The 55,335-nt window shown below is 49.4% G+C and carries 48 protein-coding genes and 6 tRNA genes (2 of these 54 running past the window's edge); 18 read left to right on the top strand and 36 right to left on the bottom strand.

Annotation, left to right across the window (positions count from 1 at the left end; all coding sequences use genetic code 11):
- The 21 genes from B3Z23_RS12465 to sdhC all read right to left on the bottom strand — a co-directional run.
- A tRNA-OTHER gene (locus B3Z23_RS12465) sits at nucleotides 1-21 on the bottom strand (it extends 108 nt beyond the left edge of the window).
- Between the two features lie 46 nt (nucleotides 22-67).
- Nucleotides 68-143 (bottom strand) — tRNA-Lys (locus B3Z23_RS12460).
- Between the two features lie 165 nt (nucleotides 144-308).
- Complete coding sequence (cpoB, locus tag B3Z23_RS12455; protein ID WP_294910460.1) at nucleotides 309-1,103, bottom strand: cell division protein CpoB; 795 nt, start codon at nucleotides 1,101-1,103, stop codon at nucleotides 309-311.
- A 9-nt stretch (nucleotides 1,104-1,112) separates the two neighbouring features.
- Entirely contained in the window at nucleotides 1,113-1,631 is a 519-nt protein-coding gene (gene pal / locus B3Z23_RS12450) for a peptidoglycan-associated lipoprotein Pal (protein WP_038019204.1), read from the bottom strand.
- 43 nt (nucleotides 1,632-1,674) lie between these two features.
- Nucleotides 1,675-2,970: a Tol-Pal system beta propeller repeat protein TolB gene (gene tolB, locus B3Z23_RS12445; RefSeq protein WP_294910457.1), complete on the bottom strand. Its 1,296-nt coding sequence runs from the start codon at nucleotides 2,968-2,970 to the stop codon at nucleotides 1,675-1,677.
- A 113-nt stretch (nucleotides 2,971-3,083) separates the two neighbouring features.
- Nucleotides 3,084-4,418 carry a cell envelope integrity protein TolA gene (tolA, locus tag B3Z23_RS12440; RefSeq protein WP_294910454.1) on the bottom strand — a complete coding sequence of 445 codons (1,335 nt, stop codon included), beginning with the start codon at nucleotides 4,416-4,418 and terminating at the stop codon, nucleotides 3,084-3,086.
- Between the two features lie 26 nt (nucleotides 4,419-4,444).
- Nucleotides 4,445-4,873, bottom strand: a complete 429-nt coding sequence (gene tolR / locus B3Z23_RS12435) for a colicin uptake protein TolR (protein WP_294910451.1) — start codon at nucleotides 4,871-4,873, stop codon at nucleotides 4,445-4,447.
- Between the two features lie 14 nt (nucleotides 4,874-4,887).
- Nucleotides 4,888-5,574: a Tol-Pal system protein TolQ gene (gene tolQ, locus B3Z23_RS12430; RefSeq protein WP_038019198.1), complete on the bottom strand. Its 687-nt coding sequence runs from the start codon at nucleotides 5,572-5,574 to the stop codon at nucleotides 4,888-4,890.
- The gene (ybgC, locus tag B3Z23_RS12425; RefSeq protein WP_294910449.1) at nucleotides 5,571-5,975 is read right to left on the bottom strand and encodes a tol-pal system-associated acyl-CoA thioesterase; all 405 of its coding nucleotides are present in this window, start codon (nucleotides 5,973-5,975) and stop codon (nucleotides 5,571-5,573) included. The genes tolQ and ybgC overlap by 4 nt, the downstream gene beginning before the upstream one ends.
- A 282-nt stretch (nucleotides 5,976-6,257) precedes the next feature.
- Nucleotides 6,258-6,554: a cyd operon protein YbgE gene (ybgE, locus tag B3Z23_RS12420; protein ID WP_294910446.1), complete on the bottom strand. Its 297-nt coding sequence runs from the start codon at nucleotides 6,552-6,554 to the stop codon at nucleotides 6,258-6,260.
- On the bottom strand, nucleotides 6,554-6,664 hold the full coding sequence (gene cydX, locus B3Z23_RS12415; RefSeq protein WP_294910478.1) for a cytochrome bd-I oxidase subunit CydX: 111 nt from the start codon (nucleotides 6,662-6,664) through the stop codon (nucleotides 6,554-6,556). The genes ybgE and cydX overlap by 1 nt, the downstream gene beginning before the upstream one ends.
- A gap of 14 nt (nucleotides 6,665-6,678) precedes the next feature.
- Nucleotides 6,679-7,818, bottom strand: a complete 1,140-nt coding sequence (gene cydB / locus B3Z23_RS12410; RefSeq protein ID WP_294910444.1) for a cytochrome d ubiquinol oxidase subunit II — start codon at nucleotides 7,816-7,818, stop codon at nucleotides 6,679-6,681.
- Between the two features lie 15 nt (nucleotides 7,819-7,833).
- Nucleotides 7,834-9,402 carry a cytochrome ubiquinol oxidase subunit I gene (gene cydA / locus B3Z23_RS12405; protein ID WP_294910442.1) on the bottom strand — a complete coding sequence of 523 codons (1,569 nt, stop codon included), beginning with the start codon at nucleotides 9,400-9,402 and terminating at the stop codon, nucleotides 7,834-7,836.
- A gap of 710 nt (nucleotides 9,403-10,112) precedes the next feature.
- On the bottom strand, nucleotides 10,113-10,988 hold the full coding sequence (gene sucD / locus B3Z23_RS12400) for a succinate--CoA ligase subunit alpha (protein WP_294910439.1): 876 nt from the start codon (nucleotides 10,986-10,988) through the stop codon (nucleotides 10,113-10,115).
- Nucleotides 10,988-12,154, bottom strand: coding sequence for an ADP-forming succinate--CoA ligase subunit beta (sucC, locus tag B3Z23_RS12395; protein ID WP_294910436.1), 1,167 nt, complete (start codon nucleotides 12,152-12,154; stop codon nucleotides 10,988-10,990). Before sucC ends, sucD begins: the two co-directional genes overlap by 1 nt.
- 67 nt (nucleotides 12,155-12,221) lie before the next feature.
- A complete protein-coding gene (odhB, locus tag B3Z23_RS12390) occupies nucleotides 12,222-13,442 on the bottom strand; it encodes a 2-oxoglutarate dehydrogenase complex dihydrolipoyllysine-residue succinyltransferase (protein WP_294910433.1) in 1,221 nt (406 codons plus the stop codon).
- 15 nt (nucleotides 13,443-13,457) lie between these two features.
- Complete coding sequence (gene sucA / locus B3Z23_RS12385; RefSeq protein ID WP_294910431.1) at nucleotides 13,458-16,265, bottom strand: 2-oxoglutarate dehydrogenase E1 component; 2,808 nt, start codon at nucleotides 16,263-16,265, stop codon at nucleotides 13,458-13,460.
- Between the two features lie 399 nt (nucleotides 16,266-16,664).
- Nucleotides 16,665-17,378, bottom strand: a complete 714-nt coding sequence (locus tag B3Z23_RS12380) for a succinate dehydrogenase iron-sulfur subunit (protein ID WP_294910428.1) — start codon at nucleotides 17,376-17,378, stop codon at nucleotides 16,665-16,667.
- 17 nt (nucleotides 17,379-17,395) lie between these two features.
- Complete coding sequence (gene sdhA, locus B3Z23_RS12375) at nucleotides 17,396-19,162, bottom strand: succinate dehydrogenase flavoprotein subunit (protein ID WP_038019167.1); 1,767 nt, start codon at nucleotides 19,160-19,162, stop codon at nucleotides 17,396-17,398.
- Nucleotides 19,163-19,510 (bottom strand): succinate dehydrogenase membrane anchor subunit, encoded by a 348-nt coding sequence (gene sdhD / locus B3Z23_RS12370; protein ID WP_294910426.1) that lies wholly within the window; start codon nucleotides 19,508-19,510, stop codon nucleotides 19,163-19,165.
- Nucleotides 19,504-19,893, bottom strand: a complete 390-nt coding sequence (sdhC, locus tag B3Z23_RS12365; protein WP_294910424.1) for a succinate dehydrogenase cytochrome b556 subunit — start codon at nucleotides 19,891-19,893, stop codon at nucleotides 19,504-19,506. Before sdhC ends, sdhD begins: the two co-directional genes overlap by 7 nt.
- Nucleotides 19,894-20,487: 594 nt before the next feature.
- Between sdhC and B3Z23_RS12360 the strand changes: the two genes are divergently transcribed.
- Nucleotides 20,488-21,771 (top strand): citrate synthase, encoded by a 1,284-nt coding sequence (locus B3Z23_RS12360; RefSeq protein ID WP_294910421.1) that lies wholly within the window; start codon nucleotides 20,488-20,490, stop codon nucleotides 21,769-21,771.
- 34 nt (nucleotides 21,772-21,805) lie between these two features.
- On the opposite strand, the gene aroE is transcribed toward B3Z23_RS12360, so the two are convergent.
- The 9 genes from aroE to seqA form a co-directional block, all read right to left on the bottom strand.
- Complete coding sequence (gene aroE / locus B3Z23_RS12355; RefSeq protein WP_294910419.1) at nucleotides 21,806-22,660, bottom strand: shikimate dehydrogenase; 855 nt, start codon at nucleotides 22,658-22,660, stop codon at nucleotides 21,806-21,808.
- A gap of 157 nt (nucleotides 22,661-22,817) precedes the next feature.
- Nucleotides 22,818-23,552, bottom strand: a complete 735-nt coding sequence (pxpA, locus tag B3Z23_RS12350; RefSeq protein ID WP_294910416.1) for a 5-oxoprolinase subunit PxpA — start codon at nucleotides 23,550-23,552, stop codon at nucleotides 22,818-22,820.
- Nucleotides 23,549-24,478, bottom strand: coding sequence for a 5-oxoprolinase subunit PxpC (gene pxpC, locus B3Z23_RS12345; protein WP_294910414.1), 930 nt, complete (start codon nucleotides 24,476-24,478; stop codon nucleotides 23,549-23,551). Before pxpC ends, pxpA begins: the two co-directional genes overlap by 4 nt.
- On the bottom strand, nucleotides 24,472-25,128 hold the full coding sequence (gene pxpB / locus B3Z23_RS12340) for a 5-oxoprolinase subunit PxpB (protein ID WP_294910411.1): 657 nt from the start codon (nucleotides 25,126-25,128) through the stop codon (nucleotides 24,472-24,474). Before pxpB ends, pxpC begins: the two co-directional genes overlap by 7 nt.
- A gap of 293 nt (nucleotides 25,129-25,421) precedes the next feature.
- Complete coding sequence (locus B3Z23_RS12335) at nucleotides 25,422-26,165, bottom strand: type 2 GTP cyclohydrolase I (RefSeq protein ID WP_294910409.1); 744 nt, start codon at nucleotides 26,163-26,165, stop codon at nucleotides 25,422-25,424.
- Complete coding sequence (gene phrB / locus B3Z23_RS12330; protein ID WP_294910407.1) at nucleotides 26,158-27,612, bottom strand: deoxyribodipyrimidine photo-lyase; 1,455 nt, start codon at nucleotides 27,610-27,612, stop codon at nucleotides 26,158-26,160. The genes B3Z23_RS12335 and phrB overlap by 8 nt, the downstream gene beginning before the upstream one ends.
- Nucleotides 27,609-28,391 carry a YbgA family protein gene (locus B3Z23_RS12325; protein WP_294910404.1) on the bottom strand — a complete coding sequence of 261 codons (783 nt, stop codon included), beginning with the start codon at nucleotides 28,389-28,391 and terminating at the stop codon, nucleotides 27,609-27,611. Before B3Z23_RS12325 ends, phrB begins: the two co-directional genes overlap by 4 nt.
- 206 nt (nucleotides 28,392-28,597) lie before the next feature.
- A complete protein-coding gene (gene pgm / locus B3Z23_RS12320; RefSeq protein ID WP_294910403.1) occupies nucleotides 28,598-30,238 on the bottom strand; it encodes a phosphoglucomutase (alpha-D-glucose-1,6-bisphosphate-dependent) in 1,641 nt (546 codons plus the stop codon).
- Nucleotides 30,239-30,267: 29 nt separating this feature from the next.
- Complete coding sequence (seqA, locus tag B3Z23_RS12315) at nucleotides 30,268-30,819, bottom strand: replication initiation negative regulator SeqA (protein WP_294910400.1); 552 nt, start codon at nucleotides 30,817-30,819, stop codon at nucleotides 30,268-30,270.
- A gap of 240 nt (nucleotides 30,820-31,059) precedes the next feature.
- Here seqA and ybfF point away from each other — a divergent pair, with 240 nt between their 5' ends.
- From ybfF to fur, 4 genes are all read left to right on the top strand, one after another.
- Nucleotides 31,060-31,842, top strand: a complete 783-nt coding sequence (ybfF, locus tag B3Z23_RS12310) for an esterase (protein ID WP_294910399.1) — start codon at nucleotides 31,060-31,062, stop codon at nucleotides 31,840-31,842.
- Nucleotides 31,843-31,988: 146 nt separating this feature from the next.
- Complete coding sequence (ybfE, locus tag B3Z23_RS12305; protein WP_294910396.1) at nucleotides 31,989-32,264, top strand: LexA regulated protein; 276 nt, start codon at nucleotides 31,989-31,991, stop codon at nucleotides 32,262-32,264.
- A gap of 133 nt (nucleotides 32,265-32,397) precedes the next feature.
- The gene (fldA, locus tag B3Z23_RS12300; RefSeq protein ID WP_294910394.1) at nucleotides 32,398-32,928 is read left to right on the top strand and encodes a flavodoxin FldA; all 531 of its coding nucleotides are present in this window, start codon (nucleotides 32,398-32,400) and stop codon (nucleotides 32,926-32,928) included.
- A 342-nt stretch (nucleotides 32,929-33,270) separates the two neighbouring features.
- Nucleotides 33,271-33,717 (top strand): ferric iron uptake transcriptional regulator, encoded by a 447-nt coding sequence (gene fur / locus B3Z23_RS12295; protein ID WP_038019128.1) that lies wholly within the window; start codon nucleotides 33,271-33,273, stop codon nucleotides 33,715-33,717.
- A gap of 199 nt (nucleotides 33,718-33,916) precedes the next feature.
- On the opposite strand, the gene B3Z23_RS12290 is transcribed toward fur, so the two are convergent.
- The 5 genes from B3Z23_RS12290 to nagE all read right to left on the bottom strand — a co-directional run bounded on the left by B3Z23_RS12290 (nucleotide 33,917) and on the right by nagE (nucleotide 42,454).
- A complete protein-coding gene (locus B3Z23_RS12290) occupies nucleotides 33,917-36,625 on the bottom strand; it encodes a beta-N-acetylhexosaminidase (protein WP_294910390.1) in 2,709 nt (902 codons plus the stop codon).
- Between the two features lie 30 nt (nucleotides 36,626-36,655).
- Nucleotides 36,656-36,856, bottom strand: a complete 201-nt coding sequence (gene chiQ, locus B3Z23_RS12285; protein WP_294910386.1) for a ChiQ/YbfN family lipoprotein — start codon at nucleotides 36,854-36,856, stop codon at nucleotides 36,656-36,658.
- A 21-nt stretch (nucleotides 36,857-36,877) separates the two neighbouring features.
- Nucleotides 36,878-38,272 carry an OprD family outer membrane porin gene (locus B3Z23_RS12280; RefSeq protein ID WP_294910384.1) on the bottom strand — a complete coding sequence of 465 codons (1,395 nt, stop codon included), beginning with the start codon at nucleotides 38,270-38,272 and terminating at the stop codon, nucleotides 36,878-36,880.
- Between the two features lie 325 nt (nucleotides 38,273-38,597).
- Nucleotides 38,598-40,265, bottom strand: coding sequence for a glutamine--tRNA ligase (glnS, locus tag B3Z23_RS12275; RefSeq protein WP_294910382.1), 1,668 nt, complete (start codon nucleotides 40,263-40,265; stop codon nucleotides 38,598-38,600).
- Nucleotides 40,266-40,417: 152 nt separating this feature from the next.
- Complete coding sequence (gene nagE / locus B3Z23_RS12270; RefSeq protein WP_294910475.1) at nucleotides 40,418-42,454, bottom strand: N-acetylglucosamine-specific PTS transporter subunit IIBC; 2,037 nt, start codon at nucleotides 42,452-42,454, stop codon at nucleotides 40,418-40,420.
- Nucleotides 42,455-42,790: 336 nt separating this feature from the next.
- Between nagE and nagB the strand changes: the two genes are divergently transcribed.
- From nagB to B3Z23_RS12225, 9 genes are all read left to right on the top strand, one after another.
- Nucleotides 42,791-43,591 carry a glucosamine-6-phosphate deaminase gene (nagB, locus tag B3Z23_RS12265; RefSeq protein ID WP_038019122.1) on the top strand — a complete coding sequence of 267 codons (801 nt, stop codon included), beginning with the start codon at nucleotides 42,791-42,793 and terminating at the stop codon, nucleotides 43,589-43,591.
- 71 nt (nucleotides 43,592-43,662) lie between these two features.
- Complete coding sequence (nagA, locus tag B3Z23_RS12260; RefSeq protein ID WP_294910378.1) at nucleotides 43,663-44,811, top strand: N-acetylglucosamine-6-phosphate deacetylase; 1,149 nt, start codon at nucleotides 43,663-43,665, stop codon at nucleotides 44,809-44,811.
- A 7-nt stretch (nucleotides 44,812-44,818) separates the two neighbouring features.
- Nucleotides 44,819-46,039, top strand: a complete 1,221-nt coding sequence (nagC, locus tag B3Z23_RS12255; RefSeq protein WP_294910375.1) for a DNA-binding transcriptional regulator NagC — start codon at nucleotides 44,819-44,821, stop codon at nucleotides 46,037-46,039.
- A gap of 38 nt (nucleotides 46,040-46,077) precedes the next feature.
- Complete coding sequence (locus B3Z23_RS12250) at nucleotides 46,078-46,830, top strand: HAD-IIA family hydrolase (RefSeq protein ID WP_038019115.1); 753 nt, start codon at nucleotides 46,078-46,080, stop codon at nucleotides 46,828-46,830.
- 359 nt (nucleotides 46,831-47,189) lie between these two features.
- Nucleotides 47,190-48,854 carry an asparagine synthase B gene (asnB, locus tag B3Z23_RS12245; protein ID WP_294910371.1) on the top strand — a complete coding sequence of 555 codons (1,665 nt, stop codon included), beginning with the start codon at nucleotides 47,190-47,192 and terminating at the stop codon, nucleotides 48,852-48,854.
- Between the two features lie 333 nt (nucleotides 48,855-49,187).
- A tRNA-OTHER gene (locus tag B3Z23_RS12240) sits at nucleotides 49,188-49,269 on the top strand.
- A gap of 6 nt (nucleotides 49,270-49,275) precedes the next feature.
- A tRNA-Leu gene (locus B3Z23_RS12235) sits at nucleotides 49,276-49,360 on the top strand.
- A 28-nt stretch (nucleotides 49,361-49,388) separates the two neighbouring features.
- Nucleotides 49,389-49,463, top strand: a tRNA-Gln gene (locus tag B3Z23_RS12230).
- Between the two features lie 134 nt (nucleotides 49,464-49,597).
- Nucleotides 49,598-49,672, top strand: a tRNA-Gln gene (locus B3Z23_RS12225).
- Between the two features lie 214 nt (nucleotides 49,673-49,886).
- Here the strand turns inward: B3Z23_RS12225 and ubiF are convergent.
- The gene (gene ubiF / locus B3Z23_RS12220) at nucleotides 49,887-51,059 is read right to left on the bottom strand and encodes a 3-demethoxyubiquinol 3-hydroxylase (RefSeq protein ID WP_294910369.1); all 1,173 of its coding nucleotides are present in this window, start codon (nucleotides 51,057-51,059) and stop codon (nucleotides 49,887-49,889) included.
- 171 nt (nucleotides 51,060-51,230) lie between these two features.
- Here ubiF and miaB point away from each other — a divergent pair, with 171 nt between their 5' ends.
- From miaB to corC, 4 genes are all read left to right on the top strand, one after another.
- Complete coding sequence (miaB, locus tag B3Z23_RS12215) at nucleotides 51,231-52,655, top strand: tRNA (N6-isopentenyl adenosine(37)-C2)-methylthiotransferase MiaB (RefSeq protein ID WP_038019516.1); 1,425 nt, start codon at nucleotides 51,231-51,233, stop codon at nucleotides 52,653-52,655.
- Between the two features lie 195 nt (nucleotides 52,656-52,850).
- On the top strand, nucleotides 52,851-53,903 hold the full coding sequence (locus tag B3Z23_RS12210; protein ID WP_294910367.1) for a PhoH family protein: 1,053 nt from the start codon (nucleotides 52,851-52,853) through the stop codon (nucleotides 53,901-53,903).
- Nucleotides 53,900-54,379 carry an rRNA maturation RNase YbeY gene (gene ybeY / locus B3Z23_RS12205; protein ID WP_294910364.1) on the top strand — a complete coding sequence of 160 codons (480 nt, stop codon included), beginning with the start codon at nucleotides 53,900-53,902 and terminating at the stop codon, nucleotides 54,377-54,379. Before B3Z23_RS12210 ends, ybeY begins: the two co-directional genes overlap by 4 nt.
- An 86-nt stretch (nucleotides 54,380-54,465) precedes the next feature.
- Nucleotides 54,466-55,335: the 5' portion of a CNNM family magnesium/cobalt transport protein CorC gene (corC, locus tag B3Z23_RS12200; protein WP_294910362.1), read on the top strand. The gene runs 12 nt beyond the window's last position; only the first 870 of its 882 coding nucleotides appear in the window; the start codon lies at nucleotides 54,466-54,468; its stop codon lies beyond the right edge, outside the window.

The following is a 55,335-nucleotide window of genomic DNA, read 5'->3' as shown; positions in this document are numbered from 1 at the left end:
TACCAACTGAGCTAACGACCCGTCACAAAAATACTTAAAAGAGTGGAAACATCACCATCTAAAAAGATGGTGGGTCGTGCAGGATTCGAACCTGCGACCAATTGATTAAAAGTCAACTGCTCTACCAACTGAGCTAACGACCCTCTTTTATTATTACCGGATGCTAATTGCTTATCACCCGGCAACGGCGGCATATATTACTGATTTAACTGGGTAGCGCAACCCTTATTTAAAAAAAACTGGTTGGTTGCTTACCTTTCACCCGATAAGACCTGAAATGGAACAATTCCCGGGCATAATGAGGTTCATTATCCCGCTGCCAGTCTTTTTTGTGCTGCTTTAGCCGGTGCTGTTCCCGGATAAAGTTTGATCACTTGCTGGAACACAGCTTTCGCTTTCGCGGTATCTTTTTTATCCTGCATCACTACACCCACCTTGTATAAAGCTTCCGGTGCCTTAGGTGATTTAGGGTAATTTTTAACCACGGTAGCAAAATAATATGCGGAATCATCTAACCGGCCTTTATTGTAATAAAGCTGGCCCAGCCAGTAATTTGCATTCGGCTGGTATGTGGAATCCGGATATTTTTTTACCCATGCCTGAAGAGCGGAGATCGCATCATCAAACTTTTTCTGTTTGAGGATCAAATCAACAGCCGCATTATAGTCGCTGTTTGCATCGCCAGACTGAGTTGCCTGAGCACTCCCTGCGGCAGGCGCTGCCGTCTGATCAGCGCCATTATCACCGCCGGCTGCCTTTACAGCTGCTGCAGAGCTCTGAGCAGAAGCATTATTACTGCTTAACGAATCAATCTGCTGATAGAGTTGTTTCTGCTGTTCTGCAAGCTGGTTTAGCTGATAGGAATTTTGCTGAATTTCGCCGCGAAGAGAATCAATGTCATTTTGGGTGTCACTGAGTTGCTGTTGCAACTGTTGCAGTAACTGAGCCTGAGCATTTGAAATACGTTCAAGGGTGGTGACCCGGTCATTTACCGAGCCAGAGCCAACGCTACTGATTGACGCCTGAGCATGAGCGGCCGGAATGGCCGCTACAGCAATCAGTAACGACAGACTCAGGGTATGAAGTCTGAAGTTACTAATCATATAAATCTCTTAGTAAACCAGTACGGCACGACGGTTTTTAGCCCATGCGGCTTCGTCATGACCCAGTACTGCGGGTTTCTCTTTACCGTAAGAAACGATAGACATTTGGTCTTCAGCTACGCCTTTGCCCTGCAGATACATTTTTACTGCATTTGCACGACGCTCACCCAGCGCGATGTTGTACTCAGGAGTACCACGCTCATCCGCATGACCTTCGATAGTCACTTTGTATGACGGGTTGCTACGCAGGAAGTTAGCATGCTGATCCAGCATCTGAGCGAACTCAGGCAGGATGTCATACTTGTCCAGACCAAAGTAAACAATATTGTTCTGCTGCAGCTGCTGCATTTGCAGACGAGCTTGCGCATCAGAAGACATATTGCCGCCGTTAGCGCCATTACCGTAAGCGCTGTCAGCACCCCCGGTAGTTGCACCGCTATCATTATCATTTTTATGAGAGCTACATGCAGCAACAGCCATTACAGGCAGAGCCAGCATTAACCCTTTCAGCAGTTTATTCAGTTGCATTTCAAAATCCTATTATAGTTTGCCATACATATTTACACATGCATCACAGATACGGAGACCAGGCAGGTGATGATACCTGTCCATCAGTCGCCGGAAGACGCGCTTTGAAACGCCCATCGATTGAAACCAACTGCAATACGGAACCATAACCCTGGGTAGAACTATAGATAACCATTGTGCCGTTAGGTGCAAGACTTGGCGTCTCGTCCAGATACGTGTCCGTTAATGTTTGAACGGCTCCCGTTTCCAGATCCAGTTTGGTGACATGCTGAGCACCGTTAGCAGTGCTAATCATCACCAGAAATTTACCATCCGGGGAGAGATCCGCATCCTGGTTCTGATTACCTTGCCAGGAGATACGTTGTGGTGCTCCACCGTTAATATTAATTTTATAAATCTGCGGACGACCCGCCTGATCCGAAGTATACGCCAGTGTCTGGCTATCCGGGAACCAGGTAGGTTCAGTACTGTTATAACGGGCATTAGTGACCTGATGAATCTGTCCTGAAGCCAGGTCCATGACATACAGGTTCAGGCTGCCAGTTTTAGATAATGCAAATGCCAGTTTAGTCCCGTCCGGAGAAAATGCCGGCGCACCGTTATGCCGTGGAAAATCGGCAATCATACGAACTGAGCTGTTAGAAAGCGTCTGAACGACCAGTGCAGAGCGCCCACTTTCAAAAGTGACATAGGCCAGTTTGCTGCCATCCGGTGACCATGCAGGAGACATTAAAGGCTCAGAAGAACGATGTACCACGAACTGGTTGTAGCCGTCATAATCCGCTACCCTCAGCTCCCATGGGTACTGACCGCCGTTGGTTTGCACTATATAAGCAATTCGGGTACGGAATGCCCCTTTAATACCTGTCAGTTTCTGGAAAACTTCATCACTCGCAGTATGGGCCGCATAACGTAACCATTGTTTGGTCACTTTATAGGAGTTCTGAGCTAACACAGTGCCCGGTGCCCCTGCAGTATCCACCAGCTGGTAAGAAACCTGATAGCTACCATCAGGGTTCCCCTGAACCTGGCCTACGACAACTGCATCAATACCCAGAGCAGACCATGCTGCAGGCTGCACAGCCTGAGCAGTCGTAGGTTGTTGTGGCAGACGAGAGCGATCCAGCGGATTAAATTTACCACTGTTTCTCAGGTCAGCAGCAATAATACCGCCGATGTCTTCAGGTGCCGCACCACTTCCTACCCACTGAAACGGAACCACACCAATTGGGCGTGCGGTGTTAACCCCCTGAGTGATTTCAATACGGACTTCGGCCTGCGAAACCACCGTCCACAGCAGCAGGAACACACTCAAGGTTATACGAAATGCATGCTTCATTTTCTCTCCCTTATCTGAACATTGTGTTCATGATAATTCGTATAAATTCCGATAATTATCTGACAAAAGTACGACTACCTCTGACAGCATAGTCGATACTTTCCCCGGCTTCACTATTGGGGTTTAAACACCAGTGTTGAATCTTTCACCTGCTCCCAGACTTCCTGGCTTGGTTTAGGGAACTGCGCCGTTTTCGCCGCAGTAATTGCGGCCTGGCATAATGCACTATCTCCACCTGCCGCAACTGCTGAAATCAAGGTTCCATTTGGCATCAGTTTTATATGTACATCACAGGTTTTGCCTGCGTAGCTATCAGGGTCGTAGAACCTGCTCTGAATAGCTGCCTGCACCTGGCTCATATAGCTGGAGATAGCTGCTCCTGAAGCCCCTGATTTTTTCTGGGTTCCCTGGCCGGCAGCTGAAGCCCCACCATGTTTACTGCTCTTAGGCGCATTCTTACCCGAAGCCAGCCCTCCCAGTAAGTCATCGACTTCACTGGATTGCTTAGCTGCTGCTGCGGCTTTAGCTTCAGCGGCAGCTTTAGCTTTAGCCTCTGCCGCTGCTTTGGCTTCTGCGGCGGCCTTCTCTTTTGCTTCTGCAGCAGCTTTAGCTTTGGCCTCAGCTGCGGCTTTCTGTTTAGCTTCAGCAGCGGCTTCAGCTTTGGCTTGCTGTTCGGCTTTTTCTTTTGCCTCTGCAGCAGCTTGTGCTTTAGCTTGCTGTTCTGCTTTCGCTTTAGCCTCGGCGGCAGCTTTTGCTTTTGCTGCAGCAGCATCTGCTTTGGCCTGCTCCTGAGCTTTTGCTTTGGCTTCAGCTGCAGCAGCTTTGGCTTGTTCCGCCGCTTTAGCTTTTGCTGCCGCGGCGGCGGCTTTTGCCTGTTGTTCCGCTTCAGCTTTTGCCTGGGCTGCTGCAGCTTTAGCCTGTTGGTCAGCCTGAGCTTTCGCTTCGGCTGCTGCAGCTTTAGCCTGCTGGTCAGCCTGAGCTTTCGCTTCGGCCGCTGCAGCTTTAGCCCGCTGGTCAGCCTGAGCTTTCGCTTCGGCCGCTGCAGCTTTAGCTTCCGCGGCTTTCTGCTGTTGTTCAGCCTCAGCTTTGGCTGCTGCAGCCTGTTCAGCCGCCTCTTTTGCTTCTTTTTCAGCCTGCTGCTTAGCTTCTTTCGCTTGTTCAGCGGCCTGTTTATCAGCTTGTTCCTGCGCCTGTTTTGCCGCAGCTTGTTGCTGTTGTTTTACGTCCGGTTGTTGAGATTGCTGAGCATTCTCACGATTGTACTGGTCAACGATGGCCCCTGGATCGACCATGACCGCATCGATGTCGCTTCCTCCCCCGCCACCGCTGGGTTGGATATTTTCGTCAAACGAACTAAAAATCAGTATCGCTATCACCAGAACATGCAGGGCAACGGATATGATTATTGCGCGTTTTAACTTATCGTTTTGTTCGGTTGCCTTCGACACTCTCGGTTCCCAAAAACGTATGATAATTAAATCGGTTGTGTCATCAGGCCTACTGACTTAACTCCTGCCTGATGCAGTAAATTCAAAGCCTTAATAATTTCATTGTAAGGCACTTCTTTAGCTCCACCGATCAAAAAGACACTTTTCGGGTTAGTTTCAAGAAGACGCTGTGCCTCACTGATAATCTGCTCTGGCGGGAGTTGTTCCAGACGTTGATGATCTTCAACGATGGTATATTGCCCGACACCAGAGACCTCCAGGATCACAGGCGGATTATCGTCCGTAGATACTGTCTTAGAGTCAGTAGCATCAGGCAGATCAACATTGACGCTCTGGGTAATGATCGGCGCTGTTGCCATAAATATCAGCAACAACACCAGCAATACATCCAGCAGCGGTACAATATTTATCTCTGACTTCAGGTCACGACGAGCGCGACCACGCGTTCTGGCCATGAGTCAACCTCTGCTTACTTAGTGCTTTCGCTGGTAAATGCCTGGCGATGCAGGATTGCGGTAAACTCTTCGGTAAAGTTGTCATAGCCCTGCTCCAGCTTATTCACTCTCTGGTTCAGACGGTTATAGGCCATTACCGCAGGGATCGCTGCAAACAAACCAATAGCCGTAGCGATCAGAGCTTCCGCAATACCCGGTGCGACCATTTGCAAGGTTGCTTGCTTAACAGCCCCTAACGCAATGAAGGCGTGCATAATTCCCCACACTGTGCCAAACAGACCAATATACGGGCTGATGGAGCCGACAGTCCCGAGGAACGGAATATGATTTTCCAGGCTCTCCAGTTCGCGATTCATAGAGATTCGCATCGCGCGGCTGGCACCTTCAACCACAGCCTCAGGAGCATGGCCGTTGGCACGATGCAGACGGGCAAATTCCTTAAAGCCGGCATAAAATATTTGTTCTGAACCATTCAGTTCTTCCCGGCGTCCCTGGCTTTCCTGGTATAAACGGGAGAGATCGACACCCGACCAGAATTTGTCTTCAAACGCTTCGGCTTCACGACCTGCGGCATTAAGGATGCGAGTTCGTTGAATAATGATGGCCCACGAAACAATCGAAAAACCAATCAAAATCAACATAATGAATTTGACCAGAAGGCTTGCCTTCAGGAACAAATCAAGGATGTTCATGTCAGTCACTGCTTGAACTCCGCGACAATGGACTTAGGAAGCGCAATAGGCTTCATACGGTGTGTGTTGATACAGGCAATAAGAACTTCTGCTTCATTAATCAGCTTGCCCTCTGAATTTAGCATTCGCTGCCGGAAGGTCATAGTCGCACGTCCCAACTCGCTGACTTCACTCTCAATTTGCAGTAAGTCATCAAGCCGGGCCGCAGCAATATAATCCACCGTCAAACGCCGTACCACAAATGCCACCTGTTGTTCTAACAGCGTTTGCTGTGTAAAACCGCACTGGCGCAACATTTCGGTCCGGGCTCGTTCATAGAAAGCAATATAACTGGCGTGGTAAACCACCCCGCCCGAATCGGTGTCTTCGTAATAGACTCTGACCGGCCAATGAAACAGTAAGTTACTCACCCTACATCCTGGTATTAAGTTAAACCAGCATACTATACGCAAGTGAAATGGGGTTTGGAATGGGACAATCCTGACCTGTGAAAATAATTATTTCTGCTGACACACTACCGCGATGAGGACGGTACAAATCTGACAAAACCTTAAGTTTTTTTACCTTGTAGTGCAATTATCAGAGTGAAACTGCGGAGAGTCATGCCGGAACAAACAAAAACCCCGCTCTGAGCGATGCGGGGTGAAATATCTTATTACTCTTATGACCGGACGGGAAACGTCTGATGCCTGTCAAAACACAAAGTAACGTAACAGTGCAGCCAGCAGGATCATCCAGGCAATCAGCGGATTAAAGACCACTTTCCAGAGCGTTGAGCGAATCACGAACCCGGAACCATGAATCACCCCGCTGCATACCGCCCAAATCAACGCTAATCCCCACAGGGTGTTGTGTATTCCGGGAGACAATGCAATACGTGCCGGGTTCCACAGAATACAGCCAGCGATTAGCAACGCCGCACAGAGTGAAAGGCCCCGTAGCAGGGCCTTATCTGTCAGGTTATATAACCTGCCTGCCATTTGCTGCATCAGGATTGCTCGTCCTCATGCCCTTTGCTGACATTTTCGAGTGCCAGCGCAGTCATGATGCCGAAAGAACAAGCCAGCAGCGTGCCAAGTATCCAGGCAAAATACCACATCATTGACCTCTCTTTTAATACAGTGAATGACTATTACGTTCGATGTCATCTTTAGTGATACGACCATACATTTTGTAGTAGCACCATGCGGTGTAAGCCAGTATCAGCGGTACAAAGATAATGGCCGCAAATGTCATGGTGGTCAGCGTACGCAGACTTGACGTTGCATCCCACATGGTCAGACTCATTCCCGGATTAGTGTCCGAAGGCATAATGAACGGGAACATAGCCACACCGGCGGTCATGATAACGCAGGCAATTGTCAGTGATGAGAAAATGAATGCCCATGCACCTTTATTCATCCGTGAGCACAATACCGTCAGTAATGGTAAAACGACTCCCAGCACCGGGAAGACCCACAGCACAGGCGACGCTTTGAAATTAGCCATCCATGCTCCGGTTTCTCTGACAACATCTTTTCCAACAGGGTTGGATGCCGCATGATGGTCAATCACACTTTTCACGACATAGCCTTCAATTCCATAGGCTACCCAGATCCCGGCGAGTACGAAACAGACCAGCATAATCAGTGTGGTAATCTGAGTCATACTGCGGCTGCGCAGGTACAACTCACCGGTGGTACGCATCTGCAAATAGGCAGCACCCTGGGTCAGGATCATCATCAGACTGACAATGCCTGCCAGCAGTGCAAACGGATTGAGCAACATAAAGAAATTGCCGGTATAAAACAGCCGCAGGTATTCATCCATATGGAAGGGTACGCCCTGCAACAGGTTACCGAATGCCACACCAATCACCAGTGGAGGCACAAAGCTTCCAATGAAGATCCCCCAGTCCCACATCCCTCTCCAACGGCTGTCAGCCAGTTTTGAGCGGTAGTCAAAACCAATCGGCCGGAAGAACAGTGATGCCAGAACCAGAATCATTGCGATGTAAAATCCGGAAAAGGCAGCGGCATAAACTGTCGGCCATGCGGCAAACAGCGCTCCGCCTGCTGTAATCAGCCATACCTGGTTACCATCCCAGTGTGGGGCAATACTGTTGATCATTATCCGACGATCAATATCTGTTCGTCCGATAATGCGGCTGAGCATTCCCACCCCCATATCAAAACCATCGGTGACGGCAAACCCGATCAATAACACCCCGACCAACAGCCACCAGACAAAGCGCAAAACTTCATAATCAAACATGTGAGCTCTCCTGAGTTATCGTGCCGGCTGCGTAGTTGCTGACAACTTCTCGTGATGATAACGGCCAGTTTTCAGACTACTCGGACCCAGTCGTGCAAATTTGAACATCAGGTACATTTCCGCCACCAGGAACAGGGTATACAAGCCGCAAATCAATCCCATTGAAAACAACAGGTCTCCTGCCGTTAACGACGAATTTGCTACCGCGGTAGGTAATACCTCGCCGATAGCCCATGGTTGGCGTCCATATTCAGCCACAAACCAGCCAGACTCGACGGCAATCCAGGGTAACGGAATGCCGTATAATGCTGCTTTAAGCAACCAGCGGCTTTTACCAATACGGTTACGTAGGACACTCCAGAAAGAGATCGCAATGACTGCCAGTAATAACACACCACACAACACCATAATACGGAAGGCAAAATAGAGTGGAGCAACCTGTGGAATTGAGTCTTTGGTCGCTTTGGCAATATCAGCTTCGGTGGCATCCGTGACATTTGGGGTATAGCGTTTCAGCAATAATCCATAACCCAGATCTTTTTTAGTCTGATTAAACTCAGCACGCACCGTTGGATCCTGGCTGCCGTTTCTCAGTTCATTCAGTAAGGCATAGGCCTTCATGCCGTTACGGATTCTGACTTCATGCTGCGCCAGCAGATCTTTTAACCCTGTCACTGGAGTATCCACCGAACGTGTAGCAATCAACCCAAGCAGGTAAGGTATCCGGATGGAGTAGTTATTCTTCTCTGTCTGCTGGTCAGGAATACCAAACAGAGTAAAGGAAGCCGGAGCAGGTTGAGTCTCCCATTCAGCTTCGATGGCCGCCAGCTTGGTTTTCTGCACATCACCAATTTCATAACCTGATTCATCACCCAGGATAATCACTGATAATACCGCCGCCATTCCGAAGCTTGCCGCAATCGCAAATGAACGTTTCGCGAAAGCAATATCCCGCCCTTTCAGCAGGTAGTAAGCACTGATCCCAAGAATAAACATCGCTCCGGTGGTATAGCCCGCAGCGACGGTATGCACAAATTTGACCTGTGCCACCGGATTCAACACTAGCTCAGAGAAACTCACCATCTCCATACGCATGGTTTCAAAGTTAAATTCTGAGGCAACCGGATTCTGCATCCATCCGTTAGCGACCAGAATCCACAGGGCGGACATATTCGAACCCAATGCCACCAGCCAGGTCACAGACAAATGTTGTACTTTTCCCAGCCGGTCCCAACCGAAAAAGAATAAACCCACAAACGTAGATTCGAGGAAGAACGCCATCAAACCTTCGATGGCCAGCGGCGCACCAAAGATATCTCCGACATAATGGGAATAATATGACCAGTTTGTCCCGAACTGAAATTCCATCGTCAATCCGGTAGCAACACCGAGGGCGAAGTTTATCCCAAACAGTTTGCCCCAGAATTTCGTCATATCTTTATAAATTTGTTTGCCGCTCAATACATATACTGTTTCCATGATAGCCAGTAAAAACGCCATACCTAACGTTAGTGGCACAAACAGAAAGTGGTACATTGCAGTCAAGGCAAACTGTAGGCGAGACAGTTCGACGATATCAAACATCCTGACTCCTTGCTCATTTTAATAAATAATTCTCATCAGATAACAAATGGTTGCTTCCGGTCGTCAGAGAATAAGCCGTTACTTTTAGCGGTTAATGGTTCGTCCGGTACTCCGGCAGTTAATTAACCGGTTATTCAGCGTCAACCTTGGATATCGGCAGGCTGGCAGGTGATACCTGGCATCCTTCTGGTCTCCTCAGCAGTTCTTCAGGCGTAAATAATTGATTTTTATCAAACAGTAATTAATGGAATAAACTAAAAGAAAAAACCAAATTGACCTAAGACAATTTAATCCGAAATGCTTATTTATAGCCAGCGGATAAAATAGATATAAATCACGGTTTATTGATCTAAATCGTTATTTGTCGATAAAAAGTTTGTTAGATCAAAACTTACTCTGCATAACAATCAAAAATCCAGAGAGCAGTATAAGAGAACCATTCAGTTCCGTTGAAAAACAAAGGAGGTAGCTTAAATTTCGCAATTCATTAACCACAGAACAAATCTTAGTGCATTACGATTAATTTTGATATATTTCCTTTACAGTTTAATTTCATTTAAACAACAAATAAACATCGCGATTTACTGAGTGAATTTTTCCTTTATGATTACAATTAGTTAATTTTCATCACTCAGTAAAATACGTCTGCCCTGCCAGTCAAAAAAAACCACCGGTCACTCAGACCGGTGGTTTTTCAATACCACGACTCATTAGCGGGCAGGTAATACCGATTTCACCGCATCACCAATGTCTGCCAGGCTATGAACGGTTTTCACGCCAGCCGCTTCCAGCGCAGCAAACTTCTCATCTGCAGTCCCTTTACCCCCGGCGATAATGGCACCCGCATGGCCCATACGCTTACCTTTAGGCGCAGTCACACCAGCGATATAGCTGACAACCGGCTTGGTCACATGCTCTTTGATAAAGGCTGCAGCTTCTTCTTCAGCACTTCCGCCAATTTCACCAATCATGACGATGGCTTCGGTCTGAGGATCCTGTTCAAACATTTTCAGGATGTCGATAAAGTTTGATCCCGGAATCGGGTCACCACCGATCCCAACACAGGTAGACTGACCATAGCCAATGTCGGTTGTTTGCTTAACCGCTTCATAGGTCAGTGTTCCGGAGCGGGACACAATACCCACACGGCCTGGCAAATGGATATGACCCGGCATAATACCGATTTTACACTCACCAGGAGTAATAACCCCCGGGCAGTTTGGACCGATCATTCTCACGCCCGCTTCATCCAGCTTCACTTTAACGGTCAGCATATCCAGGGTTGGAATACCTTCAGTGATGGTGATGATCAGTTTAATACCGGCATCAATAGCTTCAAGGATACTGTCTTTACAGAAAGGTGCCGGAACATAAATAACCGACGCGGTAGCTCCGGTCTGCTCTACGGCTTCACGCACGGTATTGAATACCGGCAGTCCCAGGTGTGTGGTTCCGCCTTTACCCGGCGTAACCCCCCCTACCATCTGAGTACCATAAGCAATTGCCTGTTCAGAGTGGAATGTCCCCTGTCCGCCAGTGAATCCCTGACAAATAACTTTAGTATTTTTATCGATCAGAATTGACATTATTTGCCCTCCGCGGCTGCAACCACGCGTTGAGCCGCGTCTGTCAGACTGGTTGCTGCAATAATATTTAAACCACTTTCTGCCAGCTTTTTCGCGCCAAGCTCTGCGTTGTTTCCTTCCAGACGTACCACCACCGGCACGCTAACGCCCACTTCGGCAACAGCACCGATAATACCGTCAGCAATCAGATCGCAACGCACAATGCCACCGAAGATGTTAACAAACACGGCTTTCACGGCACTGTCGGACAGGATAATTTTAAAGGCTTCGGTCACACGCTCTTTCGTTGCTCCACCACCAACATCCAGGAAGTTAGCTGGCTGACCGCCATGGTGTTTAACGATATCCATAGTACCCATTGCCAGTCCGGCACCATTGACCATACAGCCAATGTTGCCTTCCAGAGCCACATAGTTCAGTTCCCACTGCGCAGCCTGAGCTTCACGGGCATCTTCCTGACTTGGATCGTGCATTTCACGCAGTTCTGGCTGACGGAACATCGCGTTACTGTCGATGCTTAATTTGCCGTCCAGACAGATCAGATCACCGGTTTTGGTGATCACCAGCGGGTTGATTTCAACCAGTGCCAGATCACGCTCCAGGAACAGAGTAGCCAGCCCCATATAGATCTTAGCGAACTGGCTGACTTGTTTACCCTGCAAACCCAGTTTAAAGGCCAGTTCACGACCCTGATAAGGCATCGGGCCAGTCAGTGGATCAAGCGCCATTTTATGGATCAGATGCGGAGTCTCTTCAGCCACCTTTTCGATTTCAACACCGCCTTCGGTAGAAGCCATAAACACAATGCGACGACTACTGCGATCGACTACCGCTCCCAGGTACAGCTCTTTATCAATATCCGTCGCAGCTTCCACCAGAATCTGGTTAACCGGTTGACCCGCGGCATCGGTCTGGTAAGTCACCAGATTTTTACCTAACCAGCTCTCCGCAAATGCGCGAATATCTTCTTTGCTGTTGACGACTTTAACGCCACCCGCTTTACCACGTCCGCCGGCATGGACCTGACATTTTACCACCCACGGGCCGGCACCGATTTTCGACGCAGCTTCTTCGGCTTCACGTGGCGTTGTGCAGGCATACCCAACAGGAGCAGGTAAACCGTACCGGGCAAACAGTTGTTTTGCCTGATATTCATGTAGATTCATGATGTTCTGTCCATTCAGTTCTGAAAAGAAAAAAAACAGGCGCGTCTCAGACGCGCCAGGCTAAAAATCAGACATCCAGCAACAGGCGCGCCGGATCTTCCAGCAGCTCTTTAATCGCTACCAGATAACCCACAGACTCGCGTCCGTCGATTAAACGGTGATCGTAAGAAAGAGCCAGATACATCATCGGCAGGATAACGACCTGGCCGTTGACCGCCATAGGACGATCTTTAATGGCGTGCATCCCAAGGATGGCACTCTGTGGCGGGTTAATAATTGGCGTAGACATTAACGAACCGAATACCCCACCGTTGGTAATCGTAAAGTTACCCCCGGTCAGCTCTTCAACAGTCAGTTTGCCGTCACGACCTTTAATCGCCAGCTCTTTAATTTTCTTCTCAATTTCCGCCATGCTCAGTGCGTCTACGTCACGTAATACCGGGGTTACCAGACCACGAGGGGTGGAGACTGCAATACTGACATCGAAATAGTTGTGGTAAACGACATCATCGCCATCGATGGAAGCATTGACTTCCGGATAACGTTTCAGAGCCTCGACCACCGCTTTGATGTAGAAAGACATAAAGCCAAGACGCACACCGTGACGCTTCTCAAAAGCTTCACCATACTGTTTTCTGAGATTCATAATCGGCTGCATGTTAATTTCATTGAAGGTCGTTAACATGGCGGTGCTGTTTTTGGCTTCCAGCAGGCGTTCTGCCACACGTTTACGCAAACGTGTCATTGGAACGCGTTTTTCACTGCGATTTGCCAGAGCGGGTTGTGCAGCAGGGGCGTCGCTGGCTGCTGCCGGTTTTTCCTGCTTCCGCTGACCTGCGAGGTGTTTCTCAATATCTTCACGGGTCAGACGACCACCGACACCGCTACCTTTAATTTGTGAAGCATCCAGAGAATGCTCTGCAATCAGACGGCGGATAGCCGGGCTCAGGCTGTCGTTGGACTCATCTTCCAGTGAAGCAGTCTGACGCTGAGCCGGAGTCGATTCTGCGGCCTCGGTTTTCACCGCAGATTCTTTACCATTACTGTTACCTTCTTTCAGCCTACCCAATAGCTGACGTGAAGTAACTGTCGCGCCTTCGTCTTCCAGTACCGCTTCCAAAACACCGTCTGCCACAGCCGGTACTTCCAGAATAACTTTGTCGGTTTCAATTTCTACCAGCACTTCATCGCGCTGGACGCTATCGCCCGGTTTTTTATGCCAGGTAGCCACGGTGGCATCGGCAACAGATTCCGGTAAATCGGGAACGAGAATATCTAAGCTACTCATTATCTTTCCTTATAATCAATCGACGTTCAGCGCATCATTTACCAGCTCTTGCTGCTGCTGCTGGTGAACAGACATATACCCCACAGCAGGCGAGGCTGATGCAGGACGACCTGCATAGCGCAATGACGCTCCCTGCGGAACAACTTCACGGAAATTATGCTGACTGGAATACCACGCCCCCTGATTCAGCGGCTCTTCCTGACACCACACAAAATCGGTGACATGTGAATAAGATTGCAGGATTTCCTGCACAACCTGATGCGGGAACGGATACAGTTGCTCGATACGAATAATGGCGACATCCTGCTGACCATTCTTACGACGCTGCTCAAGTAAATCGTAATAAACCTTACCGGCGCACATCACCACCCGACGGACATTTTCCGGATCCAACTCATCAATTTCGCCAATCGCCGGCATGAAACAACCCTCTGCCAGTTCATCCAGCCCGGACACCGCCAGCGGATGACGCAGCAAAGATTTTGGTGACATCACTATCAGTGGACGTCGCATACCGCGCAACGCCTGACGACGTAGCATGTGATAAACCTGAGCCGGTGTAGATGGCACACAAACCTGCATATTCTGTTCAGCACAGAGCTGCAGATAGCGCTCAAGGCGGGCTGATGAGTGTTCCGGCCCCTGCCCCTCATAGCCATGCGGCAGTAACATCACCAGACCACACATCCGACCCCACTTCTGCTCACCGGAACTGATGAACTGATCAATCACCACCTGAGCGCCGTTAGCAAAGTCACCAAACTGAGCTTCCCAGATAGTCAGAGTGCGGGGTTCCGCAGTAGCGTAACCATACTCAAAGGCCAGTACCGCTTCTTCAGACAATACGGAGTCCCAGACTTTAAATTTGCCCTGGCCATTGTGGACATGTTGCAGCGGAGTATAGGTAGAACCGTTAATCTGGTTATGGATCACCGCGTGACGGTGGAAAAAGGTCCCGCGCCCGGTGTCTTCACCTGACAAACGAATCGGCACCCCTTCATCGACCAGTGTGGCATAGGCCAGGTTTTCAGCCCCTCCCCAGTCGAAGGGTTTACTGCCTTCGGCCATTTCCTGACGATCACGGTAGATTTTCAGTACCCTTGACTGAGCTTCAATACCTTCAGGGATCTGACTGATCCGCCGAGCCAGCTCCTGTAACCGTTTTTTATCCACGGTTGCCGGATAGGTTTCATCCCACTCATGGTTAAGATACGGTGACCAGGTATAAGTATTGAGACTCATTGGCCGCCACTCTTCGACTACACACTCTCCGGCGTCGAGGGCATCACGGTACAGGTTGACCATTTCCGTCGCATCTTCACCGTTGATCACCCCTTCTTCCTGCAGGCGATCGGCATAAATTTTACGAGGGGTCGGATGTTTTTTGATTTTCTTATACATGATCGGCTGAGTCGCACTTGGCTCATCAGCTTCGTTATGTCCATGACGGCGGTAGCACACCAGATCAATAAACACGTCACGTTTAAAGGTATTACGATAATCCAGAGCCAGACGGGTGACGAAAGCCACCGCTTCCGGATCGTCCGCATTCACGTGAAAAATCGGCGCCAGCACCATTTTCCCGATATCAGTGCAATAAGGAGTTGAGCGGGCATCATGCGGGTTAGAGGTGGTGAATCCCACCTGATTATTAATCACAATCCGCACAGTTCCGCCCACTTCATAGCCGCGGGCCTGAGACATATTCAGGGTTTCCTGAACGACGCCCTGGCCAGTGACTGCAGCATCACCGTGAATAGTGACAGGCAGAACCTGATCAATAGAGGGTTGAGCCAGACGGTCCAGACGCGCCCTTACAGAACCCATGACTACCGGACTGACAATTTCCAGATGCGACGGGTTGAAAGCCAGAGCCAGATGCACCAGTCCGCCTTCTGTTTCGACGTCTGACGAGAAGCCCATATGGTATTTGACATCACCGGTGCCCAGATGCTCTTTGTGCTTTCCGGCAAACTCGTCAAACAAATCCTGAGTTTTCTTACCCAGAACGTTAATCAGTACGTTCAGACGACCACGGTGAGCCATCCCCAGAACCATTTCTTTGGTACCGTGTTTTCCTGCGTGACGAATCATTTCACGCAACAAAGGAATTAACGCATCACCACCTTCCAGTGAGAAACGTTTAGCACCCGGAAATTTTGCCCCAAGATATTTTTCCATACCTTCGGCCGCCGTCAGCTCTTTCAGAAAGCCTTTTTTCTCGGCCTGAGTAAAGCTGGCATGCCCCACCACCGATTCAATCCTTTGCTGGATCCAACGTTTTTCTTCGGTGTTGTTAATATGCATATACTCAGCACCGATCGAACCACAATAGGTTTGTTTCAGTGCTTCATATAAATCGGCAAGTTTCATGGTGTCTTTGCCAATGGCAAAGGAACCCACGTTAAAGGTTTCGCCGAAATCTTCTGCGGTCAGCTCGTGAAATGCCGGGTCCAGATCGGGGACCGGTTCCTGTTTCCACAGTCCCAGTGGGTCAAGATTAGCCTGCTGATGTCCACGAAACCGGAAAGCATTGATTAACTGTAATACTTTTACCTGCCGTGAATTAGCTGCCGGGTCGGTGACAGAGGAAGTATAGCGGGTGGAATCTTTCGCCAGCCTGCGGAAATAATCACGGGTCGTCGAATGAAACTGTTCCGGACGAAGGTCATTTGCAGGGAATTGATCAAACAGTTCCCGCCAGACAGGTTCCACAGAATCGGGGCTGGTGAGGTAATCCTCATACAACTGTTCTATGTATGACTGGTTCGCGCCCGCCAGCCAGGAAGAATCCAGCCAGGGTTTCATTGCACTGTTCTGCATGGTGATCCCTTATGCATTATCATGCTTTTCGTAGTTGTTGTTGCCGTTTTCACGGATGTTCCGGGACAATGCGCCGGCCGATGAATGCCATTCCGCAGTAAATTCTGCATGTGAGTCCATCCATTCATCTCAGACACCCAGTCAGGAGCTAACCTTTCTCCTGAACGACCGCCTGAGATAGGCGTCACCTTATTTTATACCATTAAACAAGGTGTTATGGACATGCGAGATTACTTTCAACAGTCACACTGCCTCTCAGGTTCAACGAAGCGAACACAGAAATTCTTCCTTTGTCCGCAAGGGAACCTTTGTAAACCCTTTACCAGCCTGCCAGGGAGATAAAAGATTTAAAGAGGTTTCCATAAAGTACCGGGAAGCACAGGCTTCCCGGTAGCAACTTCAGGCACCACGTTGCAACAGCATAGACTTAATATGGCCAATTGCGCGGGTAGGGTTCAGTCCTTTCGGACAAACGTTCACACAATTCATAATGCTATGACAGCGGAAAACACTGAATGCATCATCCAGTTCATCCAGACGCGCATCGGTTTCAGTATCGCGGCTGTCGATCAGGAAGCGATAAGCCGCCAGCAAACCTGCAGGTCCGACAAATTTGTCCGGGTTCCACCAGAATGACGGACAGGACGTTGAGCAACAGGCGCACAGGATACATTCATACAATCCGTCCAGGTGAGCACGCTCATCAGGAGATTGCAGATTTTCACGGGCCGGTGGATTACGGTCGTTATTTTGCAGGAACGGTTTAATTTTCTCGTACTGAGCGTAAAACTGCCCCATATCCACCACCAGGTCACGAATGACCGGTAGCCCCGGTAAAGGACGGATAACAATTTTCCCTTTCCCACGCAACGTTGAAACCGGCGTAATACATGCCAGACCATTTTTACCGTTCATATTCAGGCCATCGGAACCACAGACCCCTTCACGGCAGGAGCGACGAAAAGCCAGCGTCGGGTCCTGTTCTTTCAGGCGGATCAGCGCGTCCAGCAACATCATATCCCTGCCTTCTTCTGCCTCCAGCGTGTAATCCTGCATCCTTGGGGCATCATCAACTTCAGGGTTATACCGGTACAGCGAAAATTCTAGTTTCATTCGTTTCTCTCCACCGATTAATAAGTACGGATTTTCGGCGGAAACGCCGGACGTAACTTAGGCTGCATGTTGACTTCGCGTCTGGTCATGCTCTCGGTTTGTGGCAAATACAGGCTATGGCACAACCAGTTTTCATCATCCCTGTCCGGGAAGTCGAAGCGACTGTGGGCACCACGGCTTTCAGTACGATAGTTCGCTGCCACTGCGGTGGCGTACGCAGTTTCCATCAGATTATCCAGCTCCAGACACTCAACACGTTGGGTGTTGAAATCCGGGGAACGATCATCAAGACGCGCTGATTTGAGACGTTCGCGAATCTGTTTCAGCTCTTCCAGGCCTTTTGCCATCGCATCACCTTCACGGAATACCGAGAAGTTATGCTGCATACAGGTTTGCAGGGCTTTGCGGATTTCCGCAGGATCTTCACCGGAGGTGTTATTATCCCAACGCTGATAGCGCGCCAGAGCCGCATTGATCTCTTCTTCGCTGGCATCAGCCAGAGGGCCCTGTTCTTCAATACATTCAAGTAAATGCAGTCCGGCTGCACGACCAAACACCACCAGGTCCAGCAGGGAGTTACCGCCCAGACGGTTTGCACCATGTACAGAAACACAGGCAATTTCACCCACCGCAAATAGCCCCGGAATCACCACATCATTGCCATTCTCGTCGATATTCAGTGCCTGGCCTGTCACCCGGGTCGGAATACCGCCCATCATATAGTGACAGGTTGGGATCACCGGAATCGGTTCCTTGACCGGATCGACATGAGCAAAGGTACGGGACAACTCCAGAATCCCGGGTAAACGAGACTCCAGAACTTCCTTGCCTAAATGGTCAAGTTTCAGTTTCAGGTGAGGTCCCCACGGACCATCACAACCACGGCCTTCACGAATCTCAATCATCATGGAACGGGCAACCACATCACGGCCAGCCAGGTCTTTGGCATTCGGTGCATAACGCTCCATAAAACGCTCACCGTGCTTATTCAGCAAATACCCACCTTCCCCGCGGCAACCTTCTGTCACCAAAACACCGGCACCTGCAATACCTGTCGGATGGAACTGCCACATCTCCATATCCTGAACCGGGACTCCGGCACGCAGCGCCATTCCGACCCCGTCTCCGGTGTTAATATGCGCATTAGTGGTTGACTGATAAATACGTCCGGCACCGCCAGTCGCCAGGATGGTCGCTTTCGCCTTGAAATAGACCACTTCTCCGGTTTCGATACAGAGTGCTGTACAACCGACGATGGCACCTTCGTGGTTTTTTACCAGGTCCAGTGCATACCATTCGGAGAAAATGGTGGTTTTATTCTTCAGGTTCTGCTGATACAGAGTGTGTAATAAGGCGTGACCGGTACGGTCAGCGGCCGCTGCAGTCCGGGCTGCCTGCTCACCGCCAAAATTTTTTGATTGTCCGCCGAACGGGCGTTGATAGACACGGCCATCATCCAGACGGGAAAACGGCAGCCCCATATGCTCCAGTTCCAGAATAGCTTCCGGTCCGGTTTTACACATATATTCGATAGCATCCTGGTCACCGATGTAATCAGACCCTTTTACAGTGTCGTACATGTGCCATTCCCAGTTATCTTCATGGGTGTTCCCCAGCGCGACGGTGATACCGCCCTGCGCAGATACTGTATGCGAACGGGTAGGAAAAACTTTTGATAACAGGGCACAGCTTTGCCCTGACTGAGAAATCTGTAGTGCTGCACGCATACCTGCGCCGCCGGCACCAATCACTACGGCATCAAACTCTCTGACTGGCAAACTCATTTACACACCCCACACGATAATCGTTCCGTAAATCGCATACGTTAATAACGCCAGGACGACCAGGCCCTGCACTACCAGCCGTAATGCTACATTTTTGACATAATCGGTCAGCACCTGCCACATACCGATCCAGCCATGAATCAGAATCGAAAATAACGTCAGAAGAGTGAATACACGGGTAAAGGTTGCAGAGAAGAAACTGTGCCAGACATCAAAGGTGATGTGGCTGGTAAAGATAAAGAAACCCAGTATATAGACCACATAGAGGGCAATGACGATAGCAGCACCCCGCAGCAGTAACCAGTCGTGAATACCGTTACGGCCCAGTGCAGACGCGTTAGTTACCATAAAAGAACTCCCGCCAGAACAGAAAGAACAACAGTGATTCCAAAAGTCACCTGAGCAGAACGAGTACCCGCAGCCAGGGTTTCTTCCAGAAAACCAAAATCCATCAACAGATGGCGAATACCGCCGGCAATGTGATACGCCAGTGCCGTCAGAATGCCCCAGACAATGAACCTGACCACAAAACCACTCATAATGGCTGCAGCCTGTTGAAAACCTTCAGGGGAGGAGAGAGATAATCCAAGTAACCAGAGCAGGATACCGACAGCGACAAAAGTAATCACGCCGGATACGCGGTGGAGGATGGACGCTATTGCAGTCAAGGGAAGCTTGATCGTTGAGAGATCAAGATTGACAGGTCTTTGTTTTTTCAAGGTTTTGCCCACACAGCTCTTTATTATTTTAGCTTCCTCCGGTCCTGCAGGAACGTAAAAATCAGCCTGTAGCCTGACTTTTCCGACCCCCTGACAGTAACATCCAGTGTTAAATGACGCGTAAAAACGCTGGGTGACTCCTGATTGCAGGTAATTCCGGAGACCTTCATAAAGTATAGGTTGATCACATTCTGATTACAATTACCCTACAAACTGTTTGGGTAAATTTCGGCAGAAGGGTGATCACCATCACGATACTAACAACCTGGCCGATACCTCCCAGCCAATTTACATTAAACAAACATTTTTTTCACATATTTGTTCGGGAAATCGTTATCATAGTCCTACGTTGATCAGGATAGACTTTCCGATAACCGTACGTTATATAACTGTTCGGAAGCACATCGCTTAGGCAATTATTATAGAGACATCTCAATGCCAAAATTCAGCGGGCAATCACAATCATAGACCTTCCTGCGGTCACAGGTTTTTTAAAAAATGTAATCGACCTGAGCAGTAATGTAATGTGAGGTATGTTTTTTAGGCCAGTATTGCGCATATTTTGGCGTTCTTGATGGTTGCAATGAGACGCTAAAGGAGACCAAAATGACAGACAAGAAAGTGACGTTAACCCTGGAGGGAACAACGTCTGTAGAGCTCGATGTCCTCAAAGGTACACTGGGCCAGGATGTGGTAGATGTTCGTGCTCTTGGGAACAGCGGATTATATACTTTTGACCCGGGTTTTACTTCCACCGCGTCCTGTGAATCAAAGATCACTTTCATCGATGGTGATGAGGGGATTCTGTTACATCGTGGTTACCCTATTTCACAATTAGCGACAAATTCCACCTACCTGGAAGTCTGTTATATCCTGCTGTACGGTGAGGCTCCGACTCCTGAACAGTATGAGCAATTCAAAATTACTGTCACCCGCCATACCATGATTCATGAGCAGATCACCCGGCTGTTCCACGGATTTCGCCGTGATTCACACCCGATGGCGGTGATGTGCGGGGTAACCGGTGCTCTGGCCGCATTTTATCATGACTCGCTGGATGTCAATAACCAGCGTCACCGTGATATTGCTGCTTACCGTTTGCTGTCAAAAATGCCAACCGTTGCTGCGATGTGCTACAAATATTCGCTTGGACAGCCGTTTATCTATCCACGTAATGACCTCTCTTACGCCGGTAACTTCCTGCATATGATGTTTGCCACCCCGTGCGAAGACTATGTGGTGAATCCGGTGCTGGAAAGAGCGATGGACAGAATCCTGATTCTGCACGCCGATCATGAGCAAAATGCCTCGACTTCTACCGTCCGCACCGCGGGTTCCTCCGGAGCAAACCCGTTTGCCTGTATCGCCGCAGGGATAGCTTCATTATGGGGACCGGCGCATGGCGGTGCCAACGAAGCGACTCTGCGAATGCTGGAAGAGATTGAAACCGTCGACCATATTCCGGAATTTATTCGTCGCGCCAAAGATAAAAACGATTCATTCCGTCTGATGGGCTTTGGTCACCGGGTCTATAAAAATTATGATCCGCGAGCTACCGTGATGCGTGAAACCTGTCACGAAGTGCTGAAAGAACTGAATATGAAGGATGACCTGCTGGAAGTGGCAATGGCTCTTGAACATATCGCGCTCAACGACCCGTACTTTATTGAACGTAAACTGTACCCGAACGTCGATTTCTATTCAGGTTTGATCCTCAAGGCCATGGGTATCCCAACGTCCATGTTTACGGTGATTTTCGCCATGGCCCGGACCGTAGGCTGGATAGCCCACTGGATTGAAATGCATGAAGAAGGTATGAAAATCGCCCGTCCACGTCAGTTGTATACTGGTTACACCGAACGTGAATTCCAGTCCAGACTGAAAAAATAAGCCGGTGAAGGTGCCCTGAGGCACCTTCTTTCTGTCAGCCGGTAAACAGTGTTTGCAGAACTTTGCGCATCGGTGCTTTATCGGCTGTGGTATCAAACCAGTAAGCCAGATTCAATGCTCCCTGATTCACCAGCATATTTAACCCGTTAAGCGTCCGACAGCCTTTGTCGGAAGCCGCTCGCAACAGAGCTGTCTGCGGTGGATTAGGAATAACATCGGCAACAAATAATTCCTCAGACAGGCTATCGGTATCGATATCCGGCATGGCTTCAGCATCATCAAGCCCGACTGACGTGGCGTTCACCAGAATATCGAAATTTTTATCCACCTTCAGTCCGGGAGACCATTCAACGTAGGTCGCAGTCGCATCGGTATTGGCATTGATAAGTTCAGCCAAATCCTCACCCTTAGCTTTATCACGATTAATGATGGTGATTTCGCTGACGCCCGCCAGGGCTGATTCAACCGCTATAGCCCGCGCTGCCCCTCCGGCCCCCAGCAGAGCAAGTTTTTTACCTTCCGGGTCAATTTGCTGTTTCAGTGCTTCCACAAATCCTTTACCGTCGGTGTTTTCTCCCGTCAGCTTACCCTTACGGATAATGACACAGTTAACCGCGCCGATAACTTTGGCCGATGTTCCCACCTCATCAATGTAACTCAAAATGGCTTGTTTATTTGGAATAGAACAATTGAACCCGCGCCATCCCATCGCTTTCGCTCCGGCAACAGCCATTTCCAGCTGGTGTTTACCGACATCGCAGTTAATATAGCGGGCATTGATACCCTGATGTCGATAAGCCTCCTCCATCATTGCCACAGTCGGATTTTCATTGCAGGGAGAGGAAAAAGAACCGGTAAGTTCGCTGAGAAAATTTTGTTGTTCAGCCATTATTTGCTCCTGAATTTTATCGGGCCATTTAAGGGTTGGACAAAATAATAAGACCTTCTGTCTGAATAATTAGCTTATTGATCATAGCATTAATTGAGGATACCCGCCAAACTCCGGCTTCCCTGCCGGCAATGTCTGACAACCAGCGAAGACATTATTATGCAGAAATACTAATGTTTTCGCGTTGAAAGGCATGTTTCAGTTCGCGGGCAAATTCCAGAGCATGCTCACCATCACCATGCAGGCAAACTGTTTCAGCTTTCACTTTGACCCGTTCTCCACTCACCGCGACAACTTCTCCACGGCTGACCATCATCAGTGTCTGGGCGATAGCCTGCTCAGCATTGCTCAGCAAATCTCCGGGCTGCCCACGAGGTACCAGCTGGCCGTTGGCAGTATAGCCTCTGTCAGCAAAGACTTCCTCACGGGTAGTCAGGCCATAGTGGCGACCCGCCTTAATCAGTTCACTGTTAGCCAGCCCAACCAGTACCAGTTGTGGGTCGAATGCCGCCACAGCACGAGCAATGGCATCTGCCAGTTGAGGCTCACGGGCGGCCTGGTTATACAGCATACCATGAGGTTTCACATGGAATAATCGGGTTCCCTCACTGACAGCCATTGCCTGTAATGCGCCAATCTGGAACAGTTGCTGTGCATAAATGTCAGCCGGTGGAAGTGTCATGGCTGTCCTGCCGAAATTTTCCCTGTCAGGAAATGAGGGATGAGCACCGATTTTTACCTGATACTCTTTCGCCCAGCGCACTGACTGCAACATCGTCTGAGCATCTCCGGCATGAAAACCGCAGGCTATATTGGCTGAGCTCACCAGTTGCAATAACTGCTGATCGAATTTACCGCCTTCGCCAAGGTCGGCATTTAAATCTATTTTCATGAACCGATAAGTCCCCATTTCATCATATCCAGGGCATGCTGCTGGTGCTGTTTCGCCTGCCTGGCTTCGTCTAACGTACAGTAAATAAAGTGAACCGGTTCACCCGGACGAATTTGCGCCAGATGATATAAGTCGGCAGAGATAACCACCCCGATACGTGGATATCCGCCGGTGGTCTGTGCATCTGACATCAGAACCACAGGCTGCCCGCCATTGGTCACCTGAATGGTGCCAGGAATGACCGCATGCGATAGTAACTCTCTTGGTTTACTGCGTTGCAGGGTGCGCCCCTGTAACCGGTACCCCATCCGGTTGCTCTGCGGTGACAGTACCCAGCCGGTTCTCCAGAACGCCTGTTGCGCTTCCCGGCTGAATTCCCGGTATTCCGGTCCTGGTAGCACACGGATGCGGTTCCCCCACAGTAATTGCCTGACACCGACACTCTTCGAAAAATTACGCGTAGGTAAATTAAGCGGTAGCATATCTCCGTCGCGAAGATATCTGCCCTGCCAGCCCCCAAAACCACCTTTCACATCTGTACTGCATGACCCCATCACCGGCGGAATATCGAATCCGCCATTGACGGCCAGATAACTACGAACCCCGCGGATAGCGCGGGTTAATGTCAGAACCTGCCCTTGCCTGGCGGGAATTCTCCAGCCGGTCCAGACTGCTTTGCCATCCAGTTCCGCATGACAACCAGCCCCGGTGAGAGCAAACCAACTGTCACGTTCAAAGCGAAACTGGCACTGCCCCAGCGTAATTTCTAACACCGCACTATCAGCGGCATTGCCCGCCAGCAGATTTGCAGTCTCCATCGCCGGTCTGTCCATCACACCGGTAAGACTGATTCCTGACTGACCGTAGCCCGGGCGTCCGGCATCCTGTACTGATGTCGCCATCCCGGCACGAATGACAGTTAACATTGCCCCTCCTTTTGCGGAACAAAACGTACATGGTCTCCCGGAGCAAGCAGAACCGGAGGCGTACGTTGCGGCATAAACAGTGACACAGTGGTTCTGCCTATCAGTTGCCATCCTCCCGGCGCCACCAGCGGATAAATTCCCGTCTGGCTGCCACCGATTCCGACACTTCCTGCAGCGACAGCAACACGGGGTTCATCCCGACGCGGGCAGTGAATTTTAGGATCAAGTCCGGCAAGATAAGGAAAACCCGGTTGAAAACCGATGCAATACACGGTGTAAAGGGCTGAACTGTGTAGTTCAACCACCTGAGAGGCTGAAAGCTGGCAGCGACGGGCGACCTCCTGCAGGTCCGGCCCGGCTTCTTTGCCGTAAATGACCGGAATATCCACAGTGCGCGAAGGCGGGACCTCCACCTCACTCTCCTCCCACCAGCTATTTAATTGCAGTAACAGCGCACTGACATCATCAGGAATATCATGGAAGATGACCGTCAGGTTATTCATGCCAGGCACGACTTCACGTACCTTTTCGAGCGAAGAAAGACGACGAGCTAAGCCCCATATCCGTTGCTGGGCTTCGAGCGTCACCGGAGGGGACAATTCCATAACCGCGGCCTGCTCACCCAGCATATAAAATCTGATTTGCTGCACTACCCTGCCTCCACTAAGATCCTTACGACCTGACTCTGAGACGGCAGCCGGCCTGCGCCAGAATGACCGCACTGAACAGATCTGTTGCTTACGTTATCCGCAACCCGGCGAGAAGTGTCAATAATTTTAATTAGTGGTCTGATTCACAGCAAATTTTAACCTCCGGAAACAGGCCATCCTTGCCGTTAAAATGCGGGAAAATGTGTTAAAAATGTGGACCGGTGTGGCAAAAGGCGAAGCCGGGGGTCAGCTTCGCCTGTAAGAGTGGCTCTCTCCCCTGGCAGGGCGAAGAATCAGGCAGGATTATCAATATCCACAAAAATCACTTCCAGTCCCTGTGTCTTTGCTAACCATTCACCAAGCGCTTTCACACCGCCACGCTCGGTCGCATGGTGTCCAGCAGCAAAAAAATGCAATCCACGCTCACGTGCAGTATGAATTGTTTTTTCGGAAACTTCTCCGCTGATGAATGCATCCACACCGTAGTCCGCAGCATCATCTATAAAACCCTGGCCTCCGCCGGTACACCAGGCGACTGACCGGATAATCTGTGGTGCATTATCCCCGCAGTGTAACGGGGTACGTCCGAGTTTCTCCTGAATCAGTAAAGCAAGTTCCTCTCCGGTAAGCGGAGTTTCCAGCCGGCCATAAGTCACCAGAGGTATAATTTCCCCTTCCGGAACAATACCCAGAAGTTTCGCCAGTTGAGCATTATTTCCTAATACTGGATGGGCATCCAGTGGCAAATGCCAGCCGTACAGGTTGATGTCATTCAACAGTAATGTTCGTAATCGCTGGCGCTTCATTCCCTTAATTAAAGGAGATTCATTTTTCCAGAAATACCCATGATGGACAATCAGTGCATCAGCCTGTAAACGGACAGCTTCATCCAGTAAAGCCTGGCAGGCAGTCACTCCGGTCACCACTCGTTTGATCTCACTGCGACCTTCAACCTGCATACCATTTGGGGCATAATCACTGAAACTCTGGCTGTTCAGTTGCTGATTAATCAATTGTTCAAGCAGGGTATTATTCATGTTTTTTTTCCTGTACTGATGTTCCACCACGTCGTGCGGCCTCAAATGCCTGCAGAGTAGTCTGCCGTACCTGTCGGTGATCGACAATGGGTAACGGATAATCCAGAGTCACCTGCTGTTTTTTTGCCCAGCGCTGCGGATCATGAATTTCTTTTCCCGGAATCATGGACAACTCAGGGACCCAGCGGCGAATAAAATCTCCCTGCGGGTCAAACCGTTCTCCCTGGAGCTGCGGATTAAAAATCCGAAAGTAAGGAGCAGCGTCTGTCCCTGTTGAAGCAGCCCACTGCCAGCCTCCGTTGTTTGCCGCGAGATCACCGTCCAGTAATTGAGTCATAAAATAGCGTTCACCTTCGCGCCAGTCTGCCAGCAGATCTTTGACCAGAAAACTGGCAACAATCATTCTCAGACGATTATGCATCCAACCGGTCTCCCGCAGTTGTCGCATTCCGGCATCAACAATCGGAAAGCCGGTATTACCCTGCTGCCAGGCCAGCAATCGTTTTTCATCCTGTCGCCATTGGATATGACGCGTCCAGTCAGTAAATGGCTGATGTTGGCACAACCGTGGATAAGCCACCAGCAAATGACGGTAAAACTCACGCCAGAAAAGTTCATTCAACCAGACCGATTCTGGTCCCTCGCTAAGCGCATGCGGGTGGTCGTGAAGAATACGGTACAGACACTGGCGGGCGGATATTTGCCCGGTCGCCAGATAAGGAGACAAGCAACTGGTCGCATCGGATGCCGGAAAATCACGCTCCCTGGCATAATTCAGGATATTGTGCTGGCTGAAAGCACGTAACCGTTGCAATGCTGCACGATGGCCTGGCGGGAATAGCTGACGGTCATAATCACCACTGTGCGGGCTGAGTGACGGGATGGTATCTGCGGTCATATCCTTAGGTAAGGTCCTGGCTGCTGGTGCCGGATAACATTCCGGCAACTCTGCTAACAAAGCCTTACTCAGTGCTTTACTGAACGGGGTGTAAACATTATACATTGTCCCCTTACCGGTCAGAACACTGCCAGGCGGCAGAAGCGTTCCGTCATGAAATCCCTGACAGATAATATGACTCTCAGTTAACACCTCCTCAGCCAGCTGGTCCCTTCGCTGTTCGTTGAGTTCATACTGATAATTATAAAACAGCTGTGTCGCCTGATAGCTGACGCAGATTTCGTTTAGACACCTGACACTATCGGTAAAATCGTCTGCCGTGGCATATAACAAGGGTATCCCGAGGGAAAGCAGTTCCTCACTGAGTAATTGCAGTGCATCTGCTACAAAAGAGAGTTGTCTTCCGGAAACATTATGTTGCTGCCACTGGCCCGGTGTGGCAATAAATAACGCAATAACCCGTGCCTGCGGATCCTGGCAGGCGGCATAAAGTGCCGGGTGGTCATGAAGTCGTAAATCATTTCTCAGCCAGACAAAATGGGTTTTCATGGTATCTCCTGCGGTGTTTCCCTTGGCGGAGAGTCAGGCAACCAGGGGAATAAAAATCGTTGTGAAGCCAGCCAGGGATGAGGATATTCAGCCTGTAAGTCACGCAGTTCATCAATTGCTACCGATAATGACACGACTCCGCGCCGGTATTGATCAATCGTGTCTGCCAGATGCCGACGTCTTTCTCCCGCAATAAAGGGTCTGAAGTAGCCCTGCATATGCATCAGGGCATTGGTATTATCGCGACGATTTGCCGGCAACATCAGTATCTGCATAAGTTTACGACGATACTGTAGTGAGAACTCCTGCAGGCTGCTACAGGCAGTAACTCCGGCGACCAGTGGCCCCAGCTCACGGTATAAAGGCTGAGAATGCGCCAGTAACAACATTTTATAGCGGCTGTGAAACTGGATAAGTTTGTGTGCGGTCAGAGGTTCAGCACACAGGGCATCAAATTCTGCACCGGCGCAGACGGCTGCGATAAAAGAATGCTGCTGATCAGAATCCAGTAATGTATTCTCACTACAGAAAGGTATATCCGTCGGAAATCCAGAGGGTAAAGGGTGTTCTGTGATGATGCCATTGACTGTCAGTGCATGGCCGTCGGCGAATCCCGGAGTAACGTCATTAATTTCCCCACGAATTTCAACTCTGTCGCCCTGTTGGTGCACCGTGACAGGCTGCAGGCAAAATGCGCCAGGAAGTCGTTGTTTGCTTCGTTCTGCAATCAGGTGACTCTGCTCACCGGACAAGACACCAATGATTAGCGGAATACCCATAAACTTGTACCACTTAATATTTTTGTACAGGTTTACAGTATAATCATGCCAGTGAAGAAAGTCCTCTGTTGTACTGTTTTTTACTGAATCCGGCGACAGGTTTCCATCCAAAAGGACCCGTCTTCCCACCAACAGCCTCTGTTTATACAAAACTCAGGCACAAAAAAAGCGCCCATCGGACGCTTTCTTCACAACAGACACAACTGTCAGGTATTTTTCAGAACGTCACTGACGATCTTAACCGCTTCCTGTTCGATTTTTTGGCGATGGTCAGCACCAAGGAAACTTTCACAATAAATTTTGTAAGCATCTTCGGTACCTGAAGGACGGGCGGCAAACCAGCCGTTTTTGGTCATCACTTTTAGCCCCCCAATGGAAGCACCGTTACCCGGAGCTTCGGTCAGGCGCGCAATAATCGGATCACCTGCCAACGTTTCTGCGCTGACCATCTCCGGAGACAGCTTAGACAACACAGCTTTCTGAGCGGAACTGGCCGTCGCCTGAATTCGATTATAGCTTGGAGAACCAAATTTAGCCGCCAGATTGTCGTAATGCTGCTGTGGGTTCAGACCTGTCACTGCGGTAATTTCAGCAGCCAGCAGGCACATGATGATGCCATCTTTATCGGTTGACCATGGCGTGCCGTCAAAACGCAGGAATGAAGCTCCGGCACTCTCTTCACCACCGAAACCCAGGGTGCCATCAAATAACCCATCCACAAACCACTTGAAGCCTACAGGAACTTCCACCAGCTTGCGGCCCAGATCATTCACGACACGGTCAATCATGGCACTGGAAACCAGCGTTTTCCCGACAGCCACATCGGCTGCCCACTGTTGACGATGGCGGAACAGATAATCAATCGCCACCGCAAGGTAATGGTTGGGATTCATCAATCCCGCCGGGGTAACGATACCGTGCCTGTCGTAATCAGGATCGTTGGCAAACGCTAAATCGAATTTGTCACGCAGTGCCAGCAGTCCTGCCATCGCACATTCAGAAGAGCAATCCATCCGGATTGCGCCATCCTTATCCAGGTGCATAAAGCGGAAGGTCTGATCAATGGCATCGTTAACCAGGGTAATATTTAACTGATAGTGCTCAGCGATCCGTGGCCAGTAACCAATGCCGGACCCACCAAGGGGATCAACACCAATCGTCAGATTCGCTTTTTTAATGGCATTAAAGTCAATGATCTCTGCCAAACCTTCGATATAAGGCTGTACCAGATCCTGCTCGCTAATCAAACCACTGTCGTAAGCCTGACTCAGAGTAAAGCGTTTGACCTCACGCAGACCTTCTTTAATCAGTTGATTGGCCCGCACTTCAACCACTTTAGTGACGTTAGTATCAGCAGGCCCGCCATTAGGTGGATTGTATTTAATGCCGCCATCATCCGGTGGGTTATGTGACGGCGTAATCACAATACCATCAGCCTGTGAGCTGTGGTGTTTATTATGTTCAAGGATCGCGTTAGAGATCGAGGGCGTAGGTGTATAGCCATTATCCTGCTGGATAATCACATTCACCCCGTTAGCTGTCAGTACTTCCAGCACCGAAAGGATCGCCGGTTCTGAAAGCGCATGTGTGTCCTTACCGACATAGCAAGGCCCGGTAATACCATTTTTTTTACGTTCTTCGGCAATGGCCTGAGCAATAGCAAGGATATGAGTTTCGTTAAAACTCTGACGGGCTGAGCTGCCACGGTGACCGGAAGTTCCAAACTTAACAGCATGTTCACTGTTATCAACATCCGGTTTCAGCACATAATATTGTGATGCCAGTTGTGCAACATTAATCAGGTCACTCTGCTGAGCGGGTTGCCCTGCTCTTGGGTGATTGGCCATGGCATTTCTCCCTAACGCTTATGTTCGGATTAGATTGTACCGCAAACTTTATCAGCGAGTTCCTGAGGGAACTTCATTGACTGCATAATATGTTCAATCATGCTGCACTTGCGCCCGGTATTAGTATTGGTGATAACCCAATACGGAGTCCCCGGGATATGTTTTGGTTTGGTATGTGTACCATTCTGTAAAAGTGTCTGTTCATCACCCGCAAAATAGACCCGGGTACGCCCCTGCATGGTCGTGGTTGCCAACTGAAATTCCTGTGGTTCCAGCCGGTACAGCGTTGACAGCACCATCATAAACCGGTTAACGGCACGCTTCTGGTCTGCATATTCATCGGATAATAGCAGTTCACGTACAGTGCGAACCCGATCCTGCGGACGAACGTTACTGCGCACAGCAGCCAGTGCAGGTGCATCATCCTTTTCCGCTTCGCCCTTGCCCTGGTCTGAACCAGAAACTAACTGCTCAGAAACTTTCAACATTCTGCGCAGAATATCAGAGGCACTTTCGCCAATATGACGGGTGTGGCTGGCAATATAGCGATAAAGGTCATCGTCTACTTCAATCGTTTTCATCTTTTTCCGTACTGTTATGACTGAGGTAAAAATCCTGTAAACATCAGTATACCGGAAATTTCCGGGGATTCTGTGCGCGGTAATTTACCTGTTGATTATAAAATTAAACTCAAACCCGCCGATAGGGCTGAATAGCGATTCCGCTAAAAGTCAGAAAATGCCCTAAAGATTAGCCGTTGAGTTCCTGAAAGATTAAACCATGATACCCTAAGCAAGCCTTTCCACTGTAAGAACTTTGCCATGATTTTAAACAGCCGTCTGCAAACTGAGCAAATTGATGAAGATTCGTCCCCGGTCCTGCTAATACATGGCCTGTTCGGCAGTCTGGATAATCTGGGGGTATTGGCCCGCAGCCTGAAACCTCTGACCCGGGTATTACAGGTGGATGTCAGAAATCACGGCCACTCTCCCCGCTCCACGGAAATGAATTACTCAGCGATGGCTCAGGATATGGCAGACACCCTCGATCACTACCAACTGGATCAGGTGGATGTGATTGGTCACTCTATGGGGGGAAAAATCGCAATGGCGCTGGCAGCGCTGGCCCCGGACAGAGTACGCCGCCTGATAATGATCGATATTGCTCCGGTAAATTATCCGGTCAGGCGACATGATGATATTTTTACGGCACTACGTATCGTAAGTGATGCCGGTATTACCCGCAGAGAATCTGCGGCAGAATTAATGCGCCCTGTTCTTAATGATGAAATGGTCATTAATTTTCTGCTGAAATCATTCCACCAGGGGGAATGGCTATTTAATATCCCGGTACTCTGGGACAATTATGAAGCCATCACCGGCTGGAAAACCTGTCCTGCCTGGCCTGGCCCGGCCTTATTTATTGCAGGTGGCAACTCACCCTATCTGGATAATCGCTACCGGGCTGAACTGCTGGCACAGTTCCCGCAGGCCAAAGCGCATATTGTCGCCGGCGCCGGGCACTGGGTACATGCAGAAAAACCCCGGGCGGTCATCAGTGCGGTACAACGTTTTCTGTCACTGGCGGCGAAAACTCCGGAGTGAAACTGTATAAGTATTGGCGTCATTCATCGCACTGGAGTATGATTGCGCGCTAAATTTTTATCGTGTGCTTTTAACATGATAACTGTGTTCATTCATCATTTTTCTGCGTGTATCTGATACAACGCAGGTGTTCAGTTTCAAAAATCATGGCAAAAGAAAATACGGATCGTACTACGCTCGATTTGTTCGCCAACGAACGCCGGCCAGGTCGTCCCAAAACCAGTCAGCTCTCGCGGGATGAGCAATTGCGGATAAATAAACGCAATCAGCTAAAACGCGATAAAGTCCGTGGACTACAGCGGGTTGAACTCAAGATGAGCAGTGACATTGTCGATGCTCTGAACTCTCTGGCGGCAGAACAAAACCTGAGTCGAAGTGAACTCATAGAACAAATTATTCTGGCTCAACTGAAACAAGATTAGGTTCGGACAACCGCACTCAGGAGCAAATCTGGCCTGTTTACAAGTTTCTCACACCACACAGGTCTGTTATCATCTGCATATCTGTACTGAAATTACAATTATCTGATCTGAAGATTCAAGAGGTTATACCCACATGGCAATCGTAGGCATCTTTTTTGGCAGCGATACCGGCAACACTGAAAACATCGCAAAAATGATCCAAAAACAATTGGGTAAGGACGTTGCTGAAGTGCACGACATCGCGAAAAGTACCAAAGAAGATTTGGAAGCTTTCGATATTCTGTTGCTGGGTATCCCGACCTGGTACTACGGTGAAGCACAGTGCGACTGGGATGATTTCTTCCCTACCCTGGAAGAAATTGATTTTAACGGCAAGCTGGTCGCTCTGTTCGGTTGTGGTGACCAGGAAGATTATGCGGAATATTTCTGTGATGCTCTCGGCACGATCCGTGACATTATCGAACCAAACGGTGCCGTAATTGTAGGTCACTGGCCAACTGCCGGTTACCATTTTGAAGCCTCCAAGGGCCTGGCGGATGACAGCCACTTCCTGGGGCTGGCTATTGATGAAGACCGCCAGCCGGAGCTTACCAGTCAGCGAGTCAGCCAGTGGGTGAACCAGGTGTCAGACGAGCTGCAACTGAAAGAAATCCTCGACGCTTAATAGGGTTTTTCATCAGAGTTGTGGTACTGTTAACTTCAGCACCTGCGGGAATGACTAAGATGGCCAGTAGCACCCGCATTAATTTCTTCAGCATATAATACAGACACGGACATTTCAGGGGTTCAGGGAACAAAGACTGAAGTTACCTGAGAACAACAAACTGTCTGTTTTTTCTCTGTGACAGTTCCTTGTCCGGTGGGCATTTCTCCGGGAGTGTTTAAGAGCTGTAGTTTCAATTTTGGTGCATCAGTTCTATAATGGATTAAAAAATATAAGGTCATTAACCAAACTTCAGGGCTTCTTGCCAAAGTCATTTTTCAAAAGTAACAGGACACAAACTGCATGACTGACAACAACTCCGCATTGAAGAAGGCTGGTCTGAAAGTGACACTTCCAAGACTGAAAATTCTGGAAGTGCTTCAGGAACCAGAATGCCACCATGTCAGTGCGGAAGACTTGTACAAACGCCTGATCGATATGGGTGAAGAAATTGGTCTGGCCACGGTATACCGTGTGCTTAACCAGTTCGATGACGCGGGAATCGTAACGCGCCATAACTTCGAGGGCGGGAAGTCAGTTTTTGAATTGACTCAACAACAGCATCATGACCATTTGATTTGCCTCGACTGCGGTAAAGTCATTGAGTTTAGTGATGAGTCAATTGAACAACGCCAGCGTGAAATCGCGACACGGTTTGGCATTAAGCTGACGAACCATAGCCTGTATCTGTATGGCCACTGTACCGAAGGCGATTGCCGCGAAGATGAGTCGCTGCATAACGATAAATAATCAGTATTCCTACTGATTATTCAGGAGTTGCTGAGACAGTCTGTCGCCGGTAGCACAATCACCTGATAAACCCGCATCTTTTGCGGGTTTTTTGTTGCCTGCCACCACCGGACGCCCTCTCCCTTCCCTGCTATTCTGCTAATCTCTTCGCCAGGGGTTAGCTCCCTGGCGAAGATAAAAGCATTTAACGCGATTAAGCTCAGTCCGGCTGTTTATTTCCAACGGTCCTGATAACAGTATCTGTCGTTCCGGCCAGAGTCAGCGGCACATTGCGACTGAAACGTTTTCCATCCGGACTAACTGACCTGATCAGTACATCACCTGTCACCATTGGTGCCTGTTGCGGGTTATAACGCAACCACTGTTGCCCACCATCCGTAGAAAATTCGACAGTTGTCCCGGGTAACGAAGTATTCACCCAGAGACGGCCCGAGCGAATTTCTGCCCCCGGCACCGGAATTCTGTAAGCAATACCGCTGGCATCCAGCCGTGCCAACACTGACTGTCCCAGCAGATTGGCAAACCGCTGCCAGTCGTTATCCAGCCGTTGCTGATCGACATAATGCGTTACGCCCTTCTCAAACCGCCTCCCCTGCTGGTAATCGAGTTCCCAGTCGGCTTTATGCCAGGCGCGTTCAGCCACAGAAAATAATCTCGGATATAGCCGGTATTCCATATCCTGATCGGTACGGACCACTTCGCTCCAGATCTGCGCAGACATCCCGTAAGCCCCCGGCCATGGCCCTTCTGAGGTTGCAGCAAATATCTGTCCGTCGCGATCCGTAGAAATTTCGGCATTTTGTGGCAGATTATCCGGGGTAAAACGGAAAATTTTCTGCTCATCGCTATACCTTGTCGCCCAGTAATAACCAGGTTCTACAGCATTCACTTCATAAGGCATATCCAGATACAGATAATCCGGATTAGAAACAATCACACGATAGCCTTTATTTGCCCAGTCATTGACTGAACCGCTCCCTCCCCAGTACAGCGTATCCCAAAAGTTCAGCGCATTTCTCGCCGTGGCGAACTGTTGGTTATCACGGTTTTCTTTCAGCCCATCCTGCCAGGCCTGAATCCCTTCCATACCCTGCTTTTTCGCAATATCACTGATCTGTAAAGCAAACCAGCCAGGCAGTGCATTTAAGCTGGCCACCTGACCGCTTTTCAGCAATGATGCACATTGCGCTGATTTTGCCCATGGCTTATCCTGGCGGCTAAGGTCCCGCTGACCTTTACCTGCTTCGGGGTTTGCAGTATCAGTATACCCCGGCCCCAGATAGATATTTTTGGCTTCGTCGCCACCAAAATGCCAACGAGTCAACGGTTGTCCGGCCTCCTGATGCATACGAACGATTTCAGACATCACCTTATTGGTGAATCTTAAGGTTGAAGGCAGGCAGGGATTCACAAAGCTGGTCCGGTCATAAAATTGTACGGTAGTCACCTGAGAATCATCACCTTCATCCTGTAAACGATATTCCATTGCCTGTAATGATTTTCCTTCTGCCATCAGTTTTTTATATCTTGCCTCCATTGAAATGACTGCTGCTCTGGCATGTGCAGGCATATCAATTTCTGGTATCACCCGAATCTGTCTGGCATTGGCATACTTCACAATGTCGATATAGTCCTGTCGGCTGAAATAGCCGCTGCCGGTAGTCGTATTGTCCGGACCGGAACCCAATTGAGGTAACAGACAACGGGTTTCACTCAAATCATGACAACGCTGACTTCCCACCTGTGTAAGTTCAGGCAATCCCGGGATCTCAATTCGCCATCCCTCATCATCACTGAGATGCAGGTGCAGAACATTAAGTTTGTAGGCCGCCATTTGGTCCAGGGTACGCATGATGGCCGCTTTGGAATGAAAGTTTCTGGCCACATCGATGAAAATTCCGCGGTAGGCAAAACGCGGGGCATCTTCGATACTCATTACCGGAATGAGTGGTTCTCCATCCAGGGGGATCAACTGCAGTAGCGATTGCAGACCATAAAATACTCCCTGCCCGTCATAACCGGTGATCACGGCTTTTTGCGGGGTAATTTCCAGCCGGTAAGCTCCCTGTTTTACCTTTTTCCCCTGAAATGCTGAAGGTTCGATCCTTGTCTGTAACGGATAACCTTGCCCTGATGAGATACCAGCGTTGTTCAGTGCCTGATTTACCGTACGAGCGGTTTCCGGGGGCAACGCTGTCAAATCGGCTATGATGCCCTGTTTCAGGCTGATATCTTTTGTGCCTAAGACCACTTTCAACGGCGTCGGAATAATTTGCCCCCGCAACTGCCGGGGTTCCAGCAAGCGGGTCTGCAGGTTTTGCTGATAACGGTTTTCCGCGGTCATCAGGATATTGGCATCCGTCGGGCTTCTCCGCCACTGACTGACAGGAACCTCAGCAATGTCCTGCATCTTGTCGGTGTCAGTGACCGCTATAACTTTTGGTACCCCTTGGGTCGATGTAACATACCAGCGTGGCAAGACGTCACTTAACGATACCTGCCAGTATTCATTTATCACCGGTAAGCTGACAGATTGCCCGCCGGGGAAACCGGGAAACTTTTCCGTCGGTTCAATTTTATGCAGGTCACCTACCACATGTGTAATTTTAAACTGGTCATTTTCGCTGGCCAGTACCTGTCGGATGCCAGAAAAATAAATCGTCCAGTCCTTATCATTGAGCGTTTTGCCGGGGTTACTCAGCTTGATTGTCGCCCGATAGCAGGATCCCCAGTCACCGCCGAGTGCCGCACAATCCACACCATGGGTGGCGGCAAGATTATCCTGCACAGAGAATTTAACACCAAAGCGGCTGATCTGATCGATTGTTTGCTGAGAGGCATTGGCCGCCGGGCCTGCCAGCAGTGTGCTGGCCAAACATGCCAGCAGATGTTTTCGACTGAATTTCATGACTCATCCTTAATTCACGGTGTGTATTTTTTACTTCTCTCGGATTTCTTCGGTTACCTGATGGCAACTGTCAACAGCATCCTCGTCATCACCACTTTTCAGTGCATTGATACACTTTTGATAATCACGCGGACTGACAGTTTCCTGATTTTCTGCGTCGTCCGCCGGTGAGATCTTTTGCTGGCATGCTGTCAGCCCGGCGAGAATTAAAAAAAACATCAGATATTTCATCGTCATTCCTTAACAAAGAGGTTAGATCAGGCTGAAAGGAACCATCATGATAAATTTAACATCACGCTCATCCTGGAACAGGTTGCCATACCCACCGGCTCCGTCGGGGATATTTGAATGGTTGTTGTAGTGGGTAAAATGCAGTTTAAACAGAGTCCCTTTGGCTCGTCCTTCCTGAACGGTATAAAGCCCGTCCAGGCTCCAGGAAGATTCGCTGATTTTACTTCCCTGACGGTACCAGCGATCAGGTGAGTCATTAACCGATGAGGGTTTTGCACTCCAGCCATACGCGACGGAAGCCCCCACTGCCCAGCCTGGCAGTTGCCAGTTACTCAGGTCATACATCGTACTAAGGAAAATAGCTTTCTCGCCATTAGCATTGAAGTCGGAACGATTGTCCCACCAGATATCCAGCCGGCCATTCGAGGAGGAATAAGTCGGCGTCATACGTTGCAGGAAATAACCCTGGCGCCCTTCGGCTTTGACCGCAGTTGCTTCCAGACGGAGATCCACCTGACCGAGCCGATAGCCCAGAGTCAGAGCCTGTAGCCATGCGGTACCATCATATAACTGGTTTTCTGCCTGCTGGCCGGAATAATTCCGGGAACCATAAAACTGATAACTGCTGTTGAGAGGTGAACCGGCCAGATCAAATGAGTAGCTGGCTTTAGCCAGAAACTGACGGGTATAGTTTTTTGCTTCGCCGTAGGCTGCTTCCAGTATAAGGCCATTTTTAAGGGAGTACTTCGCTCCGAGTGAATGCAACCAGCTTATCCGTGAATTCCGGTCATTCTTATAGAACCCATCCATCTCCAGATGCCAAGGGGATTTATAGCGATTGGCCCACATATAAGAAAATTTCAGATTCCCGGCGGCCGCATAATCATAGTCGGCTTCGGCTTCGGCTCCCTGATAAGTCCCCGGTAATAAACTCCAGTGGGGGGCAAGTAAAGTTTGCCCTTCCGGTTGAATGTAGCCCATACGTAATTTATACGGGCCATATTTTATTTTCGCGGCAGCTTTATACAGACTCAGCCCACTCTTATCCCCACGCCAGTCCTCCGAATAAGCGCGGTTACTGGAAGAGAAGGCTATCTCATTCGGATGACCACTCTCCCCAGCCTCGGTCATTTCTATTGCGGTGAAGGCCGCAAGGTCAATGCCAATCATTCCGGCCGCATAACCTGAAGAAAAATCCAGACTACTGTTCCATGTCCCGTGTGAAAGATTCGTTTTATACTTGCCGTCGGATAAGTCTTTACGTTCCCGATCCCGTTGCCAGTAGTAGATATTCCCGGTCAACTGGCTGTCATCGATAAACCCTGCGGCTTGTACTGGCGGGACAAGGCTGATATCACAGCTAACAGTGAGGAGTGACAGGGTTAATAGCTTAAAATGGCGATTATTGTCAGTCATATCGTGGATCCTTCCCGATAATTCTTGCCTGCTCATGGATGATTTAGCCGCCATCACTCCTGACGGCTGCGATTTGATCAATTATGATAATAAGTTATCAATTTAAGGATATTTTTCGCTACGCGAATTATCAATCTGTTTTTTAGCGGGACCGTGAATATTTGATGCCGTTCACAAAACAACCATAAGATTAATTATCATTAAAATCAATCAGATGCTTTATGATAATTACAGGGAGGATAATGAATTCTTTGAGGATATGGATAATTAATTTATCTTAAAAAAAAACGCCACAATTGTGGCGTTTTTTGGTCAGTCGTCACTATCAGACACCGACTTTCGTCCAGGTATCTCTCAAACCTACGGTGCGGTTAAAGACTAATTTTTCAGGACCTGAATAGACACTGTCTGCGCAAAAATAACCTTCACGCTCAAACTGATAAGAGAAAGATGCTTCCGCATTTTTCAGGCTCTGTTCTGCATATCCCTGACGGATCTGTAAGGAGTCAGGGTTAATCGCTGACAGGAAGTCATCTTCCGCGCCTGGATTCGGCACACTGAACAACCGGTCATACAGACGGAATTCAGCAGGAACGCCCGCAGCCACTGATACCCAATGGATGACACCTTTTACTTTACGACCATCAGCAGGATCTTTGCTTAACGTATCAGGGTCACACTGGCAGTAAATGGCAGTGATATTGCCCTCAGTGTCTTTTTCCGCCCGCAGAGCTTTAATCACATAAGCATTACGCAACCTGACTTCTTTACCGGTGACCAGACGCTTATATTGCTTATTCGCTTCTTCACGAAAATCCGCGCGATCAATCCACACCTCACGGCTGAAGATAACCTCACGGCTCCCCATTTCCGGACGATTCGGATGATTTGGCATAGTCAGGACTTCAGTATGCCCTTCCGGCAGGTTCTCGATAATGACACGAACAGGATCCAACACCGCCATTGCGCGGGGAGCATTTTCGTTCAAATCATCACGAATGCAGGATTCCAGTGAAGCCATCTCAACGATATTGTCCTGCTTAGTTACGCCAATACGGCGACAGAACTCGCGGATAGCAGAAGCAGTATAACCCCGGCGACGAAGACCTGATACGGTCAGCATACGCGGGTCATCCCACCCTTCCACGACTTTATCAGACACCAGCTGAGTCAGTTTTCGTTTTGACATGACCGCATATTCCAGATTAAGCCTGGAAAACTCGTACTGACGCGGATGAACCTCAATAGAGATATTATCCAGCACCCAGTCATACAGGCGACGGTTATCCTGGAATTCCAGCGTACAGAGTGAATGGGTAATCCCTTCCAGCGCATCCGAAATACAGTGGGTGAAGTCATACATCGGGTAGATGCACCATGCATTTCCGGTCTGATGATGCTCTGCAAACTTAATCCGGTACAGTACCGGGTCGCGCATCACCATAAAGCTTGAGGCCATATCGATTTTGGCGCGCAGACAGGCAGTACCTTCAGCAAAACCACCATTACGCATTTTTTCGAACAGCGCCAGATTCTCTTCCGGCGAACGATCACGGTAAGGGCTGTTTTTACCCGGAGAGGTCAGTGAACCGCGATACTCACGAATCTGATCTGGAGAAAGTTCATCAACATAAGCCAGTCCCTTCTGAATCAGTTCTGTCGCATAGTGATATAACTGATCAAAATAGTCTGAAGAATAATGAATCTGACCGTTCCACTGATAGCCCAGCCACTGCACATCACGTTTAATAGACTCCACAAACTCCACGTCTTCTTTAACGGGGTTAGTATCATCGAAACGCAAATTACATTGCCCCTGGTAGTCCTCTGCAATGCCAAAGTTCAGACAAATGGATTTTGCGTGACCAATATGCAGATAGCCATTGGGCTCGGGTGGAAAACGTGTATGCACAGTGTTGTGCTTACCGCTCGCCAAATCTTCGTCAATTATCTGACGAATAAAGTTAGTTGGGCGGGCTTCAGCCTCACTCATCTCAATTTCCTCAGTACGTAGATCAGGGTACTCTACCCATAACAGTTAACGGATATGATCCACAAAGCGACACCGGGAAACAACCGTTTGTTGATAAACAAAGATAAAAAAAGGCAGGAATTGCTTCCTGCCTGATAACCCCTGAGGCTAAATCAGCCTTTTATTTCATAAATGGCTGTTTCACCAGCAACTACCTGACTACCTGCCAGCATTTTCAGCCCGCTGTAATCTTCGATATTGCTGACCACCACCGGACTCACCATGGATTTCGCATGAGTGTTCAGATAGTCCAGATCCATTTCCAGTACCGGCTGGCCGGTGACCACATTATCACCTTCATTAATCAGGCAGGTGAAACCTTGTCCCTGTAGCGATACCGTATCCAGCCCCATATGCACAATCACTTCAACCCCTTCATCCGATATCAGACAAAATGCATGATGGGTCTCAAAAATTTTAACGACGGTACCATTCAGAGGTGCCACTACTGTCCCGCTGCTGGGTTTGATGGCCAGCCCGTCACCGACAGCTTTAGAGGCAAAAGCTTCGTCCGGTACTTCTTCCAGAGCAACGACCTCTCCACTGACCGGGGCCACCAGCGTGGCCACTACCGGCAACGTAGCATTACGTACCGCCTGGACCGGTGGGGTCGCTTTCTGGCTGCTTTCCTGAATGACTGCCTCACCGGCTGCTGCCACCGGACCTTTACTCAATACCGTTTTCATTGCTCTGGCAATGCTTTCAGCCTGGGTACCCACCACAATCTGCACGCTTTGCTTATTCAACCGAATGACACCCGCTGCCCCCAGTTTTTTAGCCTGGGCATCATTCACCTGATCAGCATCCGCTACATTCAGACGTAACCTTGTAATACAGGCATCGATATTGGTCAGATTGTCAGAACCGCCGATCGCACCGATATAGCGGCGCGCCAGGGCTTCAGTGTCGGAATCATTGCTGACAGAATGGTCAACATCTTCATCATAACCGTCAGCCTCATCGCCACTCACCGCCAGTTCCCGGCCGGGTGTTTTCAAATCAAATTTGATGATGGTGTAACGGAATACCACATAGTAGATAACGAAGAACACCAGCCCCTGGGGTATCAGCATATACCAGTGGGTCGCCAGCGGGTTACGGGTTGAAAGTGCCAGATCGACTAATCCAGCGCTAAAACCAAATCCGGCAATCCAGTGCATCGACGCAGCAATAAACACCGAAATTCCGGTCAGTACCGCGTGGATCACATACAACACCGGCGCCACAAACATAAAGGAAAATTCCAGCGGCTCCGTGATACCGGTGAAAAATGCGGCAAAGGCAGCCGCCAGCATGATACTGCCTACTTTTGCCCGGTTCTCAGGGCGGGCACATTGCCAGATGGCCAGCGCAGCTCCCGGCAGACCAAACATCATTATCGGGAAGAAACCAGCCTGATAACGACCGGTGATGCCAACAATCCCTGTACCATTAGCAATGGATTCAGCGCCCCCGAGGAATTTGGGAATATCATTAATCCCCGCAACATCAAACCAGAACACAGAGTTCAGGGCATGATGTAATCCGACAGGAATCAACAGGCGATTAAAGAAAGCATAAATACCGGCCCCTGCTGCGCCCATTTTCTGGATATGTTCACCGAATGACACCAGACCACCAAAGATCACCGGCCAGACGTACATCAGAATAAACGCGACCAGGATCATCAGAAAAGAAACGAGGATCGGGACCAACCGGCGTCCACTAAAAAACGACAGTGCCTTCGGCAGTTCGACATGGCTAAAGCGGTTATAGACCTCCGCCGATAGAATACCCACCAGAATACCGACAAACTGATTATTAATTTTGCCAAATGCGGCTGGCACCTGCTCGACGGGTATTTTCTGAATCATGGCGACTGCGGCGGGTGAACAAAGTGTGGTCACCACCAGAAATCCGACAAATCCGGTCAATGCCGCCGAACCATCTTTATCTTTTGATAAGCCGTAAGCGACACCAATAGCAAACAGCACCGACATATTATCAATGATGGCCGAGCCGGATTTAATCAGCAGAGCCGCTAATGCATTGCCGGCTCCCCAGGCCTCCGGGTCCAGCCAGTAGCCTACCCCCATCAGGATGGCGGCGGCGGGCAATGTTGCTACCGGCACCATCAGCGCACGCCCGACCTTTTGTAAATAACCAAGTATTTTCACCAAATTCCCCCTTAACACAGGTCCTTAAACGCATATGCCTGCTGAACTTCATCTCATCAGACGTTCAGACAGTGCCAGCATGTAAACTCTGTGATTGAGTGTATGTAGTTTTTAATTCGCTTCGCAAATTAATTCCCATTTTATCGTGACCAGGATCAACAAAAACCACTTTGCAATATGGATGCCACTAGCAATAAATCACCACTTATTTTATGATTTTAATTATCGATACAGCATCCGGATCACGGTGCTATTGTGTCTGATGTTAAGCCACCGGCCACCGGCACAACCTCACCGTTTACCGATTTACACAATAAATTGAGGTAATGTATGAGACTTATCCCGCTGGAAAGCTCTGCCAGTGTTGCACGCTGGGCAGCCAGACATATCACGCAACGTATTAACGCTTTTCGCCCAACGGCTGACCGTCCTTTCGTTCTTGGTCTTCCGACCGGCAGCACACCTCAGCAAACGTACAAATTCCTGATCGAAATGCACCAAAATGGTGAGGTCAGCTTCAAACATGTCGTCACCTTTAATATGGACGAATATGTCGGGTTACCGGTCGACCATCCGGAAAGCTATCATACCTTTATGTACCAGAATTTTTTTAATCATATTGATATTCCCGCTGAAAACATTAATTTACTGGATGGCACTGCGGCAGATGTCGATGCAGAGTGCCGTCGTTATGAAGATAAAATTCGCCAGTACGGCAAAATTCATCTGTTTATGGGGGGCGTGGGTAACGACGGGCACATTGCCTTTAATGAACCGGCTTCCTCTCTGGCATCGAGAACACGAATTAAAACACTGACCCATGAAACCCGGGTGGCAAATTCCCGCTTCTTTGGGGGAGATGTCAGCCTGGTGCCTAAACATGCTCTGACCGTCGGTGTCGGTACCCTGCTCGAAGCCGAAGAAGTGATGATTCTGGTCAATGGTCAGGTAAAAGCCCAGGCTCTGCAGGCTGCCGTTGAAGGGAATGTTAACCACATGTGGACCATAAGTTGTCTGCAACTTCATGCGAAATCGATTATCGTCTGCGATGAACCTGCCACTCAGGAACTCAAGGTCAAAACAGTGAAGTACTTCCGTGAGATGGAAGCCGACAATATTAAAGATATTTAACTCAGTAAGTAATGCAGATAACTAATGCCTGCCGGTGAAAACAGGTATTGGTTATCTCGTGGAGAAATCGAATGTACGCTTTAGTTAATGGCCGTATTTATACCGGATACCAGGTGCTTGATGATCATGCGGTAGTGATCAATAACGGACTGATTGAACGGCTTTGCCCCGTCAGCGAGTTACCGGAAAATACCCGTCGCTGTGATGTCGCCGGGGCCATTATTTCTCCCGGCTTTATTGATCTGCAACTGAACGGTTGTGGAGGCGTACAGTTTAATGATGACCTGTCAGCACTGAGCGTCGAAACTCTGGAGATCATGCAGCGTGCTAACGAAAAGTCCGGCTGTACCAGTTTTCTGCCAACGCTCATCACCAGTACGGACGAAATGATCCATAAAGCAGTCGCCGCCATGCAGCAATGGCTGACACAGCGTAAGCATCAGGCTCTGGGGCTGCACATAGAAGGTCCGTGGTTGAATAAAGCCAAAAAAGGGACTCATAACCCGGATCTGATTCGTCCCTGTTCACCTGAGCTATTGAAATTTCTCTGTGATAACGCCGATGCCGTTTGCCAGATTACGCTGGCCCCCGAAAATGTCAGCGCTCAGGATATTAGTGCACTATGCGAAGCGGGTATCGTGGTCTCAGCCGGACATTCTAATGCAACCTACGCCGAAGCGATGGCCGGATTTGATGCCGGAATTACCAGTGCCACCCATCTGTATAACGCGATGAGCGCAGCCTCCGGGCGTGAACCCGGACTGGCAGGGGCTATATTTGATGCCCCACAGGTCTATTGTGGAGTGATTGCTGACGGCCTGCATGTCCACTATGCAAATATTCGAAATGCTAAACATTTAAAACGCGATAAGTTGATCCTCGTCACAGATGCGACCGCTCCGGCAGGTGCTGACATAGAACAGTTCATTTTTGCCGGTAAAACAATATACTATCGTGACGGCTTGTGTGTGGATGAAAACGGTACGCTGAGTGGTTCTTCTCTGACCATGATTGAGGCAGTACGTAACAGTGTTGAACATCTCGGTATTTCTCTGGAAGAGACACTGAGAATGGCAACCCTGTATCCTGCCCGTGCCATGGGTGTAGAAAAACAGCTGGGAACCATTCAGCAAGGTAAAGTGGCTAACCTGACTGTATTTTCACGTGAGTTTAAAATATTAAAAACCATCGTTAACGGTAACGAGGTTTTCAGCGGGTAAGTATTTAATGGGCACTGGCAGACAGACGCAAATTGGCAATATTGATCTTGTAAAACAGTTAAACAGCGCAGCAGTCTATCGGCTGATTGATCAGGAGGGACCCATATCCCGTATCCAGATTGCAGAGATAAGCCAGCTTGCTCCCGCCAGTGTCACTAAAATAACCCGTCAGCTGATTGAGCGTGGTCTGATTAAAGAAGTTGATCAGCAAGCCTCCACCGGTGGACGCAGAGCCATTTCCATTATCACCGAAAGTCGCGGTTTTCATACGATTGCCGTACGACTGGGACGCCAGGATGCGACCCTGGCCTTGTTTGATCTTGGTGGTCAGTTACTTACTGAGCAGCACTACCCCATTGTTCAGACCGATCAACAGGCGGTTGAACAGGCATTGTTTGCCGCGATTGAGGCATTTATCACTCAGCAGCGACCTCTGCTGGATGAACTGATCGCTATTTCGGTTATTCTGCCAGGCCTGGTCGACCCGGTTCAGGGGATTGTACGTTTCATGCCGCATATTGGTAAAACCCACTGGCCTCTGGTCGATAATCTTACCGCCCGATTTAATACCGCCAGTTTTGTCGGCCACGATATCCGAAGCCTGGCACTGGCTGAACACTATTTTGGTGCCACCCGGGATTGTGCAGACTCTCTGTTGGTTCGGATTCATCGTGGAACCGGTGCCGGTATCATCGTCAATGGTAATATTTTCCTGGGCACCAATGGGAATGTTGGAGAAATCGGGCATATTCAGGTCGATCCACTGGGGGAGCGCTGCTACTGCGGCAATTTTGGCTGCCTGGAAACTATCGCCTCGAATAATGCTATTCTGCAGAAGGCGAAAGCGCTGGTCGCACAGGGATATCCCGGCAAACTGAACGAGTCTACGATGACCATTTCAGACATCTGTCAGGCTGCAAACCAGGGGGATCCCCTGGCTCAGGGATTAATTAAAGAAGTCGGCACTCATCTTGGCAAGGCGTTAGCCATCGCCATTAACATGTTTAATCCTCAAAAAGTTGTACTGGCCGGTGAATTAACCGAGGCTGAATCCATCCTGTTCCCGGTAATCCAGCGTTGTATTGATACCCAGGCACTGTGCGATTTTCGTCAGAATCTGCCGGTCGTCCGTTCGCAACTGGATAACCGCTCCGCCATCGGTGCTTTTGCCCTGGCTAAGCGAGCAATGCTTAATGGTGTTCTGCTCCAGCATTTACTCGAAGAATAATCTCTCAATTTTGTACTGCTACTTCCGGACGATAACTGATGACGCTTAAAAATGTGATTTGCGATATTGATGGTGTGTTAATGCATGACAACACCGCCGTCAAAGGCGCAAAAGAGTTTTTACATGGATTACTGGAGAAAGAGATTCCGTTGGTAGTTCTCACCAACTACCCTTCCCAGACAGAACAGGACCTGGCGAATCGTTTCGCCTCAGCCGGAATAAACCTGCCAGAGTCAGTATTTTATACTTCTGCTATGGCGACTGCCGATTTCATGCAACGGCAACAAGGGAAAAAAGCCTATGTGATTGGCGAGGGCGCGCTGATCCATGAGCTGTATAAAGCCGGTTTTACCATTACCGATATCAATCCCGATTTTGTGATCGTTGGTGAAACGCGCTCTTTCAACTGGGAAATGATGCACAAAGCCGCATTTTTTATTGCCGGTGGTGCCCGGTTTATTGCCACTAATCCCGATTCTCATGGCCGGGGATATGTGCCGGCCTGTGGTGCATTGTGTGCAGGTATTGAACGAATTTCCGGACGTAGTCCCTTTGTGGTGGGCAAACCCAGCCCATATATTATGCGGGCTGCACTGAATAAAATGCATGCTCACTCAGAAGACACTGTCATTATTGGCGATAATCTGCGTACCGATATTCTGGCCGGATTCCAGGCCGGACTCAAAACTATTCTGGTGTTATCGGGTGTTTCTCAGGCGGCAGATGTCAACGATATGCCGTTCCGCCCGGACTGGATTTTCCCGTCAGTTGCCGATATTGATCTTTTCTGATCATAACTTTTACTGATAACCGGTGGCCCGCCAATCGCAGTCAGCGATTGTGCCACCAGTTTGTCAGACCTAAACCTGTCTTGTATTCACCGGTTTCCTCTTCTGCTACCTGTCATCCTGCAGATTAAAAAACAACCACAAAGACGTTTTTATTAAATTTCATTCAAAAAACCAGCCAAAAAAATGAATGAAAATCAAAATTTATTGCTGACCTACGATTATTTTCAATTTCCAGGCTAAATATCTTGCAATGGTTGGGTGAAATAGCGCATTTTCTTATACATCGCGCCCGGACAGGCAGCTATAAATCACGATTTTTGTATCAACAATATTACCGTATGTGAACTCAGGAGTAGATTATGTGTTCGATTTTTGGGGTTCTGGATCTGAAAACTGATCCCGTTGAATTGCGTAAAAAAGCGCTGGAACTTTCCCGTCTGATGCGCCATCGTGGCCCTGACTGGTCAGGTATTTATGCCGATGATAAGGCAATTCTGGCACATGAACGCTTATCAATTGTTGACGTCAATAACGGAGCGCAGCCACTGTACAATGCTGCCGGAACTCATGTTCTGGCCGTTAACGGTGAAATCTACAACCACCGTGCATTACGCGCAGAGCTGGGTGACCGTTATCAGTTCCAGACCGATTCTGACTGTGAAGTGATTCTGGCGCTGTACCAGGAAAAAGGCATCGATTTCCTTGATGATCTGCAGGGGATGTTTGCTTTTATCCTGTACGACAAAGAGAAAAACAGCTGGCTGATTGGCCGTGACCATATCGGCATTATTCCTCTGTACATTGGCTATGATGAGCACGGCAACCTGTTTGCAGCCTCTGAAATGAAAGCGCTGGTTCCGGTATGTCGTACTATCAGTGAGTTCCCTCCGGGAAGCTATATGTCCAGCACCGATGGAGAAATTCACCAGTACTATCAGCGTGACTGGATGGAATATGAAAATGTCGCGCATAACAAAACCGATGCAGCAGCACTCAAAGAAGCACTGGAAGAATCGGTGAAAAGCCACCTGATGTCTGATGTTCCTTATGGTGTTTTGCTGTCAGGCGGCCTGGATTCATCGATCATTTCCGCAGTGACCAAACGTTTTGCGGCTAAGCGTATTGAAGATCAGGATAAAAGTGATGCCTGGTGGCCGCAGCTGCACTCATTTGCGGTTGGCCTGAAAGGCGCACCGGACCTGAAAGCAGCTAAAGAAGTCGCGGATTCGCTCGGTACAGTACACCATGAAATACACTTTACCGAACAGGAAGGTCTGGATGCGATCCGTGATGTTATCTATCACATTGAGACTTACGATGTCACGACTATCCGCGCATCGACTCCGATGTATCTGATGTCACGTAAGATCAAAGCGATGGGTATCAAGATGGTCCTGTCGGGCGAAGGGGCTGATGAGGTGTTTGGCGGTTATCTGTATTTCCATAAAGCGCCAAACGCTAAAGAGTTTCATGAAGAAAACGTGCGCAAACTGGCGGCACTGCACATGTACGATTGTGCCAGAGCAAACAAAGCCATGTCTGCCTGGGGCGTTGAAGCACGAGTCCCGTTCCTGGATAAGAACTTCCTGGATGTGGCAATGCGTATCAACCCTGAAGATAAGATGTGTGGCAGCAATGGCAAGATGGAAAAACACATTCTGCGCGAATGCTTCTCCTCTTATCTGCCGCACAATGTTGCCTGGCGCCAGAAAGAGCAATTCTCTGACGGCGTGGGTTACAGCTGGATTGATACCCTGAAAGAAGTCGCGGCAAAACAGGTCACTGATCAGCAACTGGAGATGGCACACTTCCGTTTCCCGTACAATACGCCAACCTCTAAGGAAGCGTTCCTGTACCGTGAAATCTTTGAAGAATTGTTCCCTGTCGCCAGCGCCGCAGAATGTGTCCCGGGCGGCCCGTCGGTGGCTTGTTCTTCCGCTAAAGCGATTGAATGGGACGAAGCGTTCAAAACCATGGACGACCCTTCAGGTCGTGCGGTAGGCGTCCACCAGTCCGCTTACTGAGCTTTATAAACTGTTTCACTCTAAGGCCGCGCTCGTCGCGGCCTTTTTTTTCAGGTGTTATATCGGTTTACCGGCCTCTTTTAGTTCAGTTTTCCCTCTGGCTTTCATCCGCAACGCATTGAATACCTTTTACTCCTGTCACGCATTGTCGACACCAATAACCCGCCCCGGAGTAAAGTTGTCGCATAAAGCGATTAACAATTCGCCATAATGGTTATTCACCAGTCAAACAAACCCATTCTGGCAAAAAACGTCAAAAAATTTGTTGACGATCATGGGTCAACTCCGCATAATGCGCCCCGCAACGCCGATGAAGGTAACGCATAAAAACATGGCTACGTAGCTCAGTTGGTTAGAGCACATCACTCATANNATAATGATGGGGTCACAGGTTCGAATCCCGTCGTAGCCACCAGTTTTTGCGGGAGTGGCGAAATTGGTAGACGCACCAGATTTAGGTTCTGGCGCCGCAAGGTGTGCGAGTTCAAGTCTCGCCTCCCGCACCATTTTACGTTATCTTCAGAGTTTAGCAGGTGGGATATCGCCAAGCGGTAAGGCACCGGTTTTTGATACCGGCATTCCCTGGTTCGAATCCAGGTATCCCAGCCAAATTTGATGTGCTTTGAGTTCCCTAAATCGAAGATGGGATATCGCCAAGCGGTAAGGCACCGGTTTTTGATACCGGCATTCCCTGGTTCGAATCCCTGCACCCCAGCCAATTTTATAATTAAAAAAGCACCAAATGGGGTGTCGCCAAGCGGTAAGGCACTGGTTTCTGATACCAGCATTCCGGGGTTCGAATCCCTGCACCCCAGCCATTTTGAAAGCTCACTTAGGTGGGCTTTTTTCTTTTTTACCTCTTTCTTCATTGTTCCGCACGGCTCTCTGAACCTTCCGGCTAAAAAACTTTATTACTGCCAGCAAAGCGCCTCTGTCAGCTTCCGATGCATCCTGCGTCAGACGTAAAAAAAACGACCCGAAGGTCGTTTTAGTTTCCGCTGAGCTGACTGGTATTGCCGTATCATCGCGTGATTATAATCCCAGAGCATAACTGAGGGCCTTTTTCTTTAACCACCCTCCGCGCTGAGCAACCATCAATCCCAGATTTCTCGCCAGCATCAACGGATGGCTCTGATTACTAAATGCCAGATAGAATAAATCCATCCCGTTCTGCATCAGAAGATTATCTTTGTAGCGTTTACGCTGGTAGCGTTTCAGTGCCGACATCTGCCACCATTCACTGCCGGTACCTTTTGCGTCGGCCAGTACCTCAATCAGTGCATCCACATCCCGGTAACCCAGGTTAACGCCCTGCCCCGCCAGAGGGTTAATGGTATGAGCCGCATCCCCCACCAGAGCCAACCCCGGGCGAACATACTGGCTGGCATGACGTCGGGTCAAGGGAAATGCGCCCGCAGACAGCACTCTGACTTTACCCAGTCGTGACGGGAAATGACGGGAAACTTCTTCCGTGAGTTGTTCCGGTGTCATTTTTACTAGCTGGCGAATACGCGACACACTGTCGTACCATACCAGAGAAGCAAAATTTCCATATAGCGGCAGGAAAGCCCTTGGCCCCTGCGGGGTGAACTGCTGCCAGGTGCTGTCACCCGGGGGGGCTTCGCATTCCACCGAAATCAACATGCAGGATTGTGAATAGTCCCAACCACTGACGCCAATCCCTGCCTGGCGGCGAACCTGTGAATTGGCCCCGTCAGCCCCGGTCCACAGTCGGGTGGTTAACTGCTGATGATTATCCAAAGTCAGTTGCCAGGAATCCCCCTGATATTCCGCGGAAGATACGGCCGCCGGACAAATCACCGTGATGCCCTGATCCTGCATTTTTTCCCACAACGCCCATTGCAGGACACTGTTCTCCACCATATAGCCTAATTCGGGTAACCCGAGCGAGGCCGCATCGAATACTGCGTGGGCATTTTGCCACTCCCAGGTTTCCAGACGGCGATAAGGCGCACAGCGCATCGCGACAATAGCCTCCCAGACTTCAAGTTCTTTCAACAGAGCGACAGATGCGGCACCTATCGCTGAAATCCGTACATCCGGTGGGCGCAGGGAGTCAAAAGGACGTGGCTGCTGATGTTCGATGACTGCCACTCTGAAGTGATGTCTGGCCAGACCACAGGCCAGTGCGGCACCCACCATGCCTGCACCGGTGATAACCACGTCAAACTGCTGTTGCTGCATGTTATTATCCTTCCCAAGACTGATACCCGCTGATGCCCGGGTAACGTTACTCAGGACAGTGTACCGGAAAATTCTCTGACAATCAGAAAAGCCGCTACACTGGTCACAACAGCAGCAAAGCATTACAATGTGTCGCCTGCACATCCTTGCACTGAATTAATGGCCAGTTTGATGACAAAAAAATTGCATATTAAGACCTGGGGCTGTCAGATGAATGAGTATGATTCATCTAAAATGTCAGACCTGCTGAACACTACCCATGGCTTTACGCTGACCGAAAATGCGGAAGAAGCCGACGTATTGTTGCTCAATACCTGTTCCATCAGGGAAAAGGCCCAGGAGAAAGTGTTCCACCAGCTGGGACGCTGGAGAACACTGAAAGAGAAGAATCCGGACCTGATTATCGGGGTCGGAGGTTGTGTTGCTTCCCAGGAAGGTGACCATATTCGTCAGCGCGCCCATTATGTGGACATTGTTTTTGGTCCGCAAACTTTGCACCGCCTGCCGGAAATGATTAACAGCGTCCGGGGTGACCGCAGCCCGGTAGTCGATATCAGTTTCCCGGAAATTGAAAAATTCGACCGTTTACCGGAACCGCGTGCCGATGGCCCGACGGCTTTCGTCTCCATTATGGAAGGCTGTAATAAATACTGTACTTTCTGCGTGGTGCCTTATACCCGTGGTGAAGAAGTCAGCCGTCCAAGCGACGATATTCTGTTTGAAATTGCCCAACTGGCAGCCCAGGGCGTACGTGAGGTCAATCTGCTTGGCCAGAACGTTAACGCCTATCGCGGTGAAAACTTTGACGGTTCAGAGTGCAGTTTTGCTGACTTATTACGTCTGGTGGCCGCTATTGATGGGATCGACCGCATTCGCTTTACCACCAGCCACCCGATTGAATTTACTGATGACATCATCGATGTCTATCGTGATACTCCGGAGCTGGTCAGTTTCCTGCATTTGCCGGTACAAAGCGGTGCCGACCGTATCCTGACACTGATGAAACGTGCCCATACCGCACTGGAATTTAAGGCTATCATCCGTAAACTGCGGGTGGCCCGTCCGGATATTCAGATCAGCTCAGATTTTATCGTCGGTTTCCCGGGTGAAACCAGCGAAGATTTTGAAAAGACAATGAAACTGATCGCTGATGTTAATTTCGATATGAGCTTCAGCTTTATTTATTCTGCCCGCCCGGGTACGCCGGCAGCGGATTTGCCTGATGATGTCAGCGAAGAAGAGAAAAAACAGCGTCTGTGGGTATTGCAGGAACGAATCAACCAACAGGCCATGGCCTGGAGTCGTCGGATGCTGGGAACCGTTCAGCGTGTACTGGTTGAAGGTACCTCCCGTAAGAATCTGATGGAACTGTCCGGTCGCACCGAAAATAACCGTGTGGTTAACTTCGAAGGGACTCCGGAGATGATCGGTAAGTTTGTTGATGTCGAAATTGTCGATGTTTATCCGAACTCACTGCGTGGTGTGGTAGTACTGACCGAGAAAGATATGGGGCTGCGAGTCACTGAATCACCGGCCTCTGTCATTGCCCGTACCCGTAAAGAGAATGAATCCGGCGTTGGTGTCTGGCAACCCTGATTGGCCTGTCTGTTGCGGCTGCACTCTGTTGCCGCAAATTTATCTACCCGGGGCTGGAATTTCCCGATCCAGCCCCGATATCTTGTTATACCATTGCATCTCTCGCAAACAGCATAAATACTTTGCTATGTCTCCTTGAATCAGAAGGAACATTCGTTGCTGACTAACCGGCCCTAAGCGCCCCATAGGATTACTTTGAATATCGAAACCCGCGAAATTGCCCTCGAACCCGCAGACAATCAACGTCTGCTCAGTCTGACCGGCCCTTTTGACGATAATCTGAAACATCTGGAGCGTCGACTGGGGATAGAAATTAACCGGCGTGATAACCGTTTTACGTTGTCAGGGAAACCTCTGTGCGTCGATGCCGCAGAACATATTCTGAAGACATTGTATGTCGATACTGCCCCGGTCCGTGGTCAGAATAAAGATATCGATCCTGAAGATATTCACCTGGCCATCAAAGAGAGTCGGGTTCTGGAACAGAGCGCGGAGAGCGTGCCGGACTATGGTAAAGCAGTCAACATACAGACCCGACGTGGTGTGATAAAACCGCGCACACCTAATCAGGCCAGCTATATTGCCAATATTCTGGATCATGATATTACTTTTGGCATTGGTCCTGCCGGTACCGGTAAAACTTATCTGGCAGTAGCCGCCGCCGTCGATGCACTGGAACGCCAGGAAATTCGGCGTATTTTGCTGACCCGCCCTGCAGTCGAGGCCGGTGAGAAGCTGGGCTTTTTACCGGGGGATCTTAGCCAGAAGGTAGACCCTTATCTGCGCCCCCTTTACGATGCCTTGTTCGAAATGCTCGGCTTTGAACGGGTTGAAAAACTGATTGAGCGTAATGTTATTGAGGTCGCTCCACTGGCTTATATGCGTGGGCGCACCCTGAACGATGCCTTTATCATCCTGGATGAGAGCCAGAACACGACCATCGAGCAGATGAAAATGTTTCTGACCCGTATCGGCTTTAACTCTAAAGCGGTGATCACCGGCGATGTGACACAAATCGACTTACCCCGAAACGCCCGTTCCGGACTGAAACATGCGATTGAAGTATTGTCCGGGGTCGAAGAACTCAGTTTTAATTTCTTCCACAGCGAAGATGTGGTACGTCACCCTGTTGTTGCAAGGATTGTGGTGGCCTATGAAGCCTGGGAAGAAGCAGACCAGAAACGCCGTGAGCGCCTGGCTGAAGAGCGTAAACGTGATGCGCTGTCCACCCCTCAGGAGAATGTATGAGCAGTACCGTAACACTGGATTTGCAGAATGTCTGTGAAAAACCTCAGGGGTTGCCCGATGAAGCGTCATTTTTGCGCTGGCTGACGGCAGCGGTTTCGCTGTTTCAGCCGGAGAGTGAAGTCACTATCCGGCTGGTGGATGAAGCCGAAAGCCATGAACTGAACCTGACTTATCGGGGAATGGATAAACCCACCAATGTGTTGTCGTTCCCGTTTGAGGCACCGCCAGGTATCGACAACCTGCCGCTACTTGGCGACCTGATTATCTGCAGACAGGTCGTAGAGCGGGAAGCCGCAGAGCAGCAGAAGTTGCCCGAGGCCCACTGGGCACATATGGTCGTACATGGAACTCTGCATCTGTTAGGCTATGACCACATCGAAGATGAGGAAGCTGAAGAGATGGAAGGGATAGAAACTGAGATAATGCTTGCTATGGGCTATCCTGACCCGTACATTTCCGAGAAAGACATCGATTGATGTCCGGCTAACCCCGGCCCCCTGCTGTCAGTGTCGTTCCCTGACAGCGTAAAATTCAAATACAGTGAGTACTAAATAAATACGCCATGAGCGATGACCATTCTCAAAACAGCGACACCCCCGGTAGTAAAAAGGGATTCTTCTCATTACTGATTAATCAACTGTTTCACGGTGAGCCGCAAAACCGTGATGAATTACTGGAGTTAATCCGTGATTCTGAACAGAATGAGTTGATTGACCAGGATACCCGCGACATGCTGGAAGGCGTGATGGAAATCGCCGAGCAGCGGGTACGAGATATTATGATCCCCCGCTCCCAGATGATCACCCTGAAAAAAGAGCAGTCACTCGAAGAGTGCCTGGACGTGATTATTGAGTCTGCACACTCCCGGTTCCCTGTGATCAGTGAAGATAAAGATCATGTGGAAGGTATTCTGATGGCCAAAGATTTACTGCCCTTTATGCGCAGTAATTCTGCTCCGTTCAGTATTGCTGATGTCCTGCGCCCTGTGGTGGTCGTGCCGGAAAGTAAACGTGTCGACCGCATGCTGAAAGAATTTCGCTCACAGCGCTATCATATGGCGATCGTCATCGATGAATTTGGTGGTGTTTCGGGACTGGTGACCATCGAAGATATTCTTGAACTGATCGTCGGGGAAATTGAAGATGAGTACGACGAAGAGAATGACAGCGATATTCGCCAGCTCAGTCGCCATACTTATTCGTTGCGGGCCCTGACTCCGATAGAAGACTTCAACGAACTGTTTGGTACCAACTTCAGCGATGAAGAAGTTGATACCATTGGCGGTCTGGTCATGCAAAGCTTCGGCCACCTGCCTGCCAGAGGCGAAAGTATTACCCTGGAAGGTTATCAGTTTAAAGTGGCGATGGCCGACCGACGTCGGATCCTGCAGGTTCATGTAAAAATTCCAGACGATGCGACTACACCTCAACCG

Source organism: Tatumella sp. UBA2305, assembly GCF_002345795.1.
Taxonomy (GTDB): Bacteria; Pseudomonadota; Gammaproteobacteria; order Enterobacterales; family Enterobacteriaceae; genus Tatumella; species Tatumella morbirosei.
This window is presented reverse-complemented; position numbering and strand designations above follow the sequence as displayed.

Excerpts from the sequence above, each read along its gene's own strand:
- cpoB (WP_294910460.1), bottom strand. The coding sequence starts at position 1,103 with ATGATTAGTAACTTCAGACTTCATACCCTGAGTCTGTCGTTACTGATT.
- pal (WP_038019204.1), bottom strand. The coding sequence starts at position 1,631 with ATGCAACTGAATAAACTGCTGAAAGGGTTAATGCTGGCTCTGCCTGTA.
- tolB (WP_294910457.1), bottom strand. The coding sequence starts at position 2,970 with ATGAAGCATGCATTTCGTATAACCTTGAGTGTGTTCCTGCTGCTGTGG.
- tolR (WP_294910451.1), bottom strand. The coding sequence starts at position 4,873 with ATGGCCAGAACGCGTGGTCGCGCTCGTCGTGACCTGAAGTCAGAGATA.
- ybgE (WP_294910446.1), bottom strand. The coding sequence starts at position 6,554 with ATGCAGCAAATGGCAGGCAGGTTATATAACCTGACAGATAAGGCCCTG.
- cydX (WP_294910478.1), bottom strand. The coding sequence starts at position 6,664 with ATGTGGTATTTTGCCTGGATACTTGGCACGCTGCTGGCTTGTTCTTTC.
- cydB (WP_294910444.1), bottom strand. The coding sequence starts at position 7,818 with ATGTTTGATTATGAAGTTTTGCGCTTTGTCTGGTGGCTGTTGGTCGGG.
- cydA (WP_294910442.1), bottom strand. The coding sequence starts at position 9,402 with ATGTTTGATATCGTCGAACTGTCTCGCCTACAGTTTGCCTTGACTGCA.
- sucD (WP_294910439.1), bottom strand. The coding sequence starts at position 10,988 with ATGTCAATTCTGATCGATAAAAATACTAAAGTTATTTGTCAGGGATTC.
- sucC (WP_294910436.1), bottom strand. The coding sequence starts at position 12,154 with ATGAATCTACATGAATATCAGGCAAAACAACTGTTTGCCCGGTACGGT.
- odhB (WP_294910433.1), bottom strand. The coding sequence starts at position 13,442 with ATGAGTAGCTTAGATATTCTCGTTCCCGATTTACCGGAATCTGTTGCC.
- sucA (WP_294910431.1), bottom strand. The coding sequence starts at position 16,265 with ATGCAGAACAGTGCAATGAAACCCTGGCTGGATTCTTCCTGGCTGGCG.
- B3Z23_RS12380 (WP_294910428.1), bottom strand. The coding sequence starts at position 17,378 with ATGAAACTAGAATTTTCGCTGTACCGGTATAACCCTGAAGTTGATGAT.
- sdhA (WP_038019167.1), bottom strand. The coding sequence starts at position 19,162 with ATGAGTTTGCCAGTCAGAGAGTTTGATGCCGTAGTGATTGGTGCCGGC.
- sdhD (WP_294910426.1), bottom strand. The coding sequence starts at position 19,510 with ATGGTAACTAACGCGTCTGCACTGGGCCGTAACGGTATTCACGACTGG.
- B3Z23_RS12360 (WP_294910421.1), top strand. The coding sequence starts at position 20,488 with ATGACAGACAAGAAAGTGACGTTAACCCTGGAGGGAACAACGTCTGTA.
- aroE (WP_294910419.1), bottom strand. The coding sequence starts at position 22,660 with ATGGCTGAACAACAAAATTTTCTCAGCGAACTTACCGGTTCTTTTTCC.
- pxpA (WP_294910416.1), bottom strand. The coding sequence starts at position 23,552 with ATGAAAATAGATTTAAATGCCGACCTTGGCGAAGGCGGTAAATTCGAT.
- pxpC (WP_294910414.1), bottom strand. The coding sequence starts at position 24,478 with ATGTTAACTGTCATTCGTGCCGGGATGGCGACATCAGTACAGGATGCC.
- B3Z23_RS12335 (WP_294910409.1), bottom strand. The coding sequence starts at position 26,165 with ATGAATAATACCCTGCTTGAACAATTGATTAATCAGCAACTGAACAGC.
- phrB (WP_294910407.1), bottom strand. The coding sequence starts at position 27,612 with ATGAAAACCCATTTTGTCTGGCTGAGAAATGATTTACGACTTCATGAC.
- B3Z23_RS12325 (WP_294910404.1), bottom strand. The coding sequence starts at position 28,391 with ATGGGTATTCCGCTAATCATTGGTGTCTTGTCCGGTGAGCAGAGTCAC.
- pgm (WP_294910403.1), bottom strand. The coding sequence starts at position 30,238 with ATGGCCAATCACCCAAGAGCAGGGCAACCCGCTCAGCAGAGTGACCTG.
- seqA (WP_294910400.1), bottom strand. The coding sequence starts at position 30,819 with ATGAAAACGATTGAAGTAGACGATGACCTTTATCGCTATATTGCCAGC.
- ybfF (WP_294910399.1), top strand. The coding sequence starts at position 31,060 with ATGATTTTAAACAGCCGTCTGCAAACTGAGCAAATTGATGAAGATTCG.
- ybfE (WP_294910396.1), top strand. The coding sequence starts at position 31,989 with ATGGCAAAAGAAAATACGGATCGTACTACGCTCGATTTGTTCGCCAAC.
- fldA (WP_294910394.1), top strand. The coding sequence starts at position 32,398 with ATGGCAATCGTAGGCATCTTTTTTGGCAGCGATACCGGCAACACTGAA.
- fur (WP_038019128.1), top strand. The coding sequence starts at position 33,271 with ATGACTGACAACAACTCCGCATTGAAGAAGGCTGGTCTGAAAGTGACA.
- B3Z23_RS12290 (WP_294910390.1), bottom strand. The coding sequence starts at position 36,625 with ATGAAATTCAGTCGAAAACATCTGCTGGCATGTTTGGCCAGCACACTG.
- chiQ (WP_294910386.1), bottom strand. The coding sequence starts at position 36,856 with ATGAAATATCTGATGTTTTTTTTAATTCTCGCCGGGCTGACAGCATGC.
- B3Z23_RS12280 (WP_294910384.1), bottom strand. The coding sequence starts at position 38,272 with ATGACTGACAATAATCGCCATTTTAAGCTATTAACCCTGTCACTCCTC.
- glnS (WP_294910382.1), bottom strand. The coding sequence starts at position 40,265 with ATGAGTGAGGCTGAAGCCCGCCCAACTAACTTTATTCGTCAGATAATT.
- nagB (WP_038019122.1), top strand. The coding sequence starts at position 42,791 with ATGAGACTTATCCCGCTGGAAAGCTCTGCCAGTGTTGCACGCTGGGCA.
- nagA (WP_294910378.1), top strand. The coding sequence starts at position 43,663 with ATGTACGCTTTAGTTAATGGCCGTATTTATACCGGATACCAGGTGCTT.
- nagC (WP_294910375.1), top strand. The coding sequence starts at position 44,819 with ATGGGCACTGGCAGACAGACGCAAATTGGCAATATTGATCTTGTAAAA.
- B3Z23_RS12250 (WP_038019115.1), top strand. The coding sequence starts at position 46,078 with ATGACGCTTAAAAATGTGATTTGCGATATTGATGGTGTGTTAATGCAT.
- asnB (WP_294910371.1), top strand. The coding sequence starts at position 47,190 with ATGTGTTCGATTTTTGGGGTTCTGGATCTGAAAACTGATCCCGTTGAA.
- ubiF (WP_294910369.1), bottom strand. The coding sequence starts at position 51,059 with ATGCAGCAACAGCAGTTTGACGTGGTTATCACCGGTGCAGGCATGGTG.
- miaB (WP_038019516.1), top strand. The coding sequence starts at position 51,231 with ATGACAAAAAAATTGCATATTAAGACCTGGGGCTGTCAGATGAATGAG.
- ybeY (WP_294910364.1), top strand. The coding sequence starts at position 53,900 with ATGAGCAGTACCGTAACACTGGATTTGCAGAATGTCTGTGAAAAACCT.